Origin of the sequence: Allopseudospirillum japonicum, assembly GCF_900108915.1 — a bacterium.
Taxonomy (GTDB): Bacteria; Pseudomonadota; Gammaproteobacteria; order Pseudomonadales; family Halomonadaceae; genus Pseudospirillum; species Pseudospirillum japonicum.
The window spans coordinates 1-57,671 of the sequence record NZ_FNYH01000012.1 but is presented as its reverse complement, the minus strand read 5'-3'; the positions used below and the strand labels follow the sequence as shown (position 1 = coordinate 57,671).

Genomic DNA, 57,671 nt, shown 5'->3' with positions numbered 1-57,671 from the left:
TATCCATGATTACTGCAATATTTCTACCTTTGGGGTTTTTCACGGGTTTATTAGGTATCAATGTAGGCGGAATGCCAGGGGCTGATCATCCTTATGCCTTTTGGTGGGTTTGTGCAGGAATTTTTATGTTTGTTATTGTATTAGTTTTAATGATCCGTAAAAAGCGCTGGCTATAAAGATTAAACCCGCCTGAAGTGGCGGGATAGTCTATTTTTGATGATCATAATAGATACAGGTTTTTTTACCGATTGACCATATGACGCACCGCATTGAGAATATCTGCAGGTAAAACAAAAGTTTTTGTATTTTCTGAAACGGCTAAATCCTGTAATGCATTCACATATTTTTCCCCTAAAATATACATCACAGGTAATTCTTTATCCTGAATTGCCTCCGCTACATGGCCAATGGCTACTTTACTCGCACGTGCAAGCACCACTTGTGCTTCTGCATCTCTTTTAGAAGCCTCCAAACGTCCTTCTGCTTCTAAAATCGCTGCGGATTTTTCTCCCTCTGCTCGTGTCACCGTTGCACGGCGTTGACGCTCAGCCGCTGCTTGTTCCTCCATTGCATGCTGCATCGTCGACGAAGGCGTAATATCTTGAATTTCTACACTTTTTAATACAATCCCCCAATCTGCTATATCGTTAGAAATAGCAACTTTCAGCTTTGCTTTGATTTGATCTCGTGAGGACAAAGCATCATCCAGCCCCATCTCACCAATAATCGAACGCAGAGAAGTTTGTACTAAATTTTGAATGGCTATCTGATAATCTTCCACACCATAAACTGCTTTTTCTGGGGTAATAATGTTAATATAAGCCACTGCATTAGCAATAATGACCACATTGTCTCGGGTAATGACTTCTTGTGAAGGGACATCCATCACAATATCTTTTGTCGTTACCTTGTAAGCCACTTGATCTATATAAGGTACAATTAAGTTCAATCCTGGGCCTAGCGTTTGATGAAACTTCCCTAAACGCTGAATTACAAATTTACTTCCTTGAGGAACAATTTTAACCCCCATCAACAAGGTTAAAATAATTAACAAAGCAATACTTCCTGCAACAATCAGTGCGTCCATTAAATTTCTCCCAAGGCAATCATCTTATTTTTCTTTCTGAGCGATTAAAGTATTACCGTTGATTTCTACAACAAGAAGCTTATCACCTAAAATAACCGTATCCTCACAAATAAAATCCCATTCATCATCGCCTAAAATAGGCAGATGAAAACGCAAGCGCCCATGCACGTGATCTTTTGGTAAACTAACTACTTGCCCATGCTGACCTATCAAGGCCGCACGCGCATCTCCTGCTTGGGTGCGTATGCCTATTTTAGGTTTTACCCAAAACACCCAAGCAAAAATGACTGCTGCAGAAGTACAAGCCCAAAGAATCAACTGCCACGCAAGTGGCAATTCTGGCCAGTAAGCGAGCGCTAAACTTGCTGCGACGGCACCGATACCCAGCCCAAGTAAAGTAAACGTTGGTATAAAAATTTCCGCCATCATCAAGATGATACCAAGTACCAGCCAGTGCCAATAGAGCCATTGGAATGTCATAGCATCTTTTCCTTGTTTAGCTATTTACATTTTACACTATAACTCGATTTTGATAGAGAAGAGACAAAAAAACGGGATTTCCTGCTAAGCAAGCCATCCCGTTTTTATCCATCAAATAAAACTTTTACTGCACTAGCTAAACATGTCTCTTAGTTGACGTTTCAGCAATTTCCCCGCGGTATTTTTAGGTAAATGCGCCACAAAATGAATCTGTTTCGGCACTTTAAACTTTGCTAAGTGCTCACCTGCATAGGCTAATAAAGCTTGTGCATGCGTGTTTGCTTCTGGCTTAAGAACCACTACAGCGGCAATGGCTTCAATCCATTTCTCATCAGGAACACCAATCACGGCCACTTCTGCAATATCCGGATGCCGATAGAAAACTTCTTCAACATCACGACTTGCTACCAAAATGCCTCCCGTATTCACCACATCTTTGATACGGTCAACAATATACAAATAGCCTTGCTCATCTTGTACCGCCAAATCACCCGAGTGAAACCAGCCATCTTTAAAAGCTTCTGCGGTTTCTTTTGGTTTATTCCAATAACCTACCATTAATTGTGGCGATTGGTGCACTAGCTCCCCTTGCTGACCAAAAGCACAATCTTCACCCGTAACAGGATCAATAATACGACTCCACACAGAAGCCAAAGGTTGGCCACAAGAGGTAGGACGCTGTTTATGCTCTTCAGGCCTGAGCACACTGGCCAAAGGCGCAATTTCACTTTGTCCATAACAATTATATAAACCTGCTTGCGGCAGGCGTTCTTCTAATTCATGCACAACGGACTCAGGCATAATAGAAGCGCCATAATAAATTTTCTGCAATCCTTTTAAATCTTGATCAACAAATGCTGGGTGTCTTAATAAAGCAATCCATAATGTAGGTGGCGCAAAAAAGCTGGTTAACTGATGTGTTTTTAATTTGTCCAATATATTATCTGCGGTGGGTGTATCAATTAGGTAAGTCAATCCACCTGCAAGTAATGTTGGCATAGTAAATACATGCATTTGTGCTGAGTGATATAGAGGTAAAGCAGCTAATGCGCGCTCTTGCATATCAATATCAAGATGTTGCATACAGCTTAAATATTCCGCCATTAAGGATCGATGCGTATGCATTGCCCCTTTAGGGTCTGAAGTAGTACCTGAGGTATAAAGAATTTGTACAACATCCGTTTCTTGTATTGCAACCTCTGGAAGTTGGATGACTTTATCACGCATGGCTAAAGATAAAATATCGAGTTGTGTATTTCCTTCTTGTAAACTGCCATGTAAATTTAGACTCATCTCTTGATCAATTGCTTCAATGTGAACTTGTAAACTAGGATCAGAAAATAAAGCCTTCGCACCAGACTGATGCAATATATAGAGTAGCTCCTCTTTGACTAAGGCAAAATTCACTGGAACATGAATGAGTCCTAATTTGGCACATGCTAGCCATAATAGAAGATAAGCATCTGAATTTTTACCGTAAGCCGCTACACGGTCTCCTTTACGCAGCCCTTGCTCATGTAGCCCTTGTGCCACTCGATCAATGCCTTGCTCTAATTGTGCAAAACTCCAATGCCGTTGTTTATAAATTAATGCGGTCTTATTTGGATGGCGGGCCACTCTTCTTGATAAAGCTTGGTTGATTGTATTGGTATTAGCGCGAGCAATCGTTTTTATTATATCTGGCGTAAACATACAAATGTCCTGAATTGTTATTTTTATATTTTAGTAGATAAGATGATATCGATTTAAAATCGACTAAGAGGCTAAAGATTCAATAATTAAAGCAATCCCTTGCCCACCACCGATACACATGGTCACCAAGGCATAACGTCCTTGAATGCGCTCTAACTCATGTAAAGCTTTGATTGTAATGATAGCACCCGTTGCTCCCACAGGGTGTCCGTGGGCAATCGCACCACCATTTGGATTCACCTTTGCGGGGTCTAATTCAAGAGTTTGCGTCACTGCCATCGCTTGCGCAGCAAAGGCCTCATTCGATTCAATGACATCAAGATCCGCAGTAGATAAGCCGGCTTGCGCCAAAGCTTGCTTGACTGCTGGAATCGGGCCTAACCCCATCACTTCTGGTTCTACCCCAGCCACGGCATAAGCAACCAAACGCGCTCTGGGTTTTAACCCTTGCTGTGCCGCCGCCTGTGCTGTCGTTAATACCAAGGCCGCAGCACCATCATTAATACCAGAGGCATTCCCAGCAGTCACAATACCTTGCGCGCTAAAGGCTGGTTTTAAACAAGCCAGGCTTGATAAACTAATTTGGCTGCGTACATGTTCGTCCTCAGCAAACTCAACTTGCACACGCCCTTGTTGAACACAAATAGGTGTAATTTGTGATTTAAAGTACCCTGCGGCCATGGCTGCAGCCGCTTTTTGATGACTGGCCAGCGCATAGGCATCTAGCTGCTCACGTGTGTAAGCATAACGCTTGGCAATACGCTCTGCTGTCATTCCCATATGGCCGCTATCGAAAGGATCACTTAAAATCCCTAAAGTTAAATCAATAGATTGCGCATCTCCCATCCGCTGCCCAAAACGTAACTTTGGCAGAAGATAAGCCCCTTGACTCATGCTCTCAGCGCCACCAACAAGCGCATATTGGCTCATACCAGAGGCAAGCATCTGTGCTGCTGAAATAATCGCCTGCACAGAAGAACCACACAAACGATTCACATTAAAAGCTGCCGAGCTCACTGGAAGTCCTGCATTCAAGGCAATATGACGTGCTAAATAAGCATCCTGAGGCGATGTGGTAATAATGTGACCAAATACTGCGTGGTCTATCATTTCTGCAGCAATGCCAGAGTCTTGAATCGCGGCTTTCGCTACCTGAGTCCCCATTTCCGCTGGGGTCAATCGGCTTAGGCAACCACCAAAACTACCGATGGCTGTTCGTGAACCAGATAAAATCACAATCTCATCTGTGGGTTTCATATAGGGCTCCCTTGCTCAATTATTTTCCTAATAAAGAACGTGCAATCACTTCTTTCATAATTTCTGAAGTGCCTGCGTAAATCGTTTGAATTCTCGCATCAACATAAAATCGCGAAATAGGGTATTCTTGTGTGTATCCATAACCACCAAAGAGTTGTAAACATTCATCTGTCGCGGCACATTGCATTTCTGTTAGTTTTAACTTTAAGATTGCCGCATCTGTCACACTTAAATTCCCTTCTACATAAGCTTGTAGACATTGATTAAAATAAGCACGCCCTAGCGTAAATTGGGCATAGATTTCTGCAAGTTTAAATCGTGTATTTTGTAATTCAGATAATTTTTTCCCAAAGACTTGGCGGTTTTTTACATAATCAAAAGTGAGTTGTATTGCACCTTGAATTGCTCCTAACGCTTGTGCTGCAACACCCAAACGTTCCCGCGGCAACTCTTCCATTAAATAAATAAAACCTTGATTGAGTTCTCCTAATAAGGCATCTTCTGGTAAAAAAACATTATCAAAAAATAACTCTGCAGTATCACTAGTATGTTGGCCAATTTTACGAATCCCACGGCTTTTATAAAAACCAGGGCTATCTGCTGGTACTAAGAATAAAGAAATACCTTTTGCGCCAGCCTTAAGATCCGTTTTTGCACATACAATGACTAAATCAGCCAATACACCATTAGTTATAAAAATTTTAGAACCCTGTAAGCGCCAACCTTTTTCAACCTTCACTACCTGAGTTTTCAAGGCAGCTAAATCACTACCTGCATGAGGTTCTGTCATTGCAATCGCTCCCAGCACCTCACCACGAATCATTGCTGGCAACCAAGCTTGCTTTTGTGCCTGCGTCCCTAGATGCAGAATATAAGGCATGACAATATTGGCATGAATGTTATAACCACTGGCTAGACCACCAAATCCTTGACGCGAAATCTCCTCACAGATCATGGCACATACTGAAAAATTGGTTTCAGCGCCACCATACATGGCCGGCATATCAACACCCAAAAGCCCTGCCTGTCCCAAGGTATTCCATAAAGTACGAGGTAGCTGACAAGCGGCTTCCCAAGCTTCAAAATGAGGTGCGACCTCTTGCTGTAAAATTTTCTGTACCATGTTCAGCATTAGGGGCGCATCTTCACCATAAATGTGCAGATCTAAACCAGTATCAAGCATTTTCGTTGCCTCACTTAGGATAGGATTTTTATTTTTCTTGATTCCTTAGGCCATTAAACCGCCTTTGTCCAAAGTGCTAAATGATAAAATAGGTCTTTTTTATTGATCCAAAAGGCCACACAAATATTCAAAAAAAGAAAAAAACCAGGAGCCATGATGTCAAAAGCACACATCGCTAACCACTATATTTATGCCACCATTAAAGGTGCTCTCACACAAGGGCAAGATGCTCAAAGCTTGCTAGATGCAGCCAAGATACCTCACCATTATTTGCAGCAAACCAAATATAAAATCACTGAACAGCAGCTCAATGATCTGATTCAAGCCGTTTGGAAAGCCACGCAAGATGAATTTATGGGGCTGGCTCCCACCGCTTGCCGTTTAGGTACTTTTGCTTTGATGGCTGAACTGGCTTACCAAGCAAAAACTTTAGGTGGTATGTTGCATCAAAGTGCCCGCTTTTACCGAGTACTTCATCCAGATATTAGCCTTGGATTTATTAAAAACTCACCGGTTATAATTGATGAAAAATCTCCAAAAGTATTCTACCAATTACAATTAAATGCACAAAACAAAGACCCTGATCATCTTATGCAGGAATTTTTACTTATTATGTGGCAACGTTTTTCTAGCTGGTTAGTTGGTCAACAAATCCCTTATATTGAAACATATTTCAACTATTCATTACCTTCACATGCTGCAGAATATAGGGTTATGTATTCTGGAAAATTAAAATATCAGCACGATTTTTGCGGCTTTAGTTTGCATCCACGCTATTTGCAATTACCTTTGGTACGTACACATTCAGAGCTGGTTTATTTTTTACGTAGTGCGCCAGGGATTATTTTTCATTACCCTGAGAAGGATGAACGTTTACAAACTCAATTAAAGAAGTTGCTACAAGCCTATGATTTCGATGCTATGCCTACACTAGATCAGCTTGCCTCTCAACTCCATATGACACCAAGAACTTTAAAGCGCCGTCTTAATCATGAAGGTATCGGTATTAGACAACTCAAAGATGAGCTACGCCGTGATTTTGCTTTGAAGCTTTTATCAGCAGAAAATTTTTCTGTGCAAGAAATAAGTGAAAAAACAGGTTTTTCTGAAAGCGCTGCTTTTTGCCATGCCTTCAAACGTTGGACAGGATTATCTCCAAAGCAATGGAAAAAATAAAAAGATAACGGTATAAAAATTAGATAAAACAAATTTTGTCTTAGGGTGCGTTTTTAAGCTACAAAATGCTAAGCTAGAGGCATTTGTATTTGGATGCTTAGTTGAGGAGTTTTAGTTTATGTCTGTTTTTTCTGTTCGTGCTTCATATCTTAGCCTATGCATCCTCATGGCTACCAACACAGGTGCCTATGCGCAAACTGATGCAACACCTGCTGATCCTCAAAACGTCTCTGCATCAACTACTACCGCAAAAATTCCCCTTCCGAGATATGCCCTGAGCGACTTAAGAATAAGTTATCAAAAAGCTTTCACCGCTATTCAACAACAAGATATGACAAAAGCAAAAAGCTTGTTATCAAATTTACAAGCTTATCCTTTATACCCTTATGCACAAGCTTATTACTTTAATACCTTTATGCAGCAAGTTTCTGCTCAAGAAATCGAAAGTTTTATTAAAGAATATCAGGATTTACCTGCACGCATTAGTTTACACCGTAAATGGCTCAATACATTAGCAGCACGTCGTGACTGGCAAGGATACCATGATGCTTATCAATTAGCAGATATTGCCGGCACTCATTATCTTTGTTTAGACTTACAAGCTCAGCTTAATTTAACTTCTGCGGATACTTTTTTGACATCAGCAAAAATGCAGGATCTTACCTCTCTTTGGCAGGTAGGTCACTCCCAACCAGATGCTTGTGATCCATTATTTAAAATTTGGAAAGAAAAAGGGGGGTTAACACAAGTAGTTGCTATTCAGCGGACTTGGAAGGCCATTCAAGAAGGCAATTGGCGGTTGGCTCAATACGCGAGCCGTTTTTTACCTCAAACCCCTCAGCTCATGGCAAAGCTAGATCCAAAATACCAAGATTTAGAATTGACTGAATGGCGCATTCGCTTTGCCTTAAGCCAACAAGATTGGCCACAAGTCCTTGAACATCTCGCACACTTACCTAAGCAAGAAGCTCACACAGACCGTTGGCACTATTGGTCTGCGGTAGCACAACAAAAATCAACCGGTGCAATACAAACCAAAAAGTTACAAGCTTTAGCTAAAAAGCGTAGTTATTATGGTTTTTTAGCGGCCCAGCAACTAGGACAGGGATTCCACCTTAATCAGCATTTGGTCACTTGGTCCGAAGATAGCTTTGCACATTTATATAAAAAACCCAGTGTGCAGCGTATTGTTGAGCTGATACAGCAAGAAGAGTTTTATTATGCTCGCTTAGAATGGAATCGTATTTTTCCAACATTGAGTAAGAATGAGCAACATGCCTTAGCACACCTTGCTAAAAAGTACCAATGGTACACGCAAGCAATTATTGCCGCTGCACGTTTACAAGAATGGGATGATTTGAACTTACGTTTTCCTATAGAGCACCAAGACTTATATAGTAAGTTTACTGATTTACACCAGATTCCTATGAATTGGGCCTTATCGATTACACGTCAAGAAAGCGCATTTAATGCTAAAGCACGCTCACATGCCAATGCCAAAGGTCTCATGCAGTTATTACCTAAAACAGCAGAACAAACAGCCCGTCAGTTTAATTTACCTTTCAACACCAGTGTGGATCTTTATCAACCTGAAATTAATATTGCACTAGGCAGTGCTTACTTAGCAAAAATGCGTGCGGATTTTAATGGAAATCGTATTTATGCCACAGCTGCTTATAATGCAGGTCCACACCGTGTCAGAGCTTGGTTACAAGAACGCGGACATTTACCTTTAGATATATGGATAGAGGTAATTCCATTTAGAGAGACCCGCCATTATGTCCAAAATGTACTTGAATATGGTGTTGTTTATGATCTGTTAACACAGCAAAAAGCGCATCTTTTTGATGAGGCCGAGCTAAAATTGTTAGCTTTACAGCAAACGGGCCAAGCAGAAAAAACCTCCACACAGACCCGTTAAGCTTGCCTAACTTAAAGGTAACATGCATCCATGTTTACAACTGAAAACGCGCAAGCTGCTGATGAATATGCTGGCAGCTAGCGTCCAAACGTATGCTTACCTGTGTATTTGCCACACATGCTTGCACACTTTGTTCTGAGAGTTGATACAAGGTTTGCAAGCTTTGACTGACGGTTTCTGCCACCGCCGCTTGCTGTTCGGCAGCACTCGCAATACATGTACTGTGATCTGTGATTTCGTGCATATATTGGCTAATTTCCGTCAAGCTTTGCTTGGCTGTTTGTGCTTGTTGATGGCCAAGTTTTGCGGCTTGATCGCCTTGTTCAATCGCTGTCACTGCAGCATCGATTTTCTCTTGTAGATGCCCGACTAGCTGGTGAATTTCTGCTGTTGCTTCCTGAGTTCGCCCTGCCAAGGCGCGTACCTCATCGGCAACAACAGCAAACCCACGGCCAGACTCCCCCGCACGTGCAGCTTCGATCGCTGCATTCAAAGCTAATAAATTAGTTTGCTCTGCTACCTCGCTAATGGTGCTCATAAAACCACTAATATTATTACTTTCGTTGGCCACTTCTTGAATCAGTTGCGAGGCTTGATGCATCGCTTGGGTTAGTCCTTCCAAAGTATCATGAATTGCATGTGCTGCTTGTTGGCCTTGCGCCGCTTTATCACTTCCTGTTTGCGTTTCTAAAGCAGCTGACCGTGCATTTTCTGCCACTTCATTTGTGGTTGCCGTCATTTCATCCATCGCCGTGACCAGCTGGCGAATTTCTACGGTTTGTTGATGTGCTGCTTCTTCAGTCACATGACTTGCTTGACGTACTTGTTGAGCTTCTTGCTGAACACCTTGAGCCGCTTGCTCTAAACAAGTCACTAAATCTCTTAACCCTGAGTGCATTTTGTAGGTTGCCTGCCGCAGGTGCAGCACCTCGTTTTGTCCTGTTACCCCCTGATGGATAAGAGGATCAACTGCAATATTTAAGCGCCCTTCTCCAATTGCAGTTAAATTTCGGGTTACTTTCGCTAGGGGGACTAATCTTTGTTTGACTATCCAAGCTGAAATAACAATAATGCTTAATGTACTTAGGCCAATAAACAATATTAATGTATTGCGTAATATTTGACTTGTTTGTGCAAACTCATCTGCAAAACTTCCCAATAAAATCACCCAATTCCAACCAGGAATATGCTGATATGCTGCAATTTTCCCTTGAGTATCTTGCCAAGGATAGTCTAAAGTGCCTTTTTGTTGCTCTAATAAAATAGTAAAAGGATAAGAAGCATCTGCCGCTTGTACTTGAGTTAGAGATTTCCCTGCCAGCTGTGGATGCATTAAGACTTCACCTGCCTTTGTATGTCCACGTCCAGCTAAAATTGTCGCATACCCAGTCTCTCCTACTTGAATATGTGTTAAGGTGTCTCGTAAATCCTTTAAACCTTCAGTTAGATCAAATCCTATATATAAAATAGCAATAGTATTGTTTCTTTCATCCTGAATTGGTCGATAAATGGTCATATAATCTCGACCAAATAAATGAGCGACGCCCTGATATACTTTTCCTTTAATCAAGGCTTGATAACCTGGATGTGTTTTTCCAAGCAAAGTACCTAAAGCTCGCTGACCATCTTGTTTTTTTAGTGACGTACTAATACGTAAAAAATCATCTTGATAACGAGCAAAGACAGTCGCTGTCCCCCCAGTCATTCGTGTAAAACGATCCACTTTAGTAAAGTCATTATTAATAATTCCTGATTCATCGACTAAAGCTGATGTCTGATATTGACCAACACGAACCTGTTGATCACTAAAAGATACCCCTTGCGGAAATAAATTGAAGAAAATATCTGAGAGACGTTGCGCATTATCTAAGCTGTTATGATGATAAAAGGCTAAGAATTCGCTAATGGTTGCACTTTGTTGTTGCAGGCTCACTTTAGCCTCAGCACTTAAATGTGTCTGCATTTTTTGCGTCAGGCTAAAGGTAATTAGCAACCCAGCACTGATCATCAAAATGCTAATCACCCAAGTTAATTGGGCAGCGAGAGAGACTTGCTTATATTGCTCAATCATAGATAGATCTCAAATCCCACACATGAGTTTTTTGTTTATCTTGCTAAGATAAACCCATTAATTTGGAATCTTATAAGAAGCCCCTTTTTTTATCAAAAAAAACCTTGCGTTATGCTTCTAACGCAAGGCTGCCATAAACTTATATATATATAAGAATTTTAGACTTTTTAGACTAGAGGTGCATGAACTTCGCAAGCTTGTAATGTATTTTCCAGTAAGGAAGCCACTGTCATAGGTCCAACACCACCAGGCACTGGAGTAATCCAAGCAGCACGTTGTGCTGCAGTTTCGAACACCACATCACCGACTAGACGGCCGTCTGCTAAACGATTGATACCAACATCAATCACCACAGCGCCAGGTTTAATCCACTCTCCTTGCACCAGTCCTGGTTTACCCACAGCCACCACCACAATATCCGCATCTGCAAGATGGGCTTGCATATCTTGGGTGAACCTGTGTGTCACTGTGACTGTGCAACCTGCCAGCAAAAGTTCCAACGCCATCGGACGACCCACAATATTAGAGGCTCCCACAATGGTTGCATTAAGGCCACGTAATTTAATGCCAGTACGTTCGAGCAAAGTCATGATGCCTTTTGGCGTACAAGGACGTAAAGTTGGCATACGTTGCGCCAAACGCCCAAGATTATAAGGATGAAAACCATCTACATCCTTATCTGGGCGAATTTGTTCTAAGATAGGTTCTGCATTTAAATGTACGGGTAAAGGCAGCTGGACCAAGATGCCATCTACTTGCTCATCCGTATTGAGTTGTTCAACCAAAGCCTCTAATTCTGCCTGACTGGTACTCGCAGGTAAGCGGTGCATAATCGAGCCTATGCCTGCTTTTTCACATGCTAAGTGTTTATTATTCACATACACTTGCGAGGCTGGATCTTCACCTACGAGCACGACAGCCAAATTAGGTGCGCGTCCACCTGCAGCTTGACGAGCAGCCACACGCTCTGCTACCTGTTGACGTATATCTAAAGCAATTTGTTTACCATCAAGACACTGTGCGTTCATCGGTATTTCCAGTAAGTAAGCGCTGCAAGAAAAAATAAGTCGCTGTATCAGCTATGAATACTAGAATTTTCGCATGTTATCCGCATTAGGCAAAGTGGTGTCATGCTTAGACTGGGTTGAACTTCCAAAAAATAAGGCACCTTCAAGGTGCCTTATGCTGATCAAATGTATTGATCACTACTAAGTTGCGTCTTCTACGGGCGCATAAGAGCCATCCTCGCGATGACGCTCATTACCGACAATCGGTGGTGAAAACACACAAGCCAAGGTCATCGTTTTGGAGGCGCGCAGCAAATGTTCATCGTGTTGGTCTAAGATGTAAATATCACCTGGTTTGATCGGCCAGATTTTACCATCAGCCAGCGTTTCTACTTCGCCTTCGCCTTCAATACAATAAACAGATTCTAAATGATGCTTATACCAAATATGGGTTTCCGTATCTGCATGAATCACTGTGATATGGAAGGAAAACCCCATATTGTCATCTTTTAAAAGCAAACGTGTGCTTTCCCACTGGCCTTTTTCTGCGACCACATGACGATCTGTGTTACGGGCTTGTTGAAGATTACGTACTATCATAGCTGTCCCAATTGGATCTTAAAAAGCGCTGACCCCCACAGGAGCCAGCGAATACCTTCAGGCAATGAAGAGCGCACTGAAAATGCTCAGAAAAAATTAGGCAGATGCGCGTTCGCGTGCATCTTCGATGACAGGTTCAGCATCTTCATCTGCTAAGACAGCTTTAATACTGGCCTCTAAAATATCTAGACCTTTAGTCAATTCTTGGTCTTTGATCACTAAAGGACATAGGCACTTCACAACCTCACCTTCGGGACCACTGGTTTCAATAATCAAGCCACGTTTAAACGCCTGACTAGTAATCCGGTCGGCAAGTTCACCACTATGCATGTGAATGCCTCGCATCAGACCACGGCCACGCTGACTAGCTTGTACCCCTTCTGCTTGCAGCAACTCAATCATTTGGTTAAAGCGATGCTCAACAATACGCGATTTACGTAGAATATCGCGCTCAAATAAATCATTACTCCAATACTCACGCAAAGCAGCTGCTGCTGTGATAAAGGCTAGATTGTTACCACGGAAAGTACCGTTATATTGGCCAGGTTTCCACTGGTCAAGCTCAGGACGCATCAAGACCATGGCGAACGGCAAACCAAAAGCACTGAGTGATTTAGAAGAAGTTACAATATCTGGCTTGATATGCGCATGTTCGAAGCTGAAGAACTTACCTGTGCGCCCACACCCTGCTTGGATGTCATCCACGATCAATAAAATATCATTTTGTTGGCAGATATTGGCTAAACGCTGTAACCATTCAATACGCGCTGCATTAATACCCCCTTCACCTTGTACGGTTTCGACTAAAACCGCCGCAGGAAAATCAATACCACTACTTTTATCCTGCAAGGCTTTTTCTAGGAAATCTAAGGTATCGACCTGCTCACCTAGGTAACCATCATAAGGCATAAAGGAAACCCCTTGCGTGGGCAAACCTGCCGCCTCACGGAATTTACTATTCCCTGTCGTGGCTAAAGACCCTAAAGTCACCCCGTGGAACGCATTAGTGAAGGAGATAATGTTCGTACGACCTGTCGTATTACGCGCAATACGTAAAGCGGCTTCGACCGCATTTGTGCCCGTCGGTCCTGTAAATTGCACTTTATAATCCAGACCGCGCGGTTTAAAAATTAAGTTTTCTAAATTATCAAGGAATTCTTTTTTAGCTTGGGTCCACATATCCAAACCATGAGTAATGCCATCATGCTGAATATAGTCGATCAAGGCTTTTTTGAGTTTGGGATTGTTGTGCCCATAGTTCAACGTACCTGCACCGGCCAAAAAATCAATATATTCGCGGCCATCTTCAGTGTATAAGCGCGAACCTTGTGCACGGCTAAAAATCACTGGGAAAGAACGGCTATAAGTACGCACTCCGGATTCTAAACGCTCTAAAGTATTCATTGTGAACTCCTGAAAGTTGCTTTTTTAATTATTAGAATGATTGAAATAAAGAAAAGGACTCTCTAAGCCCAACTAATACGCAATAGATGCTCAGGCTCGTGCTCGCCACCGAGTTGTGCAGCACTAAACCAATCCGCACTTTGCAGACTTGCTTGACGCTGGCGCGCGAAGCTACGAAATAGCGCCCAAGAGGCTTGATTAGAAGGGGTGATACTGGTTTCTAGTGCCTGCACTTGCGCACAGCTTGCAGAGGCTAACACTTGTTCGATCAGGCGCAGCCCCATGCCTTGACCGCGCAGTGGCGCACCAATCGCAATTTGCCATAGGAAATAGGTGCTTGCCGAGCTGCTAGAAGCGTCCTGAGATTGAAAGATCTCCGGGTCGCCGCCAGCTTGTGCGGGTTTAATATAACCAGAGACAAAACCTTGGATTTCGCCATCTAGTTCAGCAACCAAACAGCTAGAAGAAAAATGCGTGCATAATAAAAGATAGTTATACACTGAGTTTAAATCGAGGGGCTTACAAGCATCGATTAGGCGGTGAATCGCGACACCATCATCTTTATTTGGATGACGAAACAACAACTTATGTTCTATAGATGTGCTTTGCATAAAAAGGTCTTGGTGATGACTTCGAGATCAATCATAACAGGATTTTATCAAAGTGCAAATTTTTTATTATCCAAAACTGATTTCACGATAATTTAAAATTATCAAAATCCTGTCATCGTCTCGTCACTTTGTTTCGCTAGTACAAGCTAAGACCATCCTAACAGCCATAAAACCAAGGACTTTTCGTACACACTGATCGAGAGAGAACAGCGACATAAGATGCATTGCTTGTATCTTTGCCTTAAAATTTGCATCCTTGACTACAAAATACTGTTTTAACCATTTTTGCATTTTCTTTTCACTCATCAATTTGGGTCTACCCTAAGGCTAGGGAGGCTTAGGATCTTGATATGGCTAATCTTTTTCCCTTACTCGATCACTTGTGGCCTGATATCAGCCTTGCGGTATTAAACTCCGGACATCCAAGTGCCCTCACTGCTTGGTTTTGGTTATTTCTTATAGGCTTATTTGTATTTGCACTTGCTTTAACACTCATCTTTAGCCTACGTGCTTATCTTAATATCCGTAAACTGCATACTTGTGTGCATGGCATTCCCCCTGCGCTTTCGGCAACTGAAAAACTTGTTTTACTACAAGAGCAGGGCTCATTTTTGCCCGCTAGATTACAAGCCTTGTGGCAGGATTACTGTAACGGCTTTGTCTGCGTCCCCACACAAGCCAACACGCAAGAACTCAAACACCCCATCAGCGCGCATGAATATTTTAATGCCGATACCCTGGCTGCCAGTATTAGCAACAATCGACTGTTAGCGGCAACACCGAGCTTTTTAGTCGCGCTGGGTGTTTTAGGGACTTTTGTTGGCTTGACTTTAGGTCTTTCTGAATTACAGCTCAATGAAGAAGCGGGTGTTGCCCAACTCAGATCAGGCATTAATGCCATGATTGCAGGCGCTGCAGTCGCTTTTGCCACCTCAGTATGGGGAGTCTTATTGAGCTTGTTGCTTAACATTGCGGAAAAGCTATGTGAACGCCAGCTCAAATCCAGTATTAGCCATTTGCAATACGCTGCAGATCAGATCGCGCCTCGCTTACTGATGGAACATCCTCTTGTACAAAGCCAGCAAGCTTTAGCAGACTTACCACAAGCATTGGGCACCCATTTGCAACATGCCCTCAGTGGCGTCAGTACAGAGATGGAAAAGTCTATCACTCAAGCGCTGACACAAGTGATGCAACCGGCACTACAGAACCTAGTTCAGCAAGCACAAGAACAATCTACTCAAGCCTTAGATACGCTAGTGCAGCGTTTTATGGAAAGCCTCAGTGGTGCGGGAGACAATCAAAGGCAAATGCTGGAGCAGGCTTCCCAAAACATGAATCAAGCCCTCATCGGCATGAGTAACCAGTTAGCGCAAACCTTTCAAACACTGAGTCAGCATCAAGATACCCAACTTGAGCTCAATCGCGAGCAAGCACACCAAATGCAGCAGCAATATCAAAGCCTGCAAGAAGCCAGCAGCCAGCATTTACGTCAGTTAGAAACCAGTTTTGTACACCTGAGCCGTGGCGTTGGCCAACAGATCGAAACCCAGTTAGCCGCGGTGGAGATCCGTGAACAAGAGCGTCAGGCACATTTTAATGAACAACTTCATGCACTACAGGCACAACAACGCCACCTCCTAGATGCCTTTGCACACACATTAGATACCCAACAAGCACACGGGGAGGTAATGGCACAGCAACACCACAAGGTATTACAAGGGCTTACCCAAGTTAGTGAAGCCGTTTCGGCAACAGGTCATCATCTTGATAGTAGTGCACATGCCCTCAGTTCACTGACACAAGATCTCCAGCGAACCAGTGCTGCTTTAGGCCAACAATTAGGAGCCGTTGCTCATCAAATCGAAGTGGCTGGTACTCGGCATGGTGAACTTATCGACCACCTCAATACCTATGCCAACACCCTCCATCAATTACAAGAACATTTATTATCTAGTGCCCAATATTTTGAGCAAGGCGCGCAACAGGCACAAACGAGCTTTAGTCAATTGCAAACGCATCAAGAACGCTTCTTACATAGTTTAAGGCAAGAAGTGGCCCAACTAGGTAGCCATCTTGCTGATGAAGTTCAAGGGCTCGAGGTACAAGCACAGCAGTGGCTACAAGCTTATCAAAAAGAAGTGCAAACCCAAGTGAATGAGCGTATGCAGCAGTGGAATCAACAAACCCAAGGATTTGCAAGTGCTATGGAACGTTCTGTACGCGGTATGAATGCTTTGTTAGATGAATTAGAGGCTCAACTTCATGCGAAGAAATAGACATCAACCACCGGGGGTCGATGAAGAAAATCCCTACTGGATTAGCTTTTCGGACATTATGTCCGGTTTATTAGTCGTTTTTGTGCTTGCTTGCCTTGTGTTAATTATGGAATTGGTACAAACACGTGCGGCCGTCAGTGCCGCGATTGAAAATCTTCAGTATGCTGAGCAAATTCGCCGCACTTTACTTGAGGAAGCCGCAGCTGAACTTAAAGCACGCGATATTCCAGTGCAAATTAGTGACAATTATAGTGTGTTACGCATCCCTAATGAGCTGCTTGGTTTTGATGCCGGTGAAGCAGGTATCCAGCCACGTTATTACAAAACGGCCACCGAAATTGGTCATGTCTTAAATAAAGTGATTACTAAAGATGAGCGCAGCCGCTATTTAGACACAATTTTTCTTGAAGGCCACACAGATATTCGCTCCTTCAGTGGTCCTAAAGGCAATTGGGGACTGTCTTCTTATCGCGCAATCTCTTTGTGGGAGTTTTGGAACCAAGAGCTCGCTGAAAACGAGCGTCTTGACCGTTTGCGCAATCATATGCAACAACCCTTATTTTCTATCAGTGGATATGCTGCCAGCCGTCCTATTGTCTCTGATCAACAAAACGAGGACGACTACCGCCGCAATCGGCGTATTGATATTCGTTTTACGGTACGTCGCCCTGAGTTACAAGCGTATCAAAATGTACGCCGACTACTCACAGAGTGAGGTACTGGTCTTTGCGCTTATTTTCTCTTGATTAATCCTTTTTTCTCTTGCACAGATACCCTAGACTAAGGTCGTAACTGCTAGCAAAATAACGATGATAAGAAAAGATTCCGGGGGAGATCTATGGGATTAGGACGGCGCAACCAAGTGTTTTACCAGATGGCGCAAGAAGCTGCGCCTTTGACTTTAGTCATTGCAGGTGCCAATGGTGGTTTAGGTTATGCTTTTTTACATCTTTTGTTAGGCGTAACTGCCGCACAACGTGGCATTCAAAACTTACCCTTACCCGCAGAAACAGATACCAGTTTATTGCCCTTATTACCTCCTATACGGCGGATTTATGCCCTGCATAGACATCCAGCACCTGACTTGCATACGGATGCACAAACAGATCCCAGAATTATTCCACTACAAATTGATTTAAGCGATGATCAAGCACTCAAACAACTCCATCACCATATCGAAGGCCCAGTGCATGGCATTATTAACGCCACCGGTTTATTACACAATACAGACTTCACACCAGAAAAACGCTTGCAGGAAGTACAGAGAGAAACTCTAGAAGCCAACTTTACAGCGAATGCCATTAATCACATCTTACTCATTGAGGCCTTGTTACCCAAATTAAACCGCCATGGCGCCTTATTATTAGCTTCTTTATCTGCACGGGTTGGAAGCATTGAAGATAACCAGCTTGGCGGTTGGTATGCTTATCGTGCAAGCAAGGCCGCTTTGAATCAATTAGTACGTACAACCGCCATTGAATTAAAACGTCTTAATCCTGCTAGTATTTGTGTTGCTTTACACCCAGGGACAACAGACACTTCCCTTTCAAAGCCTTTTCAAACGCGCCTTGCTAAAGATAAGCTTTTTTCTCCTGAATTCGCCGCCGGCGCCTTACTCAAAGTCATTGCCCACTTGAGCCCGCATGAGAGCGGACGTTTTTTTGCTTGGGATGGCAAACAAATTCCTTGGTAGACTTTTGATTTATGTAGCTTTTTGATACACCTTTTTAGATTCTTTTTACCACGCAATCCGTTATACTTGGACTCCTAAGTACACTAGGCTTTCATGCCGTTATTTGCCTTTTTGCTGGTTTTGTTTGTCAGGAATTTCAGGAAACCATTGCGTGCAAGAATTGATTTTAGGTGGTGCCCGTTCAGGGAAAAGCCGTTTTGCCCAACAAAGAGCACAGGCCTCGCAATGGCCTGTGACTTATGTCGCAACTGCGCAAGCACAAGATGAAGAAATGCAAGCACGCATTGCCCACCATCAAGCGCAACGCCCACCCCATTGGCATTTAGTCGAATGTCCCTTAAAACTTGCAGCACAGTTAGAAACCCTCCTCAAACCACAAACGTGTGTTCTCGTGGATTGTTTAACCCTTTGGCTTACTAACTTACTCTGCATTGATGAAGGCATCCATTTAGAAACTGAGCTTGCGGCTTTATATCGCCTCAGTGAAACCTTGCAAACTCAAAACAAGGGGACCTTGCTGTGGGTATCTAATGAAACCGGTATGGGAGTGATTCCAGCCAATGCGCTTAGCCGACGTTTTTGTGATTTGAGTGGCTGGTTACATCAATACCTTGGGGCACATGCTGATCGGGTGTGGCATTTGCATGCCGGCTGGCCACAACTCATTTACGAAGCACCTCAAATACAACCCGTCTCTAGCCTCAATGCCAGCACTTCTTATCAGGCACGTTGTCACTGGGGACAACACACAGTGAATATGCCCGATCAACCTATAGAGCAGATGAAGAAGACCTCTACATTTAACTATACGCTAGCTGCCTTTTTACCGACGAGTATGCAAATGCCAGTCGCGCAACCTCATGCAGCAATGGCCGAGCAAGCCCAAGCACATCAAGCCCAATTGACTAAACCTTTAGGAGCTTTAGGTCTTTTAGAGACGGCTGTGATTCAACTTGCTGGTTGCCAAAATCGTTTATTTCCGCAATTAGATCAAGTACATATTTTAATTTTTGCTGCAGATCACGGTATTGCTCAAGAAGGCGTCTCAGCCTACCCACAAAGTGTTACCGTGGAAATGATCCGTAATTTTTCCCAAGGCGGTGCAGCGATTAATGTGCTTGCACAGGCTTTAGATGCTGAATTTCAGGTGATTAACTTAGGGACAGCAACCCCAATAGAGGCACTGCCGCATGTCCTTGACCATCGTATTTGTGCAGGCAGTGCCAACTTTCTCCATCAAGCGGCTATGACTCCTGCCAATACCTTAGCAGCGTTGGAAATCGGTTATGAGTATGCACAACAAGCACATGCTCAAGGCGCACAGATATTAATTTTAGGAGAAATGGGGATTGCCAATACCAGCAGTGCCAGCGCACTGGCTGCTTTCTTATTAAATCGTCCTCTTAGCGAACTTACAGGCGCAGGGACTGGGTTAGATACGGTTGCACAAGCGCATAAAGCACGTATTTTACAACAAGCCCTAGATTTACACTTACCGCATATTGGCCAAGACGCTTGGCTAGCCTTGCAACGCCTAGGCGGTTTAGAAATTGCTGGTTTGGTCGGTGCTTGCCTCAGCGCAGCACAGCAAGGCTTGCCCCTTTTGCTCGATGGTTTAATGGTAACTGTGGCAGCTTGCATTGCTGAGCGTCTACAACCTGGAAGTCAAGCTTGGTACTTTTATGCACATCAATCTGCTGAGCCTGCACATGCCGCTTTATTAGCACACTTACAAGCACACCCTCTACTTCATTTGGACTTACGTTTGGGTGAAGCCAGTGGCGCTGCTTTAGCCTTACCTTTACTACGCCAAGCCTGCTTGTTACATGAGCACATGGCGACCTTTGCACAAGCGCAAGTTTCACAAAGCAAGTAAGCAGTACGATAGGGAAATCATTTTACATAGGGATACCAGTGATGCCGACTTTGTCTTTTGATGTCCTCCGTCATGGAGAAACCACAGGCGGTGCAGGCGTCTATATTGGGCGCACGGATTGGCCTTTATCAACCCAGGGATGGCAACAAATGGACGCCGCCCTGCAAGCGCATACCGCCCAATATACCCAAGTGATCACTTCTCCCTTACAACGCTGCGCAGCGTTTGCCAATGCTTACGCTAAAGCCAACCATTTAGAGATACACACTCAGGCTGACTGGCAAGAATATGCCTTTGGTCTTTGGGAAGGGCGCTCAGGTGCTGATTTATACGCCCAGTATCCACAAGCGCTCTCCGATTTTTGGCAAGATCCTATACGCTACCCGCCACCAGAAGCAGAGCACTTACCGGCCTTTGGCACCAGAATTGCCAATGCTTTATCTCGTTTGATACACCAAAATCTCACGCATTCTTTGGTTGTTACCCATGCTGGCGTCATTCGTGTCTTATTATGTTGGGCACAAGGGCAAAGCCTACATCATTTGCTTAGCTTTAATGTACCTTTTGCTGCCTTATATCAAGTGCATATCACTTGGGCTCATCCGCAAGATCTTGACGATATAACCACAAGATGCCAAATACACATGCAAGCCTCATCCTTTACTCAAGAAAAAATCAGCCAAGCAGCTTGCGGATAAGTCTCTGTATAGAGGTTTTCACTCACTTTATATAGATAAGAAAGGATACTTGCTTGTGTATACAAGAATAAAATTTGAGTGCCAAGCTGCAGCTGTCGCTGTGCAATTTCTCACCCGTATACCTATTCGCCTGCATACTTGGCCTTGTACTCGCTGCCTAGGACACGCCAGCTTGTACTATCCAGCGGTTGGCTTACTTTTAGGGCTAGGGCTTTATTTGGCGGCTGTTTTCCTCAGTTTGAGCCCTTTTATTGCATTAAACGCCCTTTTAGTTTTGACCTTGTGGGTTCTACTTACGGGGGCTTTGCATCTTGATGGTTTTGCAGATGCGCTTGATGCTTGGGCAGGTGGACGCGGTGATCCACAACGAACCCTCGCTTTGATGCGTGAGCCCACTTCTGGACCTTTTGCCATCGTTGGTTTGTACTTGCTGTTGGGATTAAAAACTTGCGCCTTATATGCTTGGTTGTCTTTATACCAAGAGCAAGCCGACTTGGGCTCTCTTGTGGCTTTGATCATCGCGCCTATGGGCGCACGCTTGATCTTACCTTGGCTTTTAGTGACTTATCCTTATGCCCGTTCCCAAGGGATCGCAAGCCACTTTTTACAACACCCACCAAGCCGAGGCACCCTTACGACGGTCAGTTTGGCCTACTTGATTGGCATCTTTTGTTTATTGGGTTTTGGTTATTGCTGGCGCATCGCTGGCATCGCTTGCTTTGCCGCCGCTGCACTTGCTTTTATAAGTCATCGAAGTGCTCAAACAGTGACTCAGGCTTTAGGTGGTCTAACAGGTGATTTACTCGGTGCCAGCGTTGAGATTTTAGAGACACTTATTTTAATTATTTTACTCTATTTGGTGTGGGGATTTTCCGCCACTATGCACTAAATATACACAGCATATCCTTATACTTAAATTTGCAGATTTTGTAGTTAAACCCACCAAAAAAAGGAGATTTTGCTTAAAAAAATTGCAAGAAAAAGGTAAACATCCTTGCGAATATATGGCTTAATGAGCCTAGTTTCATCGTGCTACGATGAACCCCTTATTCATTGCTTTTTCTTATCTGAATAAGCATTAAGTATTCATTTTGTTAATTAGGGATGACCCATGTCACCTACGATTTTATTAAAGGCTTTAGCAGACGATACGCGCTTACGCATAGTGATGCTTTTACTACAAGAAGAGGAATTATGTGTTTGCGAACTGACGCAAGCTCTGGATGAGATTCAACCAAAAATCTCGCGCCATCTTGCATTATTGCGTGGCAATGGCTTATTGGTGGATCGCCGCCAAGGGCAATGGGTTTTTTATAGTCTTTCCCCCAAATTACCCCAGTGGATTCGGCAAATGTTACGTGAGCTCAGCGCAGGGACTCAAGATACTCTGCAAGAATGCTCAGCTCGCTTGCAAGCGATGGGGACAACCCGTCCAACACGCTGTACTAGCTAACTTTCTACTGGTGATGTGTCTTGAGGTAACCAATTTTTTGGGATTGCTTGCTGCCAACCAAAGCAAGTTATAATTTGTGCAAAATCCGCATCCACAGGTGCATCAACCACCAAGGTTTCCCCCTCTTGCCAAGGTAAAGGTATGCGCAAGCGCACGCTCGCAAGTAAAAGGCGCGCAACGTCTAAATGCTCGCGAAAATAGCGGTTATGTATGCCTTTACCATGTTTAGGGTCACCGATAATTGGATGCGCTACATGCTTCATATGACGCCTTAGCTGATGTTTGCGCCCAGTTAGAGGACGCAGTAGCATCAAAGAATAACGCGCACTGGCATATTTAGGATCAACACTGACTGGCCACTCACACCTTGCTAAACATTGCATTTCCGTGATTGCCGCTTGGGGCGCTTTGCTTAGATAGCGGTGGCGGCGACGTTTATCATCCACCATAGGTTTCAGTGCGTGTTCTAGACGCTGCTTCTCAGGCCCATATCCACGCACCACTGCAAGATACTCTTTTTGCACCTGCTCACTTGACCATTGAGCGGCCAATTGCGCAACTGTCTCTGCCGCAAACGCGAATACCAATAATCCAGAAGTTGCCTTGTCTAAGCGATGTACAGGATACACAGGCCGGCCATCCACTTGTTCACTCACTTGTTGCAAAGCCGAGGTTGTTTCATGTGCATCTAACCAGCTTGGGTGTACAAGCAACCCTGCGGGTTTATTAACGATAATCAGGTGGTCATCTTGATACAAAATAGGCAAAGGCATAAGGTAGGTCTTATCATTTTCCGGTGCATTCATCATTTAAGACAGATGCCGCTTTTTGCTTGATTTAATCGGTTAGGAGTTTCCAATTTGAAGGATATAGAGACTAGCAACCTGCCTTTGATACTTGCAGGCCCTTTAATACGCCAAGCGACTCCAAAACGCTTTTGTCTTTGGTTGGTCACTAGCCAGCCTTGCCAGCTCACCCTCTCTATCTATGATGCACATCATCAGGTGCAGCAGCAAAGCCCACTCACAGCAGCGCATGTACGCATTTTACCTCTAGGTAAAAAAGCCTATGTTCACTTCATTGACTATCCGTGCACGCCCCATTTAACCGAGCAGGCACTTTATTTTTATGATTTAAGTTTTAAGCCTCTAGATTTAGCCAGCGGTCAACTCGGTCCAGCACAAGGTCTAGTCCATCTGCTACCACACCTTGTGTACCCGCAACAAAGACTCCCCAGTTTTTACCTGAGCACTGAGCTAACCGAGGTTCTGCACGGTTCCTGTCGCAAGCCACATGCACCTTGTGCAGATGCCTTAGTGGCCGCCGACGCTTACTTAGCGCAAAGTATCACCTCTGATCACGCTAGACCAAATCTTTTTTTAATGAGTGGCGATCAAATTTATGCCGATGATGTGTGCGGTCCTATGCTACAAGCCATTATCCAAGTGATTGCCCATTTGGATTTGCATGCAGAGGTCTTTTCAGGCGCTTGTGTTGAAAATAGCCAGGCCCTTCATACCAGCCCACTCAATTATTATCAGCGCGAGAAGTTGTTGCCACAAAGCTCCAAGGCTTTAAAAGAATCTTTCTTTAAGGGGGTCGAAAAACCGATTTTTACCAGTGATCAAGCCCATAATCATTTGGTAACCTTTGCTGAATTAGCCGCTATGTATTTGCTCGTTTGGTCCCCCCAGTTATGGTCAAGTATTCACTGGGATTTACAGCCTATTCCCAAACCTTTTCGTCGCCAGTTTAAACAAGAATTACGCCTTTTACAGCCATTTATTCAAGGCTTAGCGCAAGTCCAACGCTTATTAGCGCATATCCCCACTTATATGATTTTTGATGATCATGATGTCACCGATGACTGGAATTTAACCCGCGCTTGGGAAGAAACTGCGCACGAAAATCCGTTTTCGCGACAAATTATCGGCAACTCTTTAATGGCTTACTGGATCTTCCAAGGATGGGGGAATGCACCCGAAAAATACCCCGCAACCTGGTATGCTCAGTTTGCACGTTATGCGAAAGCACCAACACCAGAACACCACAATCAAGTTTTACAAGCGGTTTTCGCTTGGGAGGCTTGGGATTATCAAATTGAGACGCAACCCAAAATCCGTGTACTCGATACACGAACACAGCGCTGGTGGTCAGAAAGTGAACCTCATCAGCCTTCTGGCTTAATGGATTGGGAAGCTTTGAGTCAATTACAAGCTGATTTAATTGGCCAAGATGCGGTGATTTTGGTCTCACCCGCACCTATTTTTGGGGTAAAGCTGATTGAAAATGTCCAGCGCATTTTTACTACCTTAGGGTATGCCTTAATGGTAGATGCGGAAAACTGGATGGCCCATCCAGGAGCAGCGCATGTGATGTTAAATATTTTTACCCATCCACAAACACCACAGAACTTTATTGTCCTATCGGGCGATGTACATTACTCCTTTGCGTATGATATTCAGCTTAAACGCCGTAAAAATAGCCCACATATTTGGCAAATTACTGCCAGTGGTTTTAAGAATGAATTCCCGCATAAATTACTCAGTGTTTTAGACCCACTCAATACCCGCTTATATGCCAGCCGCTCCCCCCTGAATTATTTAACTAAGCGCCATTTTATGCGTATCCATGCACGCACACCGGAACACGAACAAAGACGCTCCAGTGAGCGCCTATTAAATACCAGTGGTGTGGGCGTATTACGCTTAACCCCTGAAGGTGCTCCGGCTTATATTGGTGTATTGCGTAGTGATGGCGAGCTCATCGAATTTACCCCCGCCTATCAAGATTAGGGGGTTAAGATCACCTGCTGGTGCCAACCTTCTTGTCCACGGTTGGCACAAAAAGCTTGCTGGGTACCGTCAGCATAGGTCACTTCCACATTAAAGCCCTGTGCTGGCGCATGCAATAAAGGCACTAAACGCTTTTCCCCAGCAGCCAAACGAAAGATCCGCAGATCACTTTGGCTGTCGGCATTGCCAAAGTTGATATGAATTTGTTGCACGACTTGCTGACTGGCATTGTTAAAAGTGATGTATAAAACGCCTTCGGGGGCGGGCTGGATTATCAGTCGGCTGAGAATGAAGCCGCTGATCACTGCCAAAACTAAAGCTTTGCGCAAGTTATTTTTAATCCAATGCATATAAAAATACTCTTATTTAATAAAGCAAAAAAACAGCGAAGCTTTTCGTTTCGCTGTTGATTCATAGGAGGGCTAAGGATGTGAAGATCTTATCAAGTTGATTTGAGCATCAAGCTTCTTCCATACCTGCAATAAAGCAGCACCTAAGACCACATAAAAGCAGAATATCCCTAAACTTTGTGCATAGTAGGTCGCAATATGTTGGGGAAATGCTTGCCAAGAAGGCTCAAAGTACCCAGACCACCAATAAAAACTGCCACTGGAGACCAACTCACACACGCTTGCACCTAAGATCGCATACCCACCTACTTGTAAGCGAGACCTTGCCTGAGCCGCCAAACGGCCAGCCAACCACAACACATTGTAAGCAACAAATAACGCAGCATAGGCCCATGTGATACAAAAATCACTCACACCAGCCCAGCCAACGGCATACGCATCAATCGCGACCGCCGCCAATAATAAAATGCCTTGTGCTGACACAGATAAGAAAAAACCTGCAGCAAAAAACAAGGCCCAAGAGGCATCAGGCAACATCCAAGTTGTCGCAAGATGATGACCGCGCGTTAATAAGATAAGAGCCAAAAAGCCGACCAAAATATAGCCTTCTTGAATCGGTAGTCTCTTAGGAGCTGGCGCTAACGCACGCGCATCTTGCGCAGTCAGCCAATTGAACATAATGGATCTCCTCGTTGATTCAAACCCTGTTTACATCTGGGGGCGGTATTCTAAGCTGAGCCACCAAGTGCGGCCTGGCATATTGTAATAATGGGCTGTTTCATAGTGCTTATCGAACACATTGGCGATCCGTGTCCCTAAATGCCAATCTGGGCGTATCTGATAACTCGCACGTACATCCGCAACACCATACCCCCCTAAACGCACTTGATTGGCGCTATCTTCATAACGTCTTTGATACGCGCTGACAGTCGCACCAAGGCGATAGCGCTCACCGTAATAATCTAAATCTACACGCGCACTTGCTGGGGCACGGCGCGCCAGTTCTTTACCAGTATACACGCCTGTTTTTTGTTGTGTATCTACCCAAGCCAATGAGGTTTGGAGCTGCCAATGCAGCCAGCGCCTTTGCGTGCTTAACTCAAGACCGCGAATTTTCGCCTGATCAACATTCGCAGCTGCTTGCGTGAAAGCATCATACGTAATCAAGTCATTAATACGTGTTTCATACAAGGCAGCTTGCCATTGCCAACGTGCCAGCGCTCCTTTAAACCCCCATTCTGCACTTTTGGAAGTCTCCGCTGCTAAATGTGCATTACCATAGTTAGGATAATACAATTCATTAAAACTTGGTGCTTTATAAGCCGTAGCATAGCTTAAATAGGTTTTCAGTTGAGGGCTAAAGCGATAACCCCAAGCGATTCCCCCGGTCACCTCTTGATCCAAACGATCATAATCATCATAACGCGCACTTAGTTGCCAATCTTGCGCACCTGCTTGCCCCTCATATTGCGCAAATAGACCCCAAATATCACGCGATTTTTGTGCATAACTCACTAAGCTATCAATATTTTCTTGTTGATAATCCACCCCAGCGGTCAGCTTATGGTTTGGGTGTACTTGATACGTTTGTGTCCAATTGAGCTGTTCGCGATGCGTATAAAATTGGCTATTGAATACACCATCTTTTGCTTCGTCTGCTTGATCCGAATAACGCCCAGCACGCAAAGTATGATGCCAACGCTCAGTCGCAGCATGTTCAAACGCCATTTGCAACAAAGTTTGTCTTAGATGCCCTTGGTTACTAAACCCGCCGTCGTAAGCATTTTCACCTTGGGTATAACTAGCTTCTAACTGTACTTGAGTCGCTAGGCTCCACGCATAACCAAATTGCACACGCCCACTCACCCTCTGGTAGCCATCTGCATCCGCTTCATCCGTATAACAGCCTGCCATTTCCGTTTGTGTGCGGCAAACATCATAACCTTGGCTGTCCCAGTGCTGTGCACTAATATCAAACCAAGCTTTACCCGTGCGCCCGCCAACCCCTGCACTTAACGCTTGCGTATGATGACTACCTTGCTGCCATTGCAACCTTGGTTGTACTTGATTTTTTGGCTGACGACGGAAAATTTGAATGACCCCACCAATCGCCTCAGAACCATATAAACTCGATTTAGGGCCACGTACGATTTCAATACGTTCGATTTGATCGATCGGAATATCATCTAAATTTGCCGTCCCTGTTGTTGCCGAGTTGATTTTCACGCCATCAACCAGAATCAAGGTGTGATCTGACGCTGTACCACGCAAATAAATAAAACTCGGCTTGCCATAGCCGCCGTTAGCGGAAATATCAAGCCCTGCTTGTGCTTGCAACACTTCGGTCAACAGGCTGGTTTGTGCATTGGCAAGTGTTTCTCGGTCAATCACAGTCACAGCCGCAAGGCTTTGATTGACAGGGGTCGCGGTGCGATTTGCTGTCACCACTAAACGTAGTTCTGGTTGCGCTTGTGCAAAACCAACAGGTAAAAGACAGGAGGCAAACGTCAGCCCCCAAAAGGGTAAGGATTTTATCTTTGGCATCAGATTCATCTACAAAACAAGGACAAGTGCCACCCGCACTTCTCTTGGATAGGATAAAATACACGCTTATCTTGTGTCATTTTATACTCTAAGGCCGGTCTCCGGACTGCTTTGCGAGGCCACCCCAGCCTCTGCTTAGTTTACCTTCCCATAACCCCAGCCATACAAACGACCATAAGTTACAGTGGCGTTTTCCTATTATCTAAGCGAACAAAGTTACCGTTGCGGGGGCAGTGTGGGCTTTTCACCCAGCTTCCCGTTTAAGATATACAGTGCATATCACCTTAAAGCGGCGCCGATTGTAGGAAGCTCCGCCACAGAATGCAACTATCGACCTGAGGATGCACGCATGGGGCGACAAGTCGCCAAGGGTATGCAATACTCTGAAAGCACTTAAGGTGTTAGGCTTTTATACTTTTCAGCCTACTTTAGCTGAGCTATCGCAAGGTATTTTAGGCAAAATTGGCCTAGGCTTTTGCAGGAAAATAGCCACTTGCTTTTTATATTGGACTTAAACTATTAACCTAATTTTATTGAATCTTTTATGCTTATGGATACAGAAAGCCGTCATAATATTGCGATTTTTATCGACATCGAAAATGTCATTATCAGTGCAACAGAGGAGGGACTTGAGTTTGATATTGAGCCTGTATTAGAAAAACTTTCTGAGTATGGCCGTATTGTTTACCGACGTGCTTTTGGTGATTTAGTCTCCACCTGTACAGATAAATACAAGATGAACCGTATTCGGCGAATGCTGCAACAACATTATATTCAATTCGAAGACATTCCCTACTTAAGCCGCCACAAAAATACTGCTGATATCCGTTTGGTTGTTGACGCTCTTTCTCTCAGTTACGCACAACCTGCGATTGATACGATTGCTATCTTTTCCTCCGACCGAGATTACATGCCTTTAGTCGCTAAATTAAGGGAACTAGGTAAAAACATTATTGGCATAGGCTCCAGTATCGAAGCAACCAACAAACACTATGTTAACTCTTTTGATGAATTTTTTTATTACACTTCTTTTTTCGATCAAGGATATATACCTGCCGGTGATAATGAAGCCTTGATGCGCAATTATAAACGTTTAGTTTGTAAAGCCGTGGTAGCCTTAAGTGAAAAAGGTAAAAAACCCGTTGGGGCTGCCCTGATGCTAATGATCAAACAATTAAGACCTGACTTTGACCTACGTCTCATTGGGCTGACAGGTTTTCGCGGCTTAGCCGATCTCATGGAAGAAGAAAAACTGATTCAAACCACCCCACATGGCGGTGATATTCTGATTGAATTGCAAGATGAAGCCTTCACATGGCTAGAAAAAAATGAAGACATTACCCATCTGATTGCCAAAGATGGTAATCTTGTAGAAGGTTATAAACGTTATATTCGCAATAAGCTTAAATGTGAACTTCCTTCCTTTGAACGTAGACAACAAATTTATTTAGCCGCTGAAAATGTTATTCACTCTTCCGTGGATAAAGGAGAAACACTTGGACTTTCAAGCATTGCTGATCAGGTAACACAGCAATTAGATTGGTGTGATGATAATGTAGTCTTTAAACTTTTATATGGCATATTCCGAAAGTTCGCATTTAAAGTAGAACTTGGCGTTGACCGCTATAATCCTGTTATCAAAGGGATTCAACTGGATAAAAGTATTTGGGATGATTTATTCATTGAAAATATGATTGCCGTTATGGTTAGCGATGATATGGACGAGCTCAATCCAGAGGCTCTAGCCGAACTCTTTGGCGTCAATGTCACCTTAACAAGTAAAATTGTCGCTACCTTATAACAACTCACCCCCGTTCCTCTTATCGGTACGGGGGTATTTAGAGATTGCACATCTTAAGCTGCCACTGGCGGCCAAATTTTCACGGCAAATTCCGCAATTGCTTTTGCACCCTGCGCATAAACAGTGGGCATTTTCTCTGTTGCAACGTCAGCTGATACACTTGCTGCTAATAAGGCTTGCGCACTGTCTTGACAACAACCACACACTTGCGCGACACCTAAAACCTCTTGTAAATCTTCCCATTCACGGCAGCCTGCATCAATAGCCGTTTGCACATCTGTTTCTGTCACTGCATTACAAATACATACGTACATAGATATTCTCCTTTGAGAATCAGGTTTAGTTGAGAATGAGTCTACACTAGATTTTCATCAAAGTGAAGTGTATTGAGAAACATTCCCAAGCGCTATATTTAATCACTAGTTTTATCACAAAAGAATTTTTAACTTTTAATTCTTAATTTCATAACAATAAATTTTAAAAAAAACTTGATTTAGCGCAAAAACAACCTAGAATCTGCATCTAAATTGATTTAAAAAATTTCTTTTATCACTGAAAAATTCACCTCTTGAGGAAACACGCATGAAGCTAGATCCTAAAATTAATGCTTGTCTTAATGGAGTACTCAAAGGACAGCTCACAGCAATTAATCAGTATTTCTTACATGCCCGTATGCAGGCTAATTGGGGACTAGAAAACCTAGAAAAACCTATTTACAAAGCTTCTATTCGCGCTATGAAAGATGCAGATACTTTGATTGAGCGCCTTCTATTATTAGAAGGCTTACCAAACTTGCAGGCTTTAGGTAAGCTGTTGATTGCAGAAACCCCTGTAGAAGCGTTAAAAAATGATTTACAGCTAGAGTTACAATTAAGACAAGACCTAGTGACTGCCATTGCAGACGTGGAAAGTTTGCAAGATTTTCAAACACGCGAACATTTAGAACATATTCTACACCACAGTGAAGAACATATTGATTGGTTAGAAACACAACTGAGTCTGCTTGCTGATATTGGTGAGCAGAATTATTTACAAAGCCAAATATAACCTAATAAGAGGAATAAAATATATGCAAGGCCATCCAGAAGTGATTCAGCAATTACAATCCTTACTTGAAGGTGAACTAACATCCATTGATCAGTATTTTATTCATTCTCGCTATTATGAGGATATGGGCCTTAATGCACTGTATGAGCGTCTTAACCATGAAATGGACGAAGAAAAAGATCATGCAGACCGTATTATCAAGCGGATGCTATTTTTGGAAGCTAAACCAGATTTAAGTAAGGCGCGTCAACTCAATCCTGGTGAAACCGTTGCAGAAATGCTCGCTAACGATTTGCAGTTAGAATATCAAGTCGCTGCTGCATTACGTACTGCCATTGCCTGCTGTGAAACGCACCAAGATTATCAAACACGCGACATGCTCCTCGGCTTACTTGCAGATACAGAAGAAGACCATTTATATTGGCTGGAAAAACAATTACGCTTAATCAAGCTAATTGGCGAGGCTAATTATCTTCAGAGCCAAATGTAAATTTTCTAAGGTCATGCCGATGCTTTATCATCGGCATGAGTATTTTATGCTCAACCAGTACCCTTATACCTTACCTACACAAGTGCAAGATTACCCACAATGGCATCTTGGGCGTTTAAGCTATGCACTTTGGTTGCTGGACTTTAGTGCTCAGAAACCTTTGAATACACTGGTTAAAAAAGCACAAAATTATTTAAGTCCATTTTTGATAAAGGATTATCAGCGCCAACCACATCTTAGTATTAAAATTTGTGGATTTCTTACTTCTACACCTCGCCATACAGATGATTGTAGTTATACTGACATAAAACAGCATATTTTAAATTTGCACCATACTCAGCCTACGGCTTTTCCTTTAATTGTCACTCACCTAGCAAGCTTTGCCAGCGCACCTTTCTTAAGCATCCAAGACCCGACAAATAGTTTATCAACTCTCAGGCAATTGCTCCCAACAAAACACGAGGAGTTTCGTGATACACCTTATCAAGCCCATATCACTTTAGGTTTATATCACCAGCAAATTGCCAGTGATTGGATGCAAGATTACTTACAAGCTTTTTCATTTGAACCTCTTGAGCTTTATTGCCATCAGCTCACATTAGCTACTTATCAATCCCAAAAGATCGCCGGCCCTTTAACGTCTATTTATCATTTCTCATTAGCTGATGCTCCGGTTTGATATTTTTTAGAAAACCAACGAAAATACCAAGTATCTGGCAACCAGCGTATTATTTTCATAATATAAGTAAAGCGTTTTGGAAAATGTATCTCAAATTTTTTACTTTCTAACGCATTAAAAATCGCTTGCGCTGCTTGCTCTGTGCTAATTTTTGCTGGCATATAAAAATTGTTTTTTGCAGTTAGGCGTGTTTCTACAAAACCTGGGTTAATCAATTTCACATCAATATGATGCCCTACTTCAGTGCGCAAGGTTTCTACTAAATTGATTAAACCTGCTTTAGTGGCTGCATAAGGCTGAGCCATGGGCAGCCCCCGATAACCCGCAACGCTTGCACAAAAAATTAATTGAGGTTTCTTTCCTGTCTTTTGCTTAAGAAAATCTGGTAAGATCACATTAACTAAATAAAAAGCTGATTTCAGATTAATATCAATACTCTCATCAATCATTTCTTTGCTTACATTAGTTAATTGACTCGGTGAATAAACCCCTGCCATAAAAATAATTCTATCTACTTTTGACCAGTGTGTGTTTAGTGTCTGCCAAACTTGTTGCAATTCTTGATACTGGCTGACATCACAGGGCAAGATAAGTACAGGCAAGTCACTTTCTAATTGCATTTTCACCTCTTCTAATCCCGCTACAGACCTTGCAGATAAGCAAAGGCTGCTCTGAGTTTTTGCTAGTTCAATGGCTAATGCCGCTCCAATACCAGAGCTTGCACCGATAATCCAAGTCGACTTGTGGTCTTTTTCCATACTTTAGTTCCCCGCAGGATTTCAAAAATATTGCTTTATATCTAGCCTTTGACTGCTTTAGCTTTCTTGAAATTTTAGATGTACAAAAAATCTACATTAGCTCATTTCATCGTAAAAACCTTTACATTAATTATATTTATTTTAATTTAGCTCAGAAAAACAAGAGAAAAAACCATATACGCATTTATAAATAAATGTATTTTTTATGCCTGCTCTAGGGTAAGATGTTCGAGCTAGCCCCCAAGGAAGGTTACTGTCGTAAGGAAGCAGTACTAGCAAGGTGCGTGCTTGCCTGCCTTATCAGTCACCAAACACCAACAGCTTAATATTCATACCTAACGGCTTTACAGACTTGGGAGGAATCTATGAGTCATTTAAATTCTAATAATAAATTAGAAGATTTACGTTTGCGTGCACAAGATGCTTTAACTAAGGGAGAACTTGATCTTGCACATTTTAGCATTCAAGAAAAACATCAAATGGAATTTTTAATTCAAGAACTGCAAATTTATCAAGCTGAACTAGAAATTCAAAATCATGAATTACGTAAAACTCAAATTGCACTAGAAGCAGAGAATAAAAAATATATCACTTTATTTGATAACTTACCTATTCCTGCTCTAGTTGTTAACCAAGATGGTATAATTCAACAGGTCAATCCTCAATGTCTTTCTTTTTTCCAACGTCAGCATCAAAGCCAAATCTTGCAAAATTCTTTCTTTAGTTTGTTTAGCCAAGATAGTCGGCCGTGGCTGTCTGATAACATAAAAAAGAGTACTTGCCAGCAAGTAAGCTGCTCACAACAATTACAGGCTGATATTCATACAAAGGAAGTACGCGTTCAGGTGAATATTTCTTGTTTACCTTATGAATATCATCTAGATACACATAAATTGGTAACACTTGTTGATTTAACAGTGGAGCAAGAAAGGGATAACATTCGCAACACCCTACAAAGCGTGCTTGAACAAGACTTAGAGCAAGTTTTAGGATTAAATTTATCATCATTTGATCAATCTAAAGCCAGCGTGCTAGTGACAGATATAGAACATAAAATCTTATATGTTAATAAGTCACTTGAAGAAATTTCTGGTTATCAACTAAAGGAAATTCAAGGAAAAAGCCCTAAAATTTGGCGCTCTGAATATACAGAAAAAAAACTCATACAAGAACTAGAAGCTTGTATTAAACAAAATACAACATGGATAGGAAAAATTACGAATCAAAAAAAATCAGGTGGTTTTTGGACCGAGCTTAGGAGTGTACAAGCTTTATTTAATCGTGCAGGTGAAGTGACTGGTTATATCTCTTTGGGCATGGATATTAGTGACAAACTGGCATTTGAGCAGCAAGTACAACGTGTGGGTAGAATGGAAGCTGCTTATACTATGTTGGCTGGGCTGAATCATGAATTTAACAATATCTTAGGTTCAATTATTGGTCTAACAGAAATTAACTTAGCCATTACAGATGAAAATGCTCCTACATATCCTAACTTACAACAAACCCTGATAGCAGCACAACGCGCGGAAACTCTACTTCAACATTTACGCAAGGGACAAAAAACCCCAAGCTTAGCATTAAAAACCAAAGAACTTAATACATTATTAATCAGTGATCTTCCCATTTTCAGGGGTATTCTAAGCGAGAAAATTCAACTAAAAATCAACTTGTGCGAACAATCTTTACCAATTAAAGTTGATACAGGCTACTTTATGCAAACTTTAGTTAACCTATTAAAAAATGCCCGTGATGCTTTAAAAGACACTCAGAACCCCAGATGCATATTAAAAACAAACTTATACCAAGAAGCTAATCAAAAAATTTATGCTGAGCTACAAGTACAAGATAATGGTTGTGGTATGAGCGAAGAAGTTAAACAACGTTTATTTGATCCTTTTTTCTCCACAAAACCTATTGATGTTGGCACAGGTTTAGGAATGATGTCTGTGCTAAACTTTGTTAAAGAACATGAGGGGGTTTTAGATATACAAAGTGCACCTCAACGGGGGAGCCTCTTTATTATTCGCTTACCAATCCAAATTTGATCCATTCAATCAAGGCTCCAGATACCTATAATGTTTCTGGAGCTAAGCATAATAAACTAAATTAGAGCATCGAAAAATCTTGCATTAAAGAGTCTACATACCCTGTGATTTCGACCATACCTGTATCAACCAAGGCATCTTCTTGCACCCATTCAGCAGGTAAAGGTTCCAACTCAATAGGCAAAATCACGGAATCTTTCTCAACAGAAGAAGGTTCTTGCATAGGTAATTGATAATTTACACCATAGAAATCTAGAACTTCTATATTAATTTGTGCATAAATTTCATCAACCTGCACTTGCTGTTCTGTATTTAAATCCTGATAACTTGGTAGTCCATAGAGTGTATTATATTCATCTACGAATTGATTAAAGGCTTGTACATCAATTAGCGGACGCCCTTCTTCTGTTGATGATACACCCAGCAAAAGATCAATTTGTTCACTAATTTGCTGTGCTTTTTGCGCTTCTAATGGATTGAGCATTTGCGCCGGTTCACCAAAGATCTGTTCTAATTGCGCATAAGCTGCTGATAAATCTGGGCTGCTTAGCCAAGGCTCTATCATCAAAATCGGTGCATCGTCTTGCGCATACAGTGTGTCTAGTTGTTGGTACAGATCATCAACTTGTGCTTGTTCTTCTGCGCTCAGATCCTGATAACGGCGCACCCCCCATAAAGCATCTAATTGCTGGAACCAAGTATCCAATTCTTCTTGCTGATTTTCTGTCAGTTCAAAAAGCTTACCTTCTTGATCAGGTAACAAAAGTGCATCAATTTGTTGCTGAATCTGTTCAGCTTGGACCTGCTCATCTGCAGTTAATGTTTGTTTTTGTGTGCCAAAAATATTATCCAGTTGCTGATAAATAGCCTGTGCCGCTTCACTAGGTTGCCAAGGCTCAGGCTCTACTGGTTTTCCCCATAGTAAGTCATCTAACTTCTGCATACGTGCGTGAATTGCATCGACTTGTAGCTGTTCTTCTTGGGTCAAATTTTCATAAGTACGCACCCCATATAGTGCATCCAATTGCGCGTACAACACATCCAGCGTCTGCCTTTGCTCTAAACTGATTTCAGGCAAAAGCACGTCTGTCTCCTCAACAGCCATAACCGCTTCAATCTCTGCATATAAGGCATCTGCTTGTGCCTGTGCTTGCAGATCTAAGGTTTGCGGTGTGCCAAAAATATTATCCAACAGCTCCTGCAAATCAGCGCGCTCTGCATGGATCGCTTGAAAATCTGGCAAACTTGCTAGAGCTTGATATACAAAAAAAACATCTTTTTGTTCTTGCATACTGAGACCAGCCCAACCTAGAGGGGTATATAAAGCTTGCAATTCCATATTTAAGGTATCTAGCTCTAATAACTGTGCTTGGCTCAACTCACCTTGTGGGGCTTGCTCCCATAACGTTTGGATCTGCGTTTGCAACTTGTCTGCTTGCTGGCTTTGTGCTTGGGTTAAAGGGGCAGAGGCTTGCAACCAAGCATCTAAGCTCATCCACAAAGGCTCCGCAGGAGTATAAAGAGGTAAAGGCTCAGGCGCAGGGAGACAAAGCTCAACCGGCTCGACTTGTGGCAAAGTCGTAGGCGGCATGGATGCAGGTAATGTCTGATTAAAATCCCAAGTATCCGCTTGATGTACATTCATGGTCATATCCTTAACAAATTGAATGTCAAATGAAGATTGCTGCTAGAAGCGTTTGCTTCTTGTAAAATCATGGGGATTTTACAGACAAAAGTCTGGATCTATTGCGTAGAAAAAGGTAGGCCTAAGTAACACCAAGTAGCCACACAAGGCGCTATTTGGAATATCAAGGAGCCATTTCTATTAAAGGAATCAACAAATTGATATGCGTGCCTTGACTTAACTCACTCTGTACTTGCAGTCGGGCTTGATGATGTTCAACAAACGATTGCACCAGCATCATACCCAAGCCCATGCCTTGTGTATGATTTTTTGTGGTATAAAAGGGTCTAAGCATGTTTTGCACACTGGTTGCTGACATGCCACATCCCTGATCAATCACTTGGATGAGCGCATGATCATCACACTTTGCCAACACCACCTGAATCCGATATTCCCTTTTTTGTGAATCACAACCTAGGTTACATGATCGGCAAGCATGATAGGCATTGCGAATAAGATTCACCAACACTTGTAGCAAGTAATCTCTATCAACAAAAATTTGTAAACCTATATTTTCTATTTGAAAAGCCAAACGTACAGGTGGTTTAACTAAAGCACTCAGCAAAGCGTGTATCTCTTGTAAAAAATCACTGATATTCAGATAATCTTTTTTTACGTCTATATTTGTTTGCCCATAACCTAAACGTTCAATCAGCATCTGAGCTCTATCGCCTGCAAGTAAAATTTGTTGCTGATTTTTATAAGGTGTAGACCCTTCCTCTAATAACTGCAAATTCACTTCTGATAGACCTTGAATGCTTGCAAGCAAATTATTAAATTCATGCCCTTGACTGGCAATCAATGCCAAGTTTTCTTGCAATCTTGCAAGGTGTTCTGTGTGTAATTTTAATGCGGTATTTTTTTCCAATATTTCTTCTAGCAGCCCCAAACGATGCAATAACTTATCTACACTAATAGGCTTAACAATATAATCATCACCACCACTTGTTAATGCTTGCTGTCGATGCAATTCATCATCAAAACTCGTGGCAAAGATAATGGGTACCCATGCCCCTTGTTGGCTACGAATGTTCGCAACGACCTCATAACCTGTCATATCAGGTAACTCTATATCCATAATCACAAAGCTTGGTTGATGTGCTTGCCAATATTGCAAGCCTTGCATACCATCAAGCGCACAAATCACTTCATATCCTGCTTGGGTAAGGCAATACTGATAGAGTCTCAGCTGGCTACTATCGTCATCAACTACTAATATCTTTTTATCCATATTTTATACTCTTAAGCTTTGGTAATACTTAATCTGTATTATTATCAATCTACAATTTGTATGCAATTTTTATTAAAAAATCTTCATGCCAATAAAAAAGCCCATACTTTCTAGTATAGGCTTATCCTAGTTAACGCCAATAATTCTGATTAGATTTTTAAATCAATCTGTTGCAAGGAACCCGAACTGCCATCCTCACGCAAAAAGAATCCCGTCGCAGTCACTTGCCCCAGTTGGTTAGCTTCTGTACTGGTTGTTAACGAAAAAGGTGTCTGTGCTGCACCTAAATAAAGTGCGCCTATATTCTTATCTTGCAAACTAAATAAATGAGATTGTCCAGCTTCATCCATCATCCAAATTTTTAGTTGGCCAAAAACACTATCACCTTCATCAATAAAACCATTGCCATCTTCATCATATGCACTTAAATCAGCAAAACCATTGCCGCTTTGGGTACCAAATAATTCGCTCCCATCATTGATGACCCCGTCTTGATTTTTATCTAATGCAAGGTAGCCACTACCTGATGCAAGCTGGGCAATCTCATCTTCACGTCCGTCTGCATCCACATCAAAACGGAAATGTCTTTGCTGTAAGGCCGCAGCTGGTGCATCAAAATTGACAACTAAAGGATCTTTCAAAGTACCGACACGGATATGTTCTTGATGCTGCGTGTAAAAATCACGACGCATATTCAGCTCTAAACTAATATCTAGTTCGCGTCCATCCGCAGTTTTTACCTGGCCTTGCGCCATAAACTGGGTATGTTCGCCTTCATAATATTCCACCTGACGATGGTAATCTAAACGCCATCCTCCACTTGCTTGCTCTATCTCAAGTGGCTGAGCTTCTGCTAATTTTTGATAAGGCTGGCATTGATCTGCCATCTTGCTGGTATCCATTTTAAAATGCTGTACTTGGATACGAATCCCAAACGTTTTTTCGAACAAACTTTGCATTAAAGTCACTTTAAGTTTGTCTTGTACGCTTAATTCACTTTCCCCGATCTGCGATTTCTCACGCCCTTGCACATTCCCTTTATGACTGGCATCTAACCACGGCTGGCCTTGGCGTTTGGCCAACTTCCCTTGTAAGGTATCTGGCTGTGTCGTTTGCACGATCTGCTCGCGTGATAATTCAACTTTCGTGCTTTGTAGTGCTTCTCGCCCTTCAAGCGATATTTCACCACGCGGGCCGCGTTCAATATACCGCCAATGCACATTTTCATTCTGGTGCTGATATGCCTGACGTTCACTTTGCAAATTGACATTAGATTGTGTAATAAACATGGCAACTTCCCCAAGCTAGCAGTATCCGCTCAGGCAACAAATTCATCCACCTTAACGGACCGAAATTCAAGATTGCATTCCCTTCATGGAGCACACTTCCCCAAATTAACGGCCGTAATCGCTAAATATTAACCCAATCTTTGCAAGCTTAAAAACAAGCCTGCATAATGTTCGCTAAAATTACACAAGGAGATACCCAATGACACTTGAAGACTTTATACAAGCAATAAAATCTGCACAACCTGTTGAATTTTCACAAACACTTGCCATCGTTGATACCTATTTTGATTACACACCTTGCACTTTTTCTAATGGTGCCGGTAAACAGCAAATAATCAATACGGCTGGACAAAATGAGGGGTCCTGCAAAATTTTTTCTTTAGCACATCATTTAGGTTTTAACCAACAAGAAACCCTTGCTTGCTTTGGTGATTTTTATCAGCAAGTCCTTGCAAGTCCAGAAGGAAAGGATCATATGAATATTCGTAATTTCATGAAGTTTGGCTGGTCACATATTCAATTTATAGGGCAAGCTTTGGAACCTAAGTCGCTATAACTCAGGCAAGTTGGCAAAAGTACCATTGAGGTTTACTGAATCAAGCCAACTTAATTTAGGGTAATAGGATATTAAGATGATATTAAATTTTAGAAATAAACTACTCATTGCTATTGTTGGTTTAATTGCATTGTCTTGCTTACTACTTGCCGTTGTTTCAGTGAAAGGCCTTACGCAAGAAACAGAGAATTCATTACAACATCAAATTCAAGTAACACTCACAGAAGCGACACAAATTATCAGTACTTGGACACAGGATAAATATCGGGTTTTAAATGCCGCTAAAGATCAATTAACCCAAGACGTTTCTGCTTTACCAACACAATTAACATTAGCAAAAAATGCTGGTGGGTTTGATTTGTTTTATCTTGGCACCCAAACAGGAAAAATGCTGCAATCTTATCCACCAGTACAACTCAAGCCAGATTATGATCCTCGTAAACGCCCTTGGTATCAACAAGCACAAGCTCAGCAAAAACCTATTGTCACTGCACCTTACCCCCGTGCTAGCACTGGGGAAGCCGTCGTCACCTTTGCTGTCCCAATGCAAACCGTAGACCGCCAACAAGGTGTCCTTGCTGCTGATATTACTTTAACTGAAATTATTGAATCTTTATTGCAATTAGATAGCCGCTGGCAATCTGAGCTTTGGCTGACAGATGCTCAAGGCAAATTAATTGCTCATCCAGATAAAAGCTTAATCAACCGTGACTATACTAGCTTAATTACAAAAACCAGTCAGGATCACAAGAGCCAGCAGGTTCACTATCAAGGAGCAAGTTGGTTTTTAACCCAACAAAAAATCAAGCATCTCGACTGGCAGCTTATTTTACTTGTAAATAAACAAGAAGCGACTCAGGCAGTTTATTCATTAAAAACTCAACTCGTTTTACTCTGTTCACTTATTGTCTTAGGTGCAATTGCAGCAACCTTCTTAGTTGCTAATTATTTTAGCCGTCCTTTAGTTGAGATCACCCAAGCCTTGCACACTCTTGCAGAAGGTAATGTGAATCAATATATCCAACTGAATACCAAAGATGAGTTTGGTAAAATTGCACAAGCTTTTAATTACCTCGTTAAAAAGCTTGATAACACTTTAGGCCACACCCACCAATTAACAGCACAATTACTTGCCGATATTGAGCGTAATGCTCAGCATTCACAAAACACACAAGAATTAATTGAGCATCAAAAAAATGAGCTCGTCCAACTCAATGATGCCTTAGCGCAAATGACTGAAGCAACGGCAAATATTGCCACCAATGCAGAAACGACATTAGAAGTTTCTAAACGTAGTGTCTGCGCTGGGCAAGAAGGGGTCGGTTTAGTACATCAAAGTCGCAAAGCTTTAGACCAGCTTATTTATGATGTAAAACATAGTGCGCAGCATTTGAGTAACTTAGAAAAAAGTGTTGTGGAAATTCGCGGGATTCTCGCCAGTATTAGTGAAATTTCTGAGCAAACCAACCTCCTTGCACTAAATGCAGCAATTGAAGCAGCGCGTGCAGGGGAAGCGGGGCGAGGCTTTGCTGTTGTAGCAGATGAAGTACGCAGCTTGTCGCAGAAAACGCAAAATGCCACGCAAGAGATTCATAATCTGATTCAGATTTTGGAAAAAGTCACCCAACAAACCTTACTCACGATGCGTCAAAGTGAACAAAAAGCGGACGCTAGCCGCGAACAAAGTGAGGCTGTTCATCAGCAACTCATTCATATTGATCAAGAAAATTCTGGTGTACGCGATCTAGCTCACCAAACGTCTGTTGCGGTCGCACAACAACGTAGTATGTCTAAAGAGATGATGTACCATGCTGAAAGTGTCCGTGGTGCTTCAGAAATTTTGATGCAATCTTCTACCGAACACCACCAAGAAACACTGCAATTAAAGTTAGAAATCGATGCACTACAAAAGCATTTACATCAAGCGTTCAAATTAAGTTAAGTATCTATATGCAGGCAGGGATGCCTGCGATCTTGTTAAATAGGCAGCTGATATGTTGCCTTAATTTCTTGCAAGGCTAAATTCGATTGAATCGACACCACACCAGCTAAAGTTCGTAATTGATCACGTACAAAATTCCCATAAGCCTCTAAATTTTCTGCCACAACTAATAACATATAATCACACTCACCAGATACATTATAACAAGCCAAAATTTGTGGAATGTCACGTACTTGATTTTCAAAAATAATTGGTGCTTCGCTCGCATGCTCGCCTAAGCGAATTTGCGCAAATACAACCACGCCAAATCCTAGTTTTTCACGATTTAAATTCGCACGATAACCTTGAATAATGTTCTCTTGTTCTAAACGCCGTAAACGTCGCCAACAAGGTGCCTCGCTTAAGGCTAAACGTTCAGCAAGTTTGGCATTAGAAAGCCGTCCTTCTTGCTGCAAAATTTGTAGCAATTGAAGATCAACAGCATCTAGATCGCAAATTTCTTTCATAAAAAACCTATTAGGAGAAAAGAACCTGCTTAAAAAAGTAAAAACAAGCTAAAAATAGCAAGGTAATTTTGCATGAATCCACAGATAATTGCTAGATGTTGATTTTTTGGAGCTATTTTCAATGTTGAGTCTTTATTTGATTGCTTTAAGTGCGGCTTACTTATTACCAGGTCCTGACATGGCTTTGTTAATGGCGCAGTCAATCCAAAGAGGTATTGCTAATGCCCTCTTGACTGCGATTGGACTGGCTTGTGCACGCGCACTGCATGTACTTTTATCTGCTTTAGGATTAGCCGCTTTATTGGCAACGCATACCTTGTTATTCGATGCGGTACGATTTTTAGGTGTCCTTTATTTACTGTGGATGGCCTACAAAATGATTTCTGCTACCTATAATAAACCGACGAGAGTCACAACAACACAAAGTTATTTATACAGTTTTTCACAGGGCTTATTGACTAATTTACTTAACCCCAAAGCTCTAATTTTTTGCGCACTTTTCTTACCACAATTTATTGAACAAGATTTAGAGTTGTTCAGCCAATATCTTTATTTAGGCAGCTTATTAGTTATACTTGGCTTTTCTTTTGATTGCTTGTATATCTTACTTGCAAGCCAAGCACGTCATTATTTACAATCAAATTTAGGATTTAAACTACAAAAAATCATTTTTTCAAGTGTCTTTATTGCTGCCGCGGTTCGTTTAAGCATGAGCTAGCACTACTTTCAAGCTTGCCTGATTTGTGTATACTAGATGCGATTTAAAATGGATTCAATAATGACAAATAAACTCATCTTTAAGGAGATGCCTTTATGTCTCAGCTGGTCAAAACCGCTTCTTTAGGACTTGCGTTCGCTTTGATCGCTCCTGTACATGCAGAGGCACTACGCATTAGCTCTGGTAGCAAAGGGTTAACTTATTCATCTGTGTACACCAAAAATTTACTTGCCATGGCACAGGAACAACAGTTAGATGCACAGGAGCTTTTTTCTGCAGGCAGCCAGCAAAATATTGAGCGTATTCTTGCTGGACAAGCCGATATCGGCTTTACCCAAGCGGATATTTTGGCGCTTTATCTTGATAAACATCCACAAGCCAGCCAAAAAATTGGCTTAGGTGGTGAGCTAACTTCTGAGTGCGTTTATTTAGTTGCTAGCAAGCAATCTCATTTAAAAGATGAAGATGACATTGGTCAAAATACCAAATTGGCTATTGGCGAGAAAGGCAGCGGTTCTGTTGGAAGTTGGCAATATTTAGTCCGTTTGGAGGATGATTACCGCGAAGCCAGTGTTTATTATGAAGGTGGCTTATCTGCACTCACTAAAGTTATTTCTGGCCAATATGACGGTTTCGTTTGGGTTTCTGCGCCTAACCAAGATAATAAATATTTGCAAGCCATCAATGCTAATGCAGATAAATTAAGAATGATTTCTTTAGATGATTATTCACTTAATAACAAGCTACCTAATGGTAAAAGCGTCTACGATTTCCAAAAATCTACCTACAATACACAAGGGCTATTTGATAAAGAAGTCGTTGCGCCCTGCACCTCCACACTCATTATTGGTGATGCGACCAACCAAACAGCAATGGAGTTTATCCAAGAGGCTACTTTAATTAATAAACAACGTATTCTCAGCAAATAAAACCACCTCTTTTATATGCAGATAACTTTAAAAAAGCTTGTCTGCATATACTTCCTTTGATGTACCACAAAATACTTTGTAAAAAACTCGACACTCTTTGTCTTTAGTGCTCAAATAAAATTAAGACACTGCTTAACAAAGAGGTTTTATTGACATGCTTTCCTTGGCTCCCAAAACGATGCGTGGGTTTAGCATCCTTGAGTTAATGATGGTCTCTGTGATTCTCGCCATTTTAGCCTCTATGGCGGTACTGACTTATATGGAATATACAGACAGAGCAAAAATCACCGAAGCCCTTATCCATTTAGGACAAGTACGCAGTGAAGCCAGCGTATTTTATCAAAGCATGGGACATTTCCCCAATCAACTCAGTGAGTTAGGTGTGAACGCTATCCATACGAAATACATTCAAAGTGTGAGTTTACATCAGCCAAGTGGTAATCAAAGTTTACAGATTCGTGCTTATTTAGATCCTGTTCGCTTTTTCCGTATCGATGCCCAATCTAATGGTATCATGCTTTCTTCTGCACCCAGTGCCAGTGACGGCAGCTTGCAGTGGCGTTGTCAAAGTACCAGCATTCAAGGGATTAAAGCCCATATATTACCAGGTCACTGTCGCCCTTAATCACCAAGCCTTCAACTACCGAGGTGCGGTTTTTTCTCCGTTTGATATGCCATTTGCTGAGCAAGCGCGCCTTGGCCTGCACGCGCTTGTGCCCATGCTAATAAATTCAAATTTGCTGTCGATTTTCCTAAATGTCCACGTTTAAAACCCAAATGCAACACTTCCACCGCACGTTGCGGTACATTTTGCTGCACCATAAAATTGGCCAAACGCTGATAATCTTGCTCACGAGTTAAATAACCACGCAGCCAAGCTGCTCGGTAAATCGCCAAGGTTTTATCAAGATGTCCACGTTGCTGATAGACTTGTGCTACCTGCTGCCAATACATGACTTTATGCGGATAAGTCTTCAGCAAATGCCGGCTAACCTTCAAAGCCGCGCGCCAATCTTTTTGATGCACGGAAGCCGCCAATTGTAGTTGAAACCAAGCCTCAGGCACTGCTTCAGGTGTTTGTTTTTGTATAGCCTTTTGCACATTCACTGCCACTTGCGACCACAGCTTCTCTTGGCTATAGGCTTGCGCTAACGCAAGATAATCTTGGGCCGTGATTTGTATTTTAGGCACGCCTTGCATCCAAGTTTGCATTGCTTGGATACCTGCTTGTGTTTGTTGCAAACGCCAGTGCAAACCTGCCAAGGTATGCCACATACTTAAAGCTTCTGCTTGTGTTAATACCTGTAAAGCTAGTGCCTGCTTAAGCGCTTGCACAGCTTGTGCATAAGCTGCTTGCTGCATCGACATTTGTGCTTGTAAACGCCACCCATAAGCCTGCTCTAAAGGGAACTGACTTGCAATTAATGTTTTCAAGGCGGCTTGTGCTGGTTGGTATTGTTTTTTTTGTATGTAAACTTGCGCAGCCTGTACTTGCTGTATCCCTTGCGGGGATATTTTTGCCGCATTCGCCACAGAAAAATTTAAACTAAAACCTATTACAATCAATAAGACACGTATCATCTTTTATTCCTTAAGGTTTTATTAATCCAATGTAAACTCTAGGCGCTGACGTGTACGGAAAGGACGCGCTTGACCTTGTTCTATCCGTGGTTGAAAGTGCCACCGAGTTAAAGCGCGGCGTACACTGGTTTCAAAGATACCGGCCGGTTCAGCTTCGATAAATTCCACTGAATCCATCACCACTTGACCTTGCTCATCAACAATAAATTCCACTAACACCTGTCCCTGAATCCCACGTAACAAAGCACGTCTTGGGTACTGTGGATGTTGACGTTGCCGCGGCATGGCTTCTAAATCCATATGCAGGCTAGTAGATGTTGGTGCGTTTGGTATTTGCGCATGAGGATTAACAGCTTCTTGCAAGCTTTGCATATCTAAAGCTGGCATAGGCAACTCACTTACCGTCGCAAGCTCTTGTAACTGAGGTATCGGAGGCGCTTGAGGGCTCAAGACCACAGGCGAGGGCGCTGGTGTGGGCGGCCTTTGCGGTGGCAGCATGGGCGACGGTGGAATAGGGGCTTGTGGCAAGCTTGGTGGCTGGCTCTCAGTTTGTGTTGGGCTTGATGTGCTCGGTGCTTGAGTTGCTGCGGTCCATTGCAGCGTTTCTGTTGCTATCTCAGGTAGCGGTTGGCCTATGCCTGCCAAATACGCCAAAAGATTAAACAGCAACAAGCTGATCCCTAGCGACAAGGGAACACCATACAACCAAGACATCTAGCCTTCCCCCTGCTGGGTTGCCACGGCAATCTCCTGTATCCCAGCAGCTTTTGCAGTATCCAACACTTGAATTAGCAAGCCTGTGTGCGCTCTTTTATCCGCCTGAATTAACAAGCTTGCTTGTGGCTGCTCTCGGTGTAGCAAGCTTAAACGTTTGGCTAATAAGCCGATATCCAGCGGCTGCTGATCTAACCAAATTTCCCCTGCTGCTGTTAAGGCAATTGGGATGCTTTCTGGCTTAGTGGCACTTGCCGTGCTTGATTCCGGGCGCTCGACCTTGACCCCTGCTTCACGAATAAAAGTGGTTGAAACAATAAAGAAAATCAGCATGATAAAGACAATATCCAACATGGGCGTCATATCAATTTGCGTATCTTCTTCTGGCAAATCTAATTGTAAACGTCTAGACATATTTCCTATTTCCTTCTGCAGGTTTTGACAGTGTCAACTGCAAAGCTTGGCGCTGGCTCCAACGTTGTAACGGTGTACATACCAATAACCCCACCACAGCAATCAAAATACCGGCAAGCGTTGGTAAGGTCGCGCGTGCAACTCCTGCGGCCATGAGTTTAGGGTTAGCCGTGCCTGTCATCGCTAACACATCAAAGACTTGAATCATGCCCGTGACTGTGCCTAATAAACCAATCAAAGGACATAAACTAATAAGATTGCGGATTAATGGCCAAACTGCCTCCAGAGCAAGGCGCAAATCTACCTGATCCATAGAATGAGTAGCCAAGGCACGATCTTGAGGATAAATACGCCAACAAAACCACAAACGTTCCAAAAGTAACGCCCATAAAATCCAACACAAAAAAAATAAAGCCTCAACGACAGGGCCGCCTGCATGTAAAAACGCTTGCAGATAAGGCCACCAAGCTTGTCCGTCCATGCTAATGTCCTACAGGCATTTGTAGCACAAGTGCCATGCTTTTTTGCTGCAATAAACGCAGCATACGCCGACAACGTGCCGCTAATAAGCTGTGGCAAAATAATAGGGGAATGGCGACGCACAAACCTAATACTGTGGTGATCAAGGCTTGCGAAATCCCCCCTGCCATTAATTGAGGGTCACCTGTGCCAAATAAGGTGATACTTTGGAAGGTCGCAATCATACCGGTCACAGTGCCTAAAAGTCCCAACAAGGGCGCGACACTTGCAACCAGCTTTAAGAACGTCAGGCCTTGCTCAATGGCAGGCGCTTCTTTTAATAGCGCTTCTTCGATACTTAATTGGCAAGCCTCACGATCCTGTGCTTGCTGCCCCGCCAGCAACAAACGTCCTAAAGGATTATGCGCATTAGCTTGCTGCAAGTGCTTACATTGACGCTTTACTTGGATTTCCAATGTTAACGTTACTAACAATTTCCATAAGGCAAGCAGACCGCCTAAAGCTCCCAAAGCAAGGATGACATAACCTACTAATCCACCTTGTTGTAACCTTTGCTGCCAATTAGGTTGCTGTGCTAGCAGGCTCAATACTTCACCTTGCGTCGGATCCAAAGTGAGATGACCTGCACCTGTACGGAAAAAATCCGCGGCCTGAGCTTGGATTTTGGCTTTAGGCTGCACTGAGTAATAACTTAACCCCTGATCTGCTTGATATTGCAGATATTTTCCTTGCGCATTCACTGCAAGAAAGCTACCTATCCCTAACACAGATTCCGAATGAGACTTGCCTGTTTCATCAATTACAGCGAGTTGAAATTTGGCAACTTGTGCAGAAGCCCATAAATCATGTTGTAAAATGGCGGCAAAATCTTCTAATTGCTGCACACTGGGAAAGGTATTTTCCTGAGCAAACGCAAAAACTTGCAAGCGCTGCGGATAGAAAGCGGTTAATAGCGACTTATCAAAATCTGCTTGCAAAGCCTGAGCTTGTTCCTTCACCACGGTGGCAATTTCTTTTAACTCTCCACTTTCCTGCTGCAGTTGGGTTTGCAATTGCGTTAGCTGGGTTTGATTGGCCGCAAAAGCGTCTTGTAACTGCGCCTGTTGTGCTTTTAACTCGGCTAACTGGGTTTGGGCTTGGGCGAGTAATTCGGTTTGTTGGGCATGATGCGCGCGAAACTCTGCTAAACGTGTTTGGTCTGTACGTGCATCTTGGCTACTTAACGCACGGGCTTGCTGTAATAAGGCGTCTAAAGCTTCATCAGCCCAAGTGCTTGCAGGCCATAAGGCTAGCAGTAAACATAAGCGAGGGAGCGGGTTACTCATGTACCTTCTCCCCTTGGGCTAATTGAGGCATAAATAAAGGCAAGGTAAGCAAATCTGGTAACATATTCTCATCAGCCATGCTTAGACCCTTGCTTAATAACGCCTGATCTTGCGGATTCAAGGGTTGCCAAATTTGCTGTTCAGCATGCCAACGTGTACCTTGCGTGGCCGTTAAATTTTGATAAAACCAACCCACACGTCCAACACGTAAAAAACGAACTTGCTGAGGTGTTTGCTGCGCATCCAAGATTTGTCCTTGCCAAGCGACAAACTCATGCCCATATTGAATTTCTGTTTGATAAGCCTCTAACAAATGGCGATATTTATCCGCCAAACTCAACTGAGCATCATCAAGCTGCTGTCCCAAAGCTGCCAAAGCTTGTAAACGCCGCTGGTGCAAAAATGGCATATCTTGAGCCACAAAATCGTGTAACGCCTGATACATATCCACTAATAGAGGTAAAGCTGCCGCTTGCATCTTTTCAACCACAGCTAATTGCTGTTGTGTTTGCGCAATTTCTGCTTCCTGCTGTATCAACATACGCTCAACTTGTTGGTTATAAGTGGTTAGCTGCCGAATATGCTGCAAATGCTGTTGATATTGACGATATGCCGCCTCTGCCTCCTGATCCAAATGCGTAATTTGCTGTTGTACTTGCGCACCTTGACGATGACTTTCTAACAATACCTGCTCGATTTGTTGGATGGCTGCATTCTCCGCCTGCACCAACCCAGCCCAACCTAGCCCTAAGCTAAACGTGAGGCTAACGACCGCTCTTATCCTGACTTGTATCTTCATAAAGTCATCCATTGTGCTTATTCAATACATCATTAATGCGGTAGTTTATCCTCTAAAAATACAAATAACAACGATTTGCATTAACTTACAAAAGATACACCAGCATTTGGTCTTTGACAAAGAGATGCGTATGCTACATTTTTTACTTTGCTTGACACGGAGGAACACACATTGAACGCACGTAAAGCCGTGGTAATTTATTCTGGTGGTATGGATTCCTTTACCTTGTTGCATCAGGTGATTCAACAAGGATACCAAGTCTATCCTGTCTCTTTCGATTATGGCCAACGCCACGCACGTGAGCTTGCGGCAGCGAAACACGTATGCCAAATGCTCAACTTGCCACATCAATGTATTGATCTACGCAGCATTCAACCCTTGCTAGATCAATCTGCCTTAACCGGCCAACACCCTGTACCTCAAGGCACCTATGCACCAGAAAATCTCCAGATTACCCTAGTCCCCAATCGTAATATGATTCTGCTTTCTTTAGCGATTGCTTATGCCGTCAACTTGGGTGCAAATGAATGTTTCTATGGTGCGCATGGTGGCGATCATGTGCTTTATCCAGACTGTCGACCTGAGTTTGTGACAGGGATGGATCAAATGGCACAAATTTCCAACTTGCAACCTGTGCGTATTCGTGCGCCTTTTTTGCACTATGATAAAGCAGATATTTTGCGTCTTGGGCAAGCGATGCACCTAGATTATGCCCTTACTTGGACCTGTTATCAGGGCGCTGAACAACCTTGTGGTACTTGTAGTGCGTGCCACGAACGTGCACAAGCCTTTGCAGCTTGTGGGTGTGCTGATCCTTTAATAGGCTAAATAAGGATGAGAAAAGATTTTAATCTTAAGCACTTATATTATTTTTGGGTGATAGCTCAAGCGGGTTCGATTGCCCAAGCCAGTGATCAACTCGATTTAGCACCGCAAACCTTAAGCGGGCAATTATCTAGCTTTGAGGCCTATACAGGCGCACTCTTTGCACGCAAAGGGCGCGGTTTAGTACTGACACCTTTAGGACAAGCCGTAAAAGCTTATGCAGATCAAATATTTACCCTAACAGGGGAACTAGATCAGCTCTTGCAACAGCCTAGCGGCCAAGTCCCACTAAAATTTTCTGTCGGTATTTCTGCCTCTGTACACAAAATTAATGCCTATCATCTGTTAGCACCGGCTTTAGCTTTAGATCGTCCACTCAATCTCACCTCAGTGACTGGTTATTTACCTAATTTATTGCGTGATCTGCGCCGCCAGATGTTAGATGTTGTCATTAGCGATCAAGCTCAAACGGCTGATTTAGGGCAAGATTTATATCGTTTTTTGCTTTCATCCTCTCCTTTAACCTTATTTGCAGCACCTGAATTAGCCACAAAACTAGCACCCCATTTTCCGCATTCGCTAGATGGTCAACCCTTACTGATTCAAGGTGCCAATAGTGCTTATGTACACCAATTACAAGATTGGTTAAAACAGCAGCATATCCAAATGCAAATTTATGCCGAAATCAATGATAGTGCTCTAATCAAGGTCTTTGGACGTAAAGGTAAAGGGATTTTTGCCGCCCCAACCAATATTCAACACGAGGTCTGTCGCCAATATGTGGTGAGGCCTTTAGGGGAAGTGAGTACAGTCAAGGTGGAGCATTTTGCCATTTGCCGTACCCCTCGCCCCATCCATTTAGGGATTCAAGGGATTTTGCAAAACGCCCCCTTAGCACACTTGTAAGTGTTAGCCCTGTTTTTTGTATGCATCTTTCCTTGTATCAATAAATTTTTGGCATTGACTTTGCTTATGCACTTTAAAGCCTTTGATATTGATGCCTTAAGGTGATGCAGATGACAGGATTAGCGTTAGAGGATACACGGGCAAGTGCTGCTTATGATGAGCTACTTGATGTTCAAGGCTTACCACGTCAGGAATTTAAAGCACTGACAGATTTTTTGCACAAAATGACGGCAGAGCAATTGATCCATCGTCAAAAAGAAGTGCATTTATGTATCCGTGAGATGGGCATTAGCTTCACTGTTTATAGTGAAGGGGAAAATATTGACCGAGAATGGCCTTTTGATTTAATTCCGCGCTTGATTAGCCTGAAAGAGTGGCGTCATACCCGCATTGGTTTAATTCAGCGTTTAAAAGCGCTTAACCATTTTATTGATGATATTTATAACCGCCAAGAGATCCTTGCCGAAGGCATCATTCCCGAGTATGTCATTCAACAGTCAAAAGGCTTTCGTCCGCAATGTCTTGGTATCTCGCCCGCCTTTGGTGCTTGGGCGAATATTTGCGGCTCTGATTTAGTGCGTGATGCCAGCGGTGAATTTTATGTGCTAGAAGATAATTTGCGGGTCCCTTCTGGGGTATCCTATATGCTGGAAAACCGCAAAGTGATGAAGCGGATTTTTCCTGAGGTTTTCGAACACCAAGACATTTTACCTAATTCAGATTATCCCAACCGCCTACGCCAATTAATGTGCGAAATGGCACCGACGAATGCTTCCAACCCCACCTTGGTTGTCTTAACCCCTGGTGTGTATAACTCCGCCTATTTTGAACACAGCTATCTTGCACAACAAATGGGGGCTTACTTGGTTGAGGGACAAGACCTCTTAGTGCAAGACGATTTTTTGTATATGAAAACGGTAGCAGGTCTACAAAAAGTGGATGCTGTTTACCGGCGTGTTGATGACGAATTCCTTGATCCACAAGTGTTCCGCAAAGATTCCATGTTAGGCGTTGCCGGATTAATGCAAGTGTGGAAAAAAGGCCATGTGGCCTTAATTAACGCCCCTGGTGCAGGTGTTGCCGATGACAAGGTAGTTTATGCGTATGTACCGGAGATGATTCGCTACTACCTGAACGAAACCCCATTGATTCATAGTGTCCCCACCTATTTGTGTGTTGATGAAGATCAGCGCGCTTATGTGCTCGACCATTTGCAAGATTTAGTCGTGAAGCCGGCCTGCGAGTCCGGCGGCTATGGCATGTTAATTGGACCTCACTCAGAAGCACACGAACGCCAAGCCTTCCGCAAAGCCATCTTAGACAATCCACGTAATTATATTGCGCAACCTACCTTACAACTGTCCACCGTACCGACTTTATGTGAAAACACTTTACAGCCTCGGCATGTAGATTTGCGTCCTTTTATCTTGCAAGCGGCCAGCCATTATGTGACCGAAGGCGGGCTCACCCGAGTTGCCCTCCGTGAAGGCTCTTTAGTAGTCAATTCTTCACAAGGGGGCGGCAGCAAAGACACTTGGATTTTAGATACCGGCGAAATTTAAACCTAAGGTGGACCTATGTTATCTCGTGTTGCAGAAAATATTTATTGGATGGGGCGCTATGCTGAACGCGCCGAAAGTAGCGCCCGTTTAGTCAAATCAACCTATGACATGCTGTTAGATTTGCCACGGCAAATGCCCGTTTCTTGGGGATCTTTATACGAAGTCTTTGGCTGTGTTCCACTCGAAAACACCCAGATACAAACAACCACCCCGATGCATTCAGCTTGGTCAGAAACCGGTGTCATGTTTAGCTTAATTGGCGATCCGCAACACCCAAGTTCTATTTGCGCTTCCATCGCAGCAGCGCGGGCCAATGCACGCAACAGCCGAGATATGTTGCCCCAAACCAGCTGGGAAACTTTGAACGCTTGCTACCATTACACGCGCGATCAGCGTCTCTTGTTAGAAACTCGCCAAGGCCGTATTCGTTATTGCGAGCAAATCCAATACCAATGCGAGCGATTTATCGGCATTTTGATGAATGCTTTAGAGCGTGATTATAGTTATTTCTTTTTTCGTCTTGGGCAAATGATTGAACGCGCCGATATGGTCACTCGTTTGATTGACGCCAAAGCCAGCCTTGCGTTAACCCTCAAACACAATCTAGATACAGACCAAAAACAGCGGCAAGCCCTATCCTTTGCCACTTATGAAGCCTTTTTCTGGCTCAATGCACTTGAAGCCCTTGGGGCAAGTCAAAGCTTCCGCCGTCTAAGTCCACATGCGGTAGATCAGGAAAGAGTCTTGCATTTTCTTTTAGAAGAAAGCCGCCAACCACGTACCCTGATGTATGCTTTACAAGAAATCAAAAGCTTACTGCCTGCACTACCTCACGCACATATACTAAGCCCCCATCTCCATGAATTAACACAGAGCACGCATCAGGCGGCACAAGCGCAACTTGAAGAAGTGACTCAAGCCATGGACGATCTACAAAGCAAACTCGGCGAGTTGCATGATGCCATGCGTCATTGTTTCTTTGTCGCCCATGCCGCTTAGTTGATACACCTTTTAAAGGAAGCTGCTATTTATGAATATCCCCTGGCTCAATGCATCCTCTTATGCCTATCAAGGTTGGGATGAGCTGTTTACTGCCGAGGGTGATATTCGCCCCCATTGGCGTCCTTTTTTGATGATGCAACAACATCTCAGCTTGGCACAAATCGAACAGCATAAAGAAGCACTGGCTCAGCACCTGCAAGAAAATGGCGTGACTTATAATGCCTATGCAGAAGAATCAAAAGGCGCGCGTCCTTGGCAACTCGACCCTTGTCCGCTGATTCTAGATGGGGAGGAATGGCTGACTTTAGAAGCCGGTTTACAACAACGTGCCACCTTATTTAATGCCTTATATCAAGATATGTACGGCGAGCAGCGCCTATTACAAGAGGCTTGTATTCCGGCGGAGTTAGTATATCGACATCCTGGATTTTGCCGACCTGCACTTTCTTTGCCCCAGCTTTACCCGTACGCTTTATTTCACGCGGCCTTTAATCTGGTGCGTGGCAGTGATCGCCAATGGTGGGTGATTTCCGAACGCTTGCAAGCGATTCAAGGTGCAGGCTATGCACTAGAAAGCCGTCTAGCAATGGCGCGCGTTTATCCCCAACTATTACGCCATTGCCAAGTGCAAAGGCTGGCCTCTTATTTTACTGCCATGCATCAAGGGATCATGGCCGCAGTGGAACACTCAGATCCGCATGTGGTGCTTTTGTCACCTGGTCCACAAAACGAGACCTATTTCGAGGATGCCTACCTTGCAAGCTATCAAGGTTATACCCTAGTACAAGGGGATGATTTAATTGTTCGTGATGGTTATGTCTGGTTAAAAACCCTGCATGGACTCAAAAAAATCGATGTGATTGTGCGCCGTATTAGTGATGCCTATGCAGATCCTCTACATTTGCGGCCAGATTCTTATATTGGCGTTGCCGGCTTATTAGAAGTTGTGCGCCAACGCAAGGTTTTACTGATTAACCCTTTGGGTAGTGCTTTACTAGAAAGCCCTGCTTTATATCCATTTCTTGCGCAAGCTTGCGAGCGCCTTTTAGGCGAGCCACTCCAACTCCCCAATGCAGCCACTTGGTGGTGTGGCGATCCCCAAGCCCTTTCCTATGTCCTTGCCCATTTCCAGCAACTGGTGATTAAACATATTAGCGATCCAAGACAAAATGTTTTTCCAGCCCTGCTATCCAAAGCAGAACAGGCCCAACTCAAAGCGCGTATTCAAGCTGATCCCGCTTTGTATGTCGGCCAGCAAGCGCTGGATAGAGGCACGTTACCTTGTTGGAGCGAGCAAGGTTTACAAGCCCGCGAAGGTGTCTTGCGAACTTTTGTCAGTGTCGGTCCTCAAGGTTACCAAGTCATGCCAGGTGGATTAACCTTTAGCGCGCGCGCACCTGGACAGCGCATTATTAGTACCCAAGCCGGTGCGATTAATAAGGATACTTGGGTACAGGCTAGTCCCTCACTGCCTTTGCGCCCTTATCATTCGCGCCGTGCTCTGATGCAGCATTTTCAAAATGACGCCTTGCGAGTCATTTCTAGCCGTACTGCAGAGAATCTTTTTTGGCTAGGGCGCTATAGCCAAAGAGCCGAATGGGTCGCACGTTTAATGCGCCAAATTATTAAAAGTGTCTTTGAGGATGAAGCGAATTTATTTGCCGAAGTAGAAACCAGCCAACTCTTAGCCCCTTCAACACTGACCTTTTTACACTTATTACAAAAATTTTTAGATTTGCCCTTATTTGATCCCAATCACTGCCAGCAGACAGATCCAGTCGAAGCCTTAACCCAACCTTTATTATCTTTAGCTATTGATACCCATATTTATAAAGGTTTAACTCCCATGCTAGAAGCCATGCATAGATCCGCTTTCCATAGTCGTGATTTATGGTCGACTGAAAGCTGGCGTGTGATGAATGAGTTGAGCGAATCTGTACCCGCACTGAGTCGCAGTCAGACCCTAATTGATTTAGCACAAGAAATAGAAACGCTCCTTGGGCATTTAATGGCGCTTAATGGGTTAATTGCCGATAGTATGAATCAAGATGATAGTTGGCGGATGTTAGATACCGGACGTCAATTAGAACGCGCTCTCTGTTTATCTCATTTAGTACAATATAGCTTAGAATTTAATCGACCAGAACATGAAGTCGCTACCTTATCTATGCTTTTGGCCTGCAATGATAACATGATGAATTTCCGCCGTTATTATCGTGGTGAACTCTCTAGCGAGCCGGTATTAACTTATTTATTATTAAATCGCGTCAACCCACGTAGTATGGCGGCACAATTAGAAAAATTGCAAAAACACCTACGTTTAGTATTAGGGACAGAACACCAAATTAGCCATGCAGAAAAACGGGTACTTGCGGCTTTTACTCATTTACAATTAGCCGACATCCCCACCTTGTTGTGCACAGATGTACACCAAAGGCGCACGGCTTTAGTGACCTTAATGAGGCAAGTGTTCCAAGCCTTAGAAACTGCCTCTAATGAAGTGTCTGCACAGTGTTTTATCCACACACGCAAAGTACGCAACAGCCAATGGCCGCTGGAGACCCCTTAAATGTCGACCGATTTCAGCCAAGCTCGCCGTTACCGTGTACGCCACACAACCAAGTATCTTTATCCTCAGGAAGTCAGTTATGGGCAAAATGTCGGCTATCTAGTGCCTCTGAACCAACCAGGACAAGAGCGCCTTGCATGGCGCTTGCAAGTTGATCCACCGATTCCAGATTACCAAATTTATACAGATTACTTGGGCAATGAGGTGCTTTATTTTGCGGTTGAGCGTCCCCATCCTTATTTAGCTGTCACCGCAGAAAGCGAAGTGCGTTTAACCCCAGTTGCCGCACCTATCCAAGATATGCCTTGGGTAAAAGCCCGCCAGCAACTAGCAACCCAAGCCCCCCATGTACGCCAATTTTGTTTTAGCTCTCCCCATATTCCCCATCCAGACCTTTGCCATACCCTCGCCCAAGCGGCCTTCCCAAGCACACACACTGGGCTGATTGCAGGTTGCCAACATTTAATGCAGCTGATTTATCAAGATTTCTGTTATCAACCTCATGCGACCCAAGTCGATACGCCTCTTGATGAGGTTATGCGTAACCGCCAAGGGGTTTGTCAAGATTTTGCCCATGTCGCCATTGCTGCTTTACGTAGCCTCGGACTGGCTGCCGCTTATGTAAGTGGCTATTTAGAAACCTTGCCACCGCAAGGACAAGAAAAACTAGTAGGCGCGGATGCCTCCCATGCTTGGTTTAGCCTGTGGGTTCCTCATTATGGCTGGTTGGATTTTGATCCCACCAACAATATTCAGCCACAAGGCCAGCATATTTGGGTCGCCCGTGGACGCGATTTTAGCGAGGTGACGCCACTCAAAGGTGTGTACTTAGGCTTAGGTGTCCCAGAATTACAAGTGGCGGTCGATGTGCAAAGGATCGAATAATTCGAGGTATTAAACTGATAAAATCTGTTTTTTTGGAAGGAAAAAGCATCTATCTTGTGTCTAACGGTGAGCCAATCAACAATACCTATTAAGCCCACACAGGAGCAATGCCATGAAAACAATTCACAAATACAGCCTAGGGGAAGATACAGGTCTAGTGAAAGTTGCTTTAAAAGCAGGTTACCAGTTAGTACGTTTTGAACATGTGTTGGCAGAAAAAGCTTTATTTGTTTGGGTTGAAGAGCCACTGCGTGCGGATATTCCCCAAGTCGAAGTACACTTTAAAGTGATTAAAACAGGGGAACCTGTACAAGATACTTATCAATATGTGAGCACCGCAGTGGATGTGCTAGGGCCAGAAACTTATCACTTATATTTGGATACGCGCCCGCAGGCTGCATTAACCCAAGCTGCTTAGATCTCGCCCCGCCCCCGTCTTGCTACGGGGGTTTTTATTTTAGCTGCCACTTACACCAGCGATCTTACCCCTAACAGATAAGAAAATCTCTATTTACGCTTCAATTCCCGCATTAAAACCTTTATTTTGTTTCAGTTAATCCAGAGCACACGCTAACAGAGGCTGATCTTGTTGACTGCTTCCCCCCCCTAAAGGAAGGGGATTCCCAATTCATCGAGAACAGGACACAGGTGCTTGACCTATGCCACTTACATTCTCTCCAAGGGCTAACACCGCCAGCCCGGCGGCTTTAATGTTGGTCGCGGCATTAATGTCACGGTCATGGTCTGCGCCACA

The 57,671-nt window shown here is 43.2% G+C and carries 54 protein-coding genes and 1 riboswitch (1 of these 55 running past the window's edge); of the genes, 28 read left to right on the top strand and 26 right to left on the bottom strand.

Annotated features, from left to right (window positions below; translation table 11 throughout):
• Positions 1-176: the 3' end of a zinc transporter ZntB gene (locus BMX05_RS10720; protein ID WP_093311614.1), read on the top strand. It extends 796 nt beyond the left edge of the window; 176 of the gene's 972 nt are visible here — the last part of the coding sequence; its start codon lies off the left edge, out of view; its stop codon occupies positions 174-176.
• A 65-nt stretch (positions 177-241) separates the two neighbouring features.
• Here the strand turns inward: BMX05_RS10720 and BMX05_RS10715 are convergent, their stop codons facing one another.
• From BMX05_RS10715 to BMX05_RS10695, 5 genes are all read right to left on the bottom strand, one after another.
• Positions 242-1,087, bottom strand: a complete 846-nt coding sequence (locus tag BMX05_RS10715) for an SPFH domain-containing protein (RefSeq protein WP_093311611.1) — start codon at positions 1,085-1,087, stop codon at positions 242-244.
• Between the two features lie 24 nt (positions 1,088-1,111).
• On the bottom strand, positions 1,112-1,567 hold the full coding sequence (locus tag BMX05_RS10710; RefSeq protein ID WP_093311609.1) for an NfeD family protein: 456 nt from the start codon (positions 1,565-1,567) through the stop codon (positions 1,112-1,114).
• A gap of 132 nt (positions 1,568-1,699) precedes the next feature.
• Positions 1,700-3,259 carry a fatty acyl-CoA synthetase gene (locus BMX05_RS10705; protein WP_093311606.1) on the bottom strand — a complete coding sequence of 520 codons (1,560 nt, stop codon included), beginning with the start codon at positions 3,257-3,259 and terminating at the stop codon, positions 1,700-1,702.
• 63 nt (positions 3,260-3,322) lie between these two features.
• Positions 3,323-4,516, bottom strand: coding sequence for a beta-ketothiolase BktB (bktB, locus tag BMX05_RS10700; protein ID WP_093311603.1), 1,194 nt, complete (start codon positions 4,514-4,516; stop codon positions 3,323-3,325).
• Positions 4,517-4,535: 19 nt separating this feature from the next.
• The gene (locus tag BMX05_RS10695; RefSeq protein ID WP_177166885.1) at positions 4,536-5,699 is read right to left on the bottom strand and encodes an acyl-CoA dehydrogenase family protein; all 1,164 of its coding nucleotides are present in this window, start codon (positions 5,697-5,699) and stop codon (positions 4,536-4,538) included.
• A gap of 156 nt (positions 5,700-5,855) precedes the next feature.
• On the opposite strand from BMX05_RS10695, the gene BMX05_RS10690 reads away from it, so the two are divergent.
• Positions 5,856-6,875, top strand: coding sequence for an AraC family transcriptional regulator (locus BMX05_RS10690; RefSeq protein WP_245710704.1), 1,020 nt, complete (start codon positions 5,856-5,858; stop codon positions 6,873-6,875).
• 118 nt (positions 6,876-6,993) lie between these two features.
• Positions 6,994-8,796 (top strand): transglycosylase SLT domain-containing protein, encoded by a 1,803-nt coding sequence (locus tag BMX05_RS10685; RefSeq protein WP_093311596.1) that lies wholly within the window; start codon positions 6,994-6,996, stop codon positions 8,794-8,796.
• 34 nt (positions 8,797-8,830) lie between these two features.
• On the opposite strand, the gene BMX05_RS10680 is transcribed toward BMX05_RS10685, so the two are convergent.
• The 5 genes from BMX05_RS10680 to ectA all read right to left on the bottom strand — a co-directional run bounded on the left by BMX05_RS10680 (position 8,831) and on the right by ectA (position 14,489).
• On the bottom strand, positions 8,831-10,867 hold the full coding sequence (locus tag BMX05_RS10680; RefSeq protein WP_093311592.1) for a methyl-accepting chemotaxis protein: 2,037 nt from the start codon (positions 10,865-10,867) through the stop codon (positions 8,831-8,833).
• Positions 10,868-11,034: 167 nt separating this feature from the next.
• Positions 11,035-11,895, bottom strand: coding sequence for a bifunctional methylenetetrahydrofolate dehydrogenase/methenyltetrahydrofolate cyclohydrolase FolD (folD, locus tag BMX05_RS10675; protein ID WP_093311589.1), 861 nt, complete (start codon positions 11,893-11,895; stop codon positions 11,035-11,037).
• A gap of 180 nt (positions 11,896-12,075) precedes the next feature.
• Positions 12,076-12,474: an ectoine synthase gene (locus tag BMX05_RS10670; RefSeq protein ID WP_093311585.1), complete on the bottom strand. Its 399-nt coding sequence runs from the start codon at positions 12,472-12,474 to the stop codon at positions 12,076-12,078.
• 96 nt (positions 12,475-12,570) lie between these two features.
• Positions 12,571-13,878 carry a diaminobutyrate--2-oxoglutarate transaminase gene (ectB, locus tag BMX05_RS10665; protein WP_093311581.1) on the bottom strand — a complete coding sequence of 436 codons (1,308 nt, stop codon included), beginning with the start codon at positions 13,876-13,878 and terminating at the stop codon, positions 12,571-12,573.
• Positions 13,879-13,940: 62 nt separating this feature from the next.
• Positions 13,941-14,489 carry a diaminobutyrate acetyltransferase gene (gene ectA / locus BMX05_RS10660; RefSeq protein ID WP_093311577.1) on the bottom strand — a complete coding sequence of 183 codons (549 nt, stop codon included), beginning with the start codon at positions 14,487-14,489 and terminating at the stop codon, positions 13,941-13,943.
• A gap of 350 nt (positions 14,490-14,839) precedes the next feature.
• On the opposite strand from ectA, the gene zorA reads away from it, so the two are divergent.
• The 7 genes from zorA to BMX05_RS10620 all read left to right on the top strand — a co-directional run bounded on the left by zorA (position 14,840) and on the right by BMX05_RS10620 (position 22,488).
• A complete protein-coding gene (gene zorA, locus BMX05_RS10650) occupies positions 14,840-16,768 on the top strand; it encodes an anti-phage ZorAB system protein ZorA (RefSeq protein ID WP_093311569.1) in 1,929 nt (642 codons plus the stop codon).
• On the top strand, positions 16,755-17,483 hold the full coding sequence (locus tag BMX05_RS10645; RefSeq protein ID WP_093311565.1) for an OmpA/MotB family protein: 729 nt from the start codon (positions 16,755-16,757) through the stop codon (positions 17,481-17,483). The genes zorA and BMX05_RS10645 overlap by 14 nt, the downstream gene beginning before the upstream one ends.
• A gap of 123 nt (positions 17,484-17,606) precedes the next feature.
• Positions 17,607-18,461, top strand: a complete 855-nt coding sequence (locus BMX05_RS10640) for an SDR family NAD(P)-dependent oxidoreductase (protein ID WP_093311562.1) — start codon at positions 17,607-17,609, stop codon at positions 18,459-18,461.
• A gap of 151 nt (positions 18,462-18,612) precedes the next feature.
• Positions 18,613-20,337, top strand: coding sequence for a nicotinate-nucleotide--dimethylbenzimidazole phosphoribosyltransferase (cobT, locus tag BMX05_RS12790; RefSeq protein ID WP_143051966.1), 1,725 nt, complete (start codon positions 18,613-18,615; stop codon positions 20,335-20,337).
• Between the two features lie 41 nt (positions 20,338-20,378).
• Positions 20,379-21,035 carry a histidine phosphatase family protein gene (locus BMX05_RS10630; RefSeq protein ID WP_093311555.1) on the top strand — a complete coding sequence of 219 codons (657 nt, stop codon included), beginning with the start codon at positions 20,379-20,381 and terminating at the stop codon, positions 21,033-21,035.
• A 55-nt stretch (positions 21,036-21,090) separates the two neighbouring features.
• On the top strand, positions 21,091-21,924 hold the full coding sequence (locus tag BMX05_RS10625) for an adenosylcobinamide-GDP ribazoletransferase (protein WP_177166884.1): 834 nt from the start codon (positions 21,091-21,093) through the stop codon (positions 21,922-21,924).
• Positions 21,925-22,146: 222 nt separating this feature from the next.
• Complete coding sequence (locus tag BMX05_RS10620) at positions 22,147-22,488, top strand: metalloregulator ArsR/SmtB family transcription factor (RefSeq protein ID WP_093311550.1); 342 nt, start codon at positions 22,147-22,149, stop codon at positions 22,486-22,488.
• On the opposite strand, the gene BMX05_RS10615 is transcribed toward BMX05_RS10620, so the two are convergent.
• Positions 22,485-23,261, bottom strand: coding sequence for a pseudouridine synthase (locus BMX05_RS10615; RefSeq protein ID WP_093311626.1), 777 nt, complete (start codon positions 23,259-23,261; stop codon positions 22,485-22,487). The two genes, BMX05_RS10620 and BMX05_RS10615, sit on opposite strands and share 4 nt — an antisense overlap.
• A gap of 87 nt (positions 23,262-23,348) precedes the next feature.
• On the opposite strand from BMX05_RS10615, the gene BMX05_RS10610 reads away from it, so the two are divergent.
• A complete protein-coding gene (locus BMX05_RS10610) occupies positions 23,349-25,283 on the top strand; it encodes an alkaline phosphatase D family protein (protein WP_245710702.1) in 1,935 nt (644 codons plus the stop codon).
• On the opposite strand, the gene BMX05_RS10605 is transcribed toward BMX05_RS10610, so the two are convergent.
• The 3 genes from BMX05_RS10605 to BMX05_RS10595 form a co-directional block, all read right to left on the bottom strand.
• The gene (locus BMX05_RS10605; protein ID WP_093311547.1) at positions 25,280-25,633 is read right to left on the bottom strand and encodes a hypothetical protein; all 354 of its coding nucleotides are present in this window, start codon (positions 25,631-25,633) and stop codon (positions 25,280-25,282) included. The two genes, BMX05_RS10610 and BMX05_RS10605, sit on opposite strands and share 4 nt — an antisense overlap.
• A 72-nt stretch (positions 25,634-25,705) precedes the next feature.
• Positions 25,706-26,311: a hypothetical protein gene (locus BMX05_RS10600; protein WP_093311544.1), complete on the bottom strand. Its 606-nt coding sequence runs from the start codon at positions 26,309-26,311 to the stop codon at positions 25,706-25,708.
• A 30-nt stretch (positions 26,312-26,341) separates the two neighbouring features.
• Positions 26,342-28,177, bottom strand: coding sequence for a TonB-dependent receptor domain-containing protein (locus BMX05_RS10595; RefSeq protein WP_177166883.1), 1,836 nt, complete (start codon positions 28,175-28,177; stop codon positions 26,342-26,344).
• Between the two features lie 75 nt (positions 28,178-28,252).
• Positions 28,253-28,479, bottom strand: a riboswitch (cobalamin riboswitch).
• 248 nt (positions 28,480-28,727) lie between these two features.
• Between BMX05_RS10595 and BMX05_RS10590 the strand changes: the two genes are divergently transcribed.
• Entirely contained in the window at positions 28,728-29,978 is a 1,251-nt protein-coding gene (locus tag BMX05_RS10590) for an NYN domain-containing protein (protein ID WP_177166882.1), read from the top strand.
• A 53-nt stretch (positions 29,979-30,031) separates the two neighbouring features.
• On the opposite strand, the gene BMX05_RS10585 is transcribed toward BMX05_RS10590, so the two are convergent.
• Positions 30,032-30,292: a (2Fe-2S)-binding protein gene (locus tag BMX05_RS10585; RefSeq protein WP_093311536.1), complete on the bottom strand. Its 261-nt coding sequence runs from the start codon at positions 30,290-30,292 to the stop codon at positions 30,032-30,034.
• A gap of 268 nt (positions 30,293-30,560) precedes the next feature.
• On the opposite strand from BMX05_RS10585, the gene bfr (BMX05_RS10580) reads away from it, so the two are divergent.
• Genes bfr (BMX05_RS10580) through BMX05_RS10570 form a run of 3 tightly spaced genes read left to right on the top strand, consistent with a single transcriptional unit; the run spans position 30,561 to position 32,194 of the window.
• Entirely contained in the window at positions 30,561-31,025 is a 465-nt protein-coding gene (bfr, locus tag BMX05_RS10580) for a bacterioferritin (RefSeq protein ID WP_093311534.1), read from the top strand.
• Between the two features lie 22 nt (positions 31,026-31,047).
• On the top strand, positions 31,048-31,515 hold the full coding sequence (bfr, locus tag BMX05_RS10575) for a bacterioferritin (RefSeq protein ID WP_093311531.1): 468 nt from the start codon (positions 31,048-31,050) through the stop codon (positions 31,513-31,515).
• Between the two features lie 19 nt (positions 31,516-31,534).
• A complete protein-coding gene (locus BMX05_RS10570) occupies positions 31,535-32,194 on the top strand; it encodes a 2'-5' RNA ligase family protein (protein ID WP_093311529.1) in 660 nt (219 codons plus the stop codon).
• On the opposite strand, the gene BMX05_RS10565 is transcribed toward BMX05_RS10570, so the two are convergent.
• A complete protein-coding gene (locus tag BMX05_RS10565; RefSeq protein WP_093311526.1) occupies positions 32,164-32,952 on the bottom strand; it encodes an SDR family NAD(P)-dependent oxidoreductase in 789 nt (262 codons plus the stop codon). The two genes, BMX05_RS10570 and BMX05_RS10565, sit on opposite strands and share 31 nt — an antisense overlap.
• Before the next feature lie 365 nt (positions 32,953-33,317).
• Here BMX05_RS10565 and BMX05_RS10560 point away from each other — a divergent pair, with 365 nt between their 5' ends.
• Positions 33,318-35,000 carry a PAS domain-containing sensor histidine kinase gene (locus BMX05_RS10560; RefSeq protein WP_093311523.1) on the top strand — a complete coding sequence of 561 codons (1,683 nt, stop codon included), beginning with the start codon at positions 33,318-33,320 and terminating at the stop codon, positions 34,998-35,000.
• Positions 35,001-35,061: 61 nt separating this feature from the next.
• Here BMX05_RS10560 and BMX05_RS10555 read toward each other — a convergent pair whose 3' ends face one another.
• The 3 genes from BMX05_RS10555 to BMX05_RS10545 form a co-directional block, all read right to left on the bottom strand.
• Positions 35,062-36,645, bottom strand: a complete 1,584-nt coding sequence (locus tag BMX05_RS10555) for a hypothetical protein (protein ID WP_093311519.1) — start codon at positions 36,643-36,645, stop codon at positions 35,062-35,064.
• 163 nt (positions 36,646-36,808) lie between these two features.
• Positions 36,809-37,915, bottom strand: coding sequence for an ATP-binding response regulator (locus BMX05_RS10550; protein ID WP_093311516.1), 1,107 nt, complete (start codon positions 37,913-37,915; stop codon positions 36,809-36,811).
• Positions 37,916-38,064: 149 nt separating this feature from the next.
• Entirely contained in the window at positions 38,065-39,204 is a 1,140-nt protein-coding gene (locus BMX05_RS10545) for a hypothetical protein (protein WP_093311512.1), read from the bottom strand.
• Positions 39,205-39,403: 199 nt separating this feature from the next.
• Here BMX05_RS10545 and BMX05_RS10540 point away from each other — a divergent pair, with 199 nt between their 5' ends.
• Both BMX05_RS10540 and BMX05_RS10535 read left to right on the top strand, forming a co-directional pair.
• Positions 39,404-39,760, top strand: a complete 357-nt coding sequence (locus tag BMX05_RS10540; RefSeq protein WP_093311509.1) for a HopJ type III effector protein — start codon at positions 39,404-39,406, stop codon at positions 39,758-39,760.
• A 76-nt stretch (positions 39,761-39,836) separates the two neighbouring features.
• Positions 39,837-41,702, top strand: a complete 1,866-nt coding sequence (locus BMX05_RS10535; RefSeq protein ID WP_093311505.1) for a methyl-accepting chemotaxis protein — start codon at positions 39,837-39,839, stop codon at positions 41,700-41,702.
• 35 nt (positions 41,703-41,737) lie between these two features.
• Here the strand turns inward: BMX05_RS10535 and BMX05_RS10530 are convergent, their stop codons facing one another.
• Positions 41,738-42,208 (bottom strand): Lrp/AsnC family transcriptional regulator, encoded by a 471-nt coding sequence (locus tag BMX05_RS10530; RefSeq protein ID WP_093311501.1) that lies wholly within the window; start codon positions 42,206-42,208, stop codon positions 41,738-41,740.
• Between the two features lie 121 nt (positions 42,209-42,329).
• Here BMX05_RS10530 and BMX05_RS10525 point away from each other — a divergent pair, with 121 nt between their 5' ends.
• The 3 genes from BMX05_RS10525 (at position 42,330) to BMX05_RS10515 (ending at position 44,480) form a co-directional block, all read left to right on the top strand.
• Positions 42,330-42,926 (top strand): LysE family translocator, encoded by a 597-nt coding sequence (locus BMX05_RS10525; RefSeq protein ID WP_218139040.1) that lies wholly within the window; start codon positions 42,330-42,332, stop codon positions 42,924-42,926.
• Positions 42,927-43,021: 95 nt separating this feature from the next.
• Positions 43,022-43,855, top strand: coding sequence for a TAXI family TRAP transporter solute-binding subunit (locus BMX05_RS10520; protein WP_093311497.1), 834 nt, complete (start codon positions 43,022-43,024; stop codon positions 43,853-43,855).
• A 154-nt stretch (positions 43,856-44,009) separates the two neighbouring features.
• Positions 44,010-44,480 (top strand): pilin, encoded by a 471-nt coding sequence (locus tag BMX05_RS10515; protein ID WP_093311493.1) that lies wholly within the window; start codon positions 44,010-44,012, stop codon positions 44,478-44,480.
• Between the two features lie 11 nt (positions 44,481-44,491).
• On the opposite strand, the gene BMX05_RS10510 is transcribed toward BMX05_RS10515, so the two are convergent.
• Genes BMX05_RS10510 through BMX05_RS10485 form a run of 6 tightly spaced genes read right to left on the bottom strand, consistent with a single transcriptional unit; the run spans position 44,492 to position 49,168 of the window.
• Positions 44,492-45,436: a tetratricopeptide repeat protein gene (locus BMX05_RS10510; RefSeq protein WP_093311491.1), complete on the bottom strand. Its 945-nt coding sequence runs from the start codon at positions 45,434-45,436 to the stop codon at positions 44,492-44,494.
• 21 nt (positions 45,437-45,457) lie between these two features.
• Complete coding sequence (locus tag BMX05_RS10505; protein ID WP_093311487.1) at positions 45,458-46,150, bottom strand: energy transducer TonB; 693 nt, start codon at positions 46,148-46,150, stop codon at positions 45,458-45,460.
• A complete protein-coding gene (locus tag BMX05_RS10500; protein ID WP_093311483.1) occupies positions 46,151-46,564 on the bottom strand; it encodes an ExbD/TolR family protein in 414 nt (137 codons plus the stop codon).
• Positions 46,557-47,045, bottom strand: coding sequence for a MotA/TolQ/ExbB proton channel family protein (locus BMX05_RS10495; protein ID WP_093311480.1), 489 nt, complete (start codon positions 47,043-47,045; stop codon positions 46,557-46,559). Before BMX05_RS10495 ends, BMX05_RS10500 begins: the two co-directional genes overlap by 8 nt.
• A 1-nt stretch (position 47,046) precedes the next feature.
• Positions 47,047-48,369: a MotA/TolQ/ExbB proton channel family protein gene (locus BMX05_RS10490; RefSeq protein WP_093311477.1), complete on the bottom strand. Its 1,323-nt coding sequence runs from the start codon at positions 48,367-48,369 to the stop codon at positions 47,047-47,049.
• Positions 48,362-49,168, bottom strand: a complete 807-nt coding sequence (locus tag BMX05_RS10485) for a DUF3450 domain-containing protein (protein ID WP_177166881.1) — start codon at positions 49,166-49,168, stop codon at positions 48,362-48,364. The genes BMX05_RS10490 and BMX05_RS10485 overlap by 8 nt, the downstream gene beginning before the upstream one ends.
• Before the next feature lie 171 nt (positions 49,169-49,339).
• Between BMX05_RS10485 and queC the strand changes: the two genes are divergently transcribed.
• The 7 genes from queC (at position 49,340) to BMX05_RS10450 (ending at position 57,335) form a co-directional block, all read left to right on the top strand.
• Positions 49,340-49,996: a 7-cyano-7-deazaguanine synthase QueC gene (gene queC / locus BMX05_RS10480; RefSeq protein WP_281246222.1), complete on the top strand. Its 657-nt coding sequence runs from the start codon at positions 49,340-49,342 to the stop codon at positions 49,994-49,996.
• Between the two features lie 6 nt (positions 49,997-50,002).
• Positions 50,003-50,899 carry a LysR substrate-binding domain-containing protein gene (locus BMX05_RS10475; protein ID WP_093311470.1) on the top strand — a complete coding sequence of 299 codons (897 nt, stop codon included), beginning with the start codon at positions 50,003-50,005 and terminating at the stop codon, positions 50,897-50,899.
• A gap of 110 nt (positions 50,900-51,009) precedes the next feature.
• Positions 51,010-52,461: a circularly permuted type 2 ATP-grasp protein gene (locus BMX05_RS10470; RefSeq protein ID WP_093311467.1), complete on the top strand. Its 1,452-nt coding sequence runs from the start codon at positions 51,010-51,012 to the stop codon at positions 52,459-52,461.
• A gap of 15 nt (positions 52,462-52,476) precedes the next feature.
• Complete coding sequence (locus tag BMX05_RS10465; protein WP_093311465.1) at positions 52,477-53,460, top strand: alpha-E domain-containing protein; 984 nt, start codon at positions 52,477-52,479, stop codon at positions 53,458-53,460.
• 31 nt (positions 53,461-53,491) lie between these two features.
• Positions 53,492-56,032, top strand: a complete 2,541-nt coding sequence (locus tag BMX05_RS10460; protein WP_093311461.1) for a circularly permuted type 2 ATP-grasp protein — start codon at positions 53,492-53,494, stop codon at positions 56,030-56,032.
• A complete protein-coding gene (locus tag BMX05_RS10455; protein ID WP_093311457.1) occupies positions 56,033-56,917 on the top strand; it encodes a transglutaminase family protein in 885 nt (294 codons plus the stop codon).
• A gap of 112 nt (positions 56,918-57,029) precedes the next feature.
• Complete coding sequence (locus BMX05_RS10450) at positions 57,030-57,335, top strand: DUF7352 domain-containing protein (RefSeq protein WP_093311454.1); 306 nt, start codon at positions 57,030-57,032, stop codon at positions 57,333-57,335.
• Positions 57,336-57,671 lie beyond the last annotated feature (336 nt).

What these genes read in the sequence shown, in the direction of transcription:
- BMX05_RS10600 (WP_093311544.1), bottom strand. Translation starts at nt 26,311, where the DNA reads ATGTTCAATTGGCTGACTGCGCAAGATGCGCGTGCGTTAGCGCCAGCT.
- BMX05_RS10545 (WP_093311512.1), bottom strand. Translation starts at nt 39,204, where the DNA reads ATGTTTATTACACAATCTAATGTCAATTTGCAAAGTGAACGTCAGGCA.
- BMX05_RS10460 (WP_093311461.1), top strand. Translation starts at nt 53,492, where the DNA reads ATGAATATCCCCTGGCTCAATGCATCCTCTTATGCCTATCAAGGTTGG.
- BMX05_RS10450 (WP_093311454.1), top strand. Translation starts at nt 57,030, where the DNA reads ATGAAAACAATTCACAAATACAGCCTAGGGGAAGATACAGGTCTAGTG.
- BMX05_RS10645 (WP_093311565.1), top strand. Translation starts at nt 16,755, where the DNA reads ATGCGAAGAAATAGACATCAACCACCGGGGGTCGATGAAGAAAATCCC.
- BMX05_RS10630 (WP_093311555.1), top strand. Translation starts at nt 20,379, where the DNA reads ATGCCGACTTTGTCTTTTGATGTCCTCCGTCATGGAGAAACCACAGGC.
- BMX05_RS10525 (WP_218139040.1), top strand. Translation starts at nt 42,330, where the DNA reads ATGTTGAGTCTTTATTTGATTGCTTTAAGTGCGGCTTACTTATTACCA.
- BMX05_RS10530 (WP_093311501.1), bottom strand. Translation starts at nt 42,208, where the DNA reads ATGAAAGAAATTTGCGATCTAGATGCTGTTGATCTTCAATTGCTACAA.
- ectB (WP_093311581.1), bottom strand. Translation starts at nt 13,878, where the DNA reads ATGAATACTTTAGAGCGTTTAGAATCCGGAGTGCGTACTTATAGCCGT.
- BMX05_RS10590 (WP_177166882.1), top strand. Translation starts at nt 28,728, where the DNA reads ATGGATACAGAAAGCCGTCATAATATTGCGATTTTTATCGACATCGAA.
- BMX05_RS10455 (WP_093311457.1), top strand. Translation starts at nt 56,033, where the DNA reads ATGTCGACCGATTTCAGCCAAGCTCGCCGTTACCGTGTACGCCACACA.
- BMX05_RS10695 (WP_177166885.1), bottom strand. Translation starts at nt 5,699, where the DNA reads ATGCTTGATACTGGTTTAGATCTGCACATTTATGGTGAAGATGCGCCC.
- BMX05_RS10515 (WP_093311493.1), top strand. Translation starts at nt 44,010, where the DNA reads ATGCTTTCCTTGGCTCCCAAAACGATGCGTGGGTTTAGCATCCTTGAG.
- ectA (WP_093311577.1), bottom strand. Translation starts at nt 14,489, where the DNA reads ATGCAAAGCACATCTATAGAACATAAGTTGTTGTTTCGTCATCCAAAT.
- BMX05_RS10585 (WP_093311536.1), bottom strand. Translation starts at nt 30,292, where the DNA reads ATGTACGTATGTATTTGTAATGCAGTGACAGAAACAGATGTGCAAACG.
- zorA (WP_093311569.1), top strand. Translation starts at nt 14,840, where the DNA reads ATGGCTAATCTTTTTCCCTTACTCGATCACTTGTGGCCTGATATCAGC.
- BMX05_RS10500 (WP_093311483.1), bottom strand. Translation starts at nt 46,564, where the DNA reads ATGTCTAGACGTTTACAATTAGATTTGCCAGAAGAAGATACGCAAATT.
- BMX05_RS10690 (WP_245710704.1), top strand. Translation starts at nt 5,856, where the DNA reads ATGTCAAAAGCACACATCGCTAACCACTATATTTATGCCACCATTAAA.
- BMX05_RS10555 (WP_093311519.1), bottom strand. Translation starts at nt 36,645, where the DNA reads ATGAATGTACATCAAGCGGATACTTGGGATTTTAATCAGACATTACCT.
- BMX05_RS10510 (WP_093311491.1), bottom strand. Translation starts at nt 45,436, where the DNA reads ATGATACGTGTCTTATTGATTGTAATAGGTTTTAGTTTAAATTTTTCT.
- BMX05_RS10710 (WP_093311609.1), bottom strand. Translation starts at nt 1,567, where the DNA reads ATGACATTCCAATGGCTCTATTGGCACTGGCTGGTACTTGGTATCATC.
- bfr (WP_093311534.1), top strand. Translation starts at nt 30,561, where the DNA reads ATGAAGCTAGATCCTAAAATTAATGCTTGTCTTAATGGAGTACTCAAA.
- BMX05_RS10490 (WP_093311477.1), bottom strand. Translation starts at nt 48,369, where the DNA reads ATGAGTAACCCGCTCCCTCGCTTATGTTTACTGCTAGCCTTATGGCCT.
- BMX05_RS10680 (WP_093311592.1), bottom strand. Translation starts at nt 10,867, where the DNA reads ATGATTGAGCAATATAAGCAAGTCTCTCTCGCTGCCCAATTAACTTGG.
- BMX05_RS10550 (WP_093311516.1), bottom strand. Translation starts at nt 37,915, where the DNA reads ATGGATAAAAAGATATTAGTAGTTGATGACGATAGTAGCCAGCTGAGA.
- BMX05_RS10485 (WP_177166881.1), bottom strand. Translation starts at nt 49,168, where the DNA reads ATGAAGATACAAGTCAGGATAAGAGCGGTCGTTAGCCTCACGTTTAGC.
- BMX05_RS10595 (WP_177166883.1), bottom strand. Translation starts at nt 28,177, where the DNA reads ATGCCAAAGATAAAATCCTTACCCTTTTGGGGGCTGACGTTTGCCTCC.
- BMX05_RS10495 (WP_093311480.1), bottom strand. Translation starts at nt 47,045, where the DNA reads ATGGACGGACAAGCTTGGTGGCCTTATCTGCAAGCGTTTTTACATGCA.
- BMX05_RS10620 (WP_093311550.1), top strand. Translation starts at nt 22,147, where the DNA reads ATGTCACCTACGATTTTATTAAAGGCTTTAGCAGACGATACGCGCTTA.
- BMX05_RS10475 (WP_093311470.1), top strand. Translation starts at nt 50,003, where the DNA reads ATGAGAAAAGATTTTAATCTTAAGCACTTATATTATTTTTGGGTGATA.
- BMX05_RS10615 (WP_093311626.1), bottom strand. Translation starts at nt 23,261, where the DNA reads ATGCCTTTGCCTATTTTGTATCAAGATGACCACCTGATTATCGTTAAT.
- BMX05_RS10540 (WP_093311509.1), top strand. Translation starts at nt 39,404, where the DNA reads ATGACACTTGAAGACTTTATACAAGCAATAAAATCTGCACAACCTGTT.
- BMX05_RS10520 (WP_093311497.1), top strand. Translation starts at nt 43,022, where the DNA reads ATGTCTCAGCTGGTCAAAACCGCTTCTTTAGGACTTGCGTTCGCTTTG.
- folD (WP_093311589.1), bottom strand. Translation starts at nt 11,895, where the DNA reads ATGAACGCACAGTGTCTTGATGGTAAACAAATTGCTTTAGATATACGT.
- BMX05_RS10505 (WP_093311487.1), bottom strand. Translation starts at nt 46,150, where the DNA reads ATGTCTTGGTTGTATGGTGTTCCCTTGTCGCTAGGGATCAGCTTGTTG.
- BMX05_RS10605 (WP_093311547.1), bottom strand. Translation starts at nt 25,633, where the DNA reads ATGCATTGGATTAAAAATAACTTGCGCAAAGCTTTAGTTTTGGCAGTG.
- BMX05_RS10705 (WP_093311606.1), bottom strand. Translation starts at nt 3,259, where the DNA reads ATGTTTACGCCAGATATAATAAAAACGATTGCTCGCGCTAATACCAAT.
- BMX05_RS10560 (WP_093311523.1), top strand. Translation starts at nt 33,318, where the DNA reads ATGAGTCATTTAAATTCTAATAATAAATTAGAAGATTTACGTTTGCGT.
- BMX05_RS10570 (WP_093311529.1), top strand. Translation starts at nt 31,535, where the DNA reads ATGCTTTATCATCGGCATGAGTATTTTATGCTCAACCAGTACCCTTAT.
- bfr (WP_093311531.1), top strand. Translation starts at nt 31,048, where the DNA reads ATGCAAGGCCATCCAGAAGTGATTCAGCAATTACAATCCTTACTTGAA.
- BMX05_RS10565 (WP_093311526.1), bottom strand. Translation starts at nt 32,952, where the DNA reads ATGGAAAAAGACCACAAGTCGACTTGGATTATCGGTGCAAGCTCTGGT.
- BMX05_RS10465 (WP_093311465.1), top strand. Translation starts at nt 52,477, where the DNA reads ATGTTATCTCGTGTTGCAGAAAATATTTATTGGATGGGGCGCTATGCT.
- BMX05_RS10470 (WP_093311467.1), top strand. Translation starts at nt 51,010, where the DNA reads ATGACAGGATTAGCGTTAGAGGATACACGGGCAAGTGCTGCTTATGAT.
- BMX05_RS10715 (WP_093311611.1), bottom strand. Translation starts at nt 1,087, where the DNA reads ATGGACGCACTGATTGTTGCAGGAAGTATTGCTTTGTTAATTATTTTA.
- bktB (WP_093311603.1), bottom strand. Translation starts at nt 4,516, where the DNA reads ATGAAACCCACAGATGAGATTGTGATTTTATCTGGTTCACGAACAGCC.
- BMX05_RS10640 (WP_093311562.1), top strand. Translation starts at nt 17,607, where the DNA reads ATGGGATTAGGACGGCGCAACCAAGTGTTTTACCAGATGGCGCAAGAA.
- BMX05_RS10670 (WP_093311585.1), bottom strand. Translation starts at nt 12,474, where the DNA reads ATGATAGTACGTAATCTTCAACAAGCCCGTAACACAGATCGTCATGTG.
- BMX05_RS10535 (WP_093311505.1), top strand. Translation starts at nt 39,837, where the DNA reads ATGATATTAAATTTTAGAAATAAACTACTCATTGCTATTGTTGGTTTA.
- BMX05_RS10685 (WP_093311596.1), top strand. Translation starts at nt 6,994, where the DNA reads ATGTCTGTTTTTTCTGTTCGTGCTTCATATCTTAGCCTATGCATCCTC.